Genomic DNA, 57,671 nt, shown 5'->3' with positions numbered 1-57,671 from the left:
ATGAATCGAAGAAAACTCCCGCCAGTTTGGTTGTATACCACCATCCATAAGCTGAGCAACGCACACGCACATTACCCGACAAATCAAGTGTCAGAAATGTACCGTTCCAAAGTTTATCTATTTTTGTAGTCAATAGTTCTTTACCGCTATTCTTGTCATAAACAGTTACAGATACTCCATTCTGATTAATACTCGGGAAATAGAAAGAGGTGCGGGTATATTTGTCTTTTGGCAAGTCGAAATCCATACCAATGGATTGGGTAGTAGATATATTTTCTATATAATTCATTACACGTCCTTTTCCCGATGGCAATTGTAATGCACTTTGGTTGGATTCGGATACTTGTGTAGTAACCATAGTCGATTTCATTGCATATATGGTTTGCATATAGGCCGTATCAGGGTAGAAATACTCATCGTCATCACGAGTTTCAAAACGTATTGTACCTTTATGCGGAGTATTATCTGCAACCTTTGCTGCAAAGTAGAAATATTTATTATCATAGGCCATATATGTTTGGGCAAATCCTTCAGCATTCAAATCAAATTGCTGATACGGATGCCATGCTGCTTCGGTAAGGGAGACACTGGCTTTTGAAGTCTCTATGGTCTGAGGAATGACTCCCGACCAATCGTTCAGTTTTCCGTCTACAACAATACTTCTTTTCGCTATTAAATTTACGTGCATATCTTCCCAATGTACAGCAATGCCGTCTTTATCGGCATCGAAATGAACCTCCAGCGGGTACTTATTCTCTATATTGGGCTCTCCTTCAACGACTTTTACTTTCACAATTTTGGTTTCATATGCCTTAAAAGAAAGATTCTCGGGATAAGAAACTTTCAAACCGTCAAAGTTTAACTTCAACATCCCTTTTACAGGTCGGTTGAGGATATTAGTTAACTGTAATTCCATTTCGGGATTTTCAGTAATGGGACTTATAAAATCTTTTGGTATGATTTCCAAAGGTTCGTAGCCTTCAATTCTTGATTTCTTGATTGCTGTAATCAATTTATCAAAAGAACCTCTCTTCCCATTTACCCGAAGGTAGTAACCTTGATAATTAAGCGGTACTTCATATACCCCCTTATACGGGGCTATTTTATTTCCATAAAAATCATACAATAAAAATGCCGGATCAGCTTTTATTATCATCTTTCCATCAGTAATCGGATAATAAGTACTCAATTCCTTTTCTATAGCCCGATATTCCTCACTACCGCGTGACAAGGTTTTAAGCCGTCGTTTCCACTCCACCCTTTTCGCAGTATTTGTCAGGCTCCGAACGTTACGGAAAAGGACATGTTCGGGTCCAAACGCATCACCCAGATCTCCGGCTATAACAACTGTTCCATCTTCTTTATTGTCATCATAACCATCAAACACCATCACCCACGGTAATCCGTTCTTAAAAAGTATTTCCCTAAATTCACGTTCGCCTATAAGACTTTGTACAGCACCCATAGCAGCGGCAGTAGACCATGTATTGTGTAACTTCGGAATGGTTTCCGTACCCATTTCAGTACGAATAGTCGTGGTACGAGCCGAACGACTTGGTTCGCCTGAATACATATAACCACCGAAAATACCCATCGAACGATCGTATCCGCTCGAGCGATTAGTAGCAACCACTAGTCCAATACGATCATCGGTATTTCCTACCCAGCTTTCCGTATCCCATATTTTCACACGTCCTTTATAATCTTTCCTGTTGTTCCATTCGGGATATAGTACCGGTGCCTCTATTCCCTGGTAATGAATAGAGAGAAAATCGAATATAGGCAATATATCCATGGTACCATCAGCGAAGAATTTATCCAAAGCATTCGAATTAGAATCTCCACCTCCGACCAACACATCAATACCTTCTTTCCGGGCCTCTATTACGCCCTCTGCCATTTTCTTATATTTCTCGTTATAACGTATCATATCAGCTTGCCAACCCGATATAGACGCTCCTTCCCACGGTTCATTCCACAGGCAAACGGCAGTAACTGGTCCTTTCGGCCAGCCGAATTTCAAACAGATCTCTTTTACATATTTTTTAAAATCTTCATCCAGACCGGGCATCCATGCAAGATCTTGTTTGGTTCGCAGGAAATGTCCGTTCTCGTCAAGATGAGGACGTGTAGTTCCTAATGGTATAGATGTCGCAGTACGCCCTTCGCCAAACATCAACATCACAGTAATGTTATTATCCATATACTTTCGCATTTCGCTGGTGAAATCCTGCATATATTTCTGATACTCGGGATCTGTTGTCGGTATAAACGGAATAGCGTGGCGTATGGACTGCACTCCCACCCGACTAAGAAAATCAACACCTAAATCATCTAATGACTGTTTCGGATATTGCATTTTTACCGGAGATGGTTTTATGCTGTAAGCAAAACTTGTTCCCAGCCTCCTACCATTTTCTCCTAAGTCAAAAACCACAGCATAACCTCCGTAATCTTTGATATCATCTACCGATACTGATATATTCGTATATCCATTGGGAGAAATCAAAATATGGGCCGGAATGATTTTTTCATAATCAAGTTTTACTATCTTCGGTAACCAGATATCATTAGGAATACCTTTTGTTCCATACCGGATAATATGTATACGGGCATCTGTATCTATCACTTTCTGTGTATTATTTACGAGTTGAAATTTAAAATCAATGTTATCCCCAGGCCAGAACACATTTGCCGGGGCCGTTGATTCTATCAGGGTGACATCGAAATCGTAATAACGTAAGTTATTTTTTACGCCCATCACTTCTTCATATCCAAGCCAATCTTGAGGTGCTTTCATTTGAGCAAAAGATGTAGCACCGTAAAAAAAGAAAAGGATTGAAAATGAAATCATCCACTTCTGTAAAATATTGACATTCAATTTCATAGTATTTTAATTCTTATTTCTTATCGGAATCTATCATTCGTTGAACCTCTATCCCAGCAAATATTACAGCAAAAGAGCCATGTGTGTCATCGTCATAAAACGGACGGTTTACATAATATTCCACATCTTCGGTACACATCGTTCCTACACAGATTTTATGTACAGTTCCATCATCTTCTATTTCCGATGATATCGCCTCCCAACCTTTCAGAACAACAGGCATATATGTTTTCTTATCCAACCATCCATATCTTACCCCACGTGCCATAGCCATTGTAAAAATAGCTGTCCCCGACACTTCAGAAGGAGAATCGCTTCTGTCTATAACATTATGCCAAAAGCCCAAATTATCCTGATACTTAATTAACTCTTTTACAAATGTAATATATTGATTGAGTATCTGTTTGTACTTCGGATGTTTTTTAGGCAAATACATCAATACATCCGACATAGCCCATATGGCCCAGCCGTTTGCCCGCGACCAATGAGGAAGTTTTATTTCAGGACGTGATGTATAATTAGCATGCATATATAGTTTTGCATCTTTATCCCAAACATGCTTAGTAAAATCAATGATCTGACTTGCTGCATCGTCAAAAAATACTTTCTGTAATTCGGGCGAATCAGCATATAATCCGGCCTGTATCAGAAAAGGAATCCCCATAAACATATCGTCTACCCATACTGTGAATTCTTCAGGAGTTGTGCGGGTGTAATTGGTCATCCCCTTACTTCTTATCTGACCGAAACGTGCATACTCGATCATTTTATCTATAAATGTTTTATAGATTTCCCGGTTTTTAAAATCTGGTTCGTTTCGAAGACGATATATGAGAGGCAGAGAGGGTGCTAATGTAAAATCAAGTAATGTTGAACCGATAACCAGCGAATTGGCAGAATTGAAGTATGCTTTTAAGTTATTTACCTGATAATCGACAAAAGGTAATCCCTCCATCTGATAATCACAAAAATCAACAGCCCATTGATTATATCTATCATCATGGGTTAACTCGGTTAACTGCTGCATAGCCCAGGCAACACCACCATTATGATAATTCCATTGATAGGTTGTCCCCCAAGGTGCGGGATCAATCATTTTTCCCAACAACTCCACCTTGGGTATTGTCCATGTAACAGCCCCATCAAGTCCGGCATACATGTGTCCGAAAATAAACTCTTCTTCTGGTTCGTATACATTATTAATATCAGGAGCAAAAGGACCGATCACTAACCAATTGGTAAGACCAGATACTTTTTCATCTATATTCTTCACATTTTTCAATCCTATTTCAGGATATTGCGGACTTACGGTAAATACTGCATCTTTCTCACTCGGCGGCTGTATAAATACACACCATTCTTTTCCACCGAACGACTCAGATTTTATCAGGATATCATTATTTCCTTTTTTTAGAGGCAAATTAAATGAAAACGACATTTCAAGACTTCTCTCTTCTTTTACTATCGCTACATCACGTTTACCGTATTTTTCATATACAAGATTTCCGTTACACCATATTTTACAAGCATCGTTGTGTTCTATTTGCACACATATAGTTGTATCTTTTGGAAAGGACATTTGCGTATAAGCATATCCTACAGCTCCATATCCTTGTCCAAAGGTTCGCCCAAAATCGACAAACTTGAGGTAATTGAATTTATCGGACTGACAAAACAAATCCAGTTTGTATGCGAAAGGAGTTTCTCTTATAAGTTTGTCGCCAATTTTCCGAACGGTAACGACCGGAGATTCTTTAAACTGCTGAGAGATTACTTTTACAGGAAAAAAAAGACTCAGCACAAAAAAGTAAATCCACATTTTGTTTTTCTTCATATGGTAGTAGAATATTAATTTAAATAATTCAAGATAACTAATGCATTTGTTAGGTTATTTGCAAAAGTAATTGCCCTGCGTCATTGCAAAACCTTCTAAATACCCATAAAATGAAGATAAAGTACAAACAAAATACGAACAAAAACATATTGAATTAAAAATCAATATCTTACAAATCAAAAAGGAGGTCATAATTAAATGACCTCCTTTTATAAGTATATTTATTAATCAGCTATTTTAAGTAATTACAGTTAATGAAATTCTTCATTGAAATTTTCTTCATACACTAATTCTCCATCAGGCTTAGATATTTTCACCCAGTCTACAGCCCCGCAACCTTTAAATCGTAGAATAAGCTCATTAGCAAATCCGAGTAAGTTGTTATAGCCCATATTAAGTACAGCCTTTCCGTCTACGTAGAATGTTGTTTTTTTATCAATAACCTTTATCTTCATTACGTGCCACTGCGAAGGATTAAAATCGAATTGCTGCAAACTATACTGATCTCCCTTGATTTCGTTCTCTCCACTGACAAACTTAATATAAGCATAACAATTTTCGTTCATAGCAAAACCATGTACTCCAGTATCCGAACTTATGTACATCATAATGTCACCACAAGGTATTGCATATTCCTTTGCTGAATTACGAACTTTTGCCTCAAAAATAAAATTGTCACCATTCACCAGATTTTCCTTATAAAATATATAGCTGACAAATATATGGTTAGATTGAGCATCTAACGGAATGCTATCAAATGGCAGGCTAACATAACCATCATCGTTTAGTGCCTGACTAATAGGAAAAGTTTTATATATATTTTTTCGTTCCTCCCTAACGGATACAGACCATCCTGATTTACGGCTTTGCAATAAAATCTTTCTTATTTCTTTATCTTTATATTTTAAATAACAAAAACTTTCTCCTTCATAAATATAAGTTGTATTCACCGAATGTGAACCTTTTAACAGCTTCCTTTCCAATATATCACCGTTGGCTTCTTTATATACAATCGTTATTTCATCGAAAACCGGAGAAGGAATATCGTATGAAAACGTTACAGTTAAAGGAGATGTCCCTCTTACCCGTGATACTGAGAACTCGATCTTTGAAATCAAATAATCGATATACATATCCTTTAATTTATATTTATAAAGGAAATATCCGGCGATAATAATCATAAAAAACAACACCATATAAAAATAACGCTTATTCCGTCTCTTTATATGGTTGGATATTCCTTTCGAATATTGACCGATTCTATTTTTCCCGGATGCGGTTTGTTCTTTTTCAAGATTTTCAGTATCCTGCTCCTCATCATTTTCTTCCGGTATAAGATCAACCGCCTCTTGCTTTGTTTTTTTCATAACAAAGTCCGTATATCCTTTATATCCGAGGAAAATACAAAGTGCTTCTTTGGTTGCTAACTGCGGATTGCTCGTGCGTTGCTGGAAAAATCGCTTTAAGGTATTGGCATTTACGTTTATTCGGGTAACTTCAAGAAGCATGTTCTCCAATGTCTTGAATTGATTAAGATTCCATGTATCAGAATGCCCCCAAGATTTTAACCGAATATTATATTCCTCGATTATTTCCTTTACATACCCTTGTCCCTTTACTTCGTTCATACTATTAGAAATCTTATTTTTTTCAAAGATAATTGTTTTTCGAGTTCCAAACAACAAACAAGCCAAATAAATGCGACTGCATCTATTTCATTAAATTACAAACCGCCCCGGAATTTATTATTCATTCAACAGCGTATTTAACTGCTTATAAGCTTCGCCAATATTTTCTTCAAACGATTGGATATGTTCATAAAACTTCTCAGGTTCATACTGTATTATCAGATTGGTCGACTCACAGAGACCTATAATATCCGTCGTTTCCCAACGTGCATTTTTATATTTCATCTTTGTCACTGACTTCCCAAATTCCCTGAATTGTTTGACAAACCCTCTATTTACATCTGTTTCCTTTTGCTTATTATAAAAAACACTTACACATTGTACATTATTACAATTGGTTAGGGGAAGATAAATTTCTACTGATAAGTCTTTCCCGACATAAGCCCAGGTATTTTCCTGAGGAGTTAATGAGTAATTGATTTCATGCCCGTTGATTAATATTTTTTCGGGCATCTCCACCCCATAAAGTTTGATTGTATATTTCTTATTTGCAGGCATACCTTTATATTCACCTTGCCGCGGATAAATGGTGAGGGTCTGGATTCTGTCATTATACGTAGACCTTACTTCTGTTTTAGAAAATGATTTATCGTAATCCTTGCTATCACCTGCATCTTCATAAATAAAGCATTCGTCGTTAGAATGGGCAAAAACTCCAAGCATCATATTTTCCGGCTCAACCGATAAATTTTTAGCGCCAACATACATCGGAATAATAGCTCCGGCTTTGATATAAATAGGATATTCCTCTATTGTGAACTCACGGGAAACCTCTTGTCCACCCGAAAGCATTGTTCCGGTATGCCATTCGAACCAGTTATCACCCTCCGGTAACCAAACTCTTACATTAGATTTACCGTCAATCATAGCTTCACCTATAGGAGCTACTAAAATATCGTCACCAAACATATACTGAGTCTTATACCGATACGAATTTTCATGACGGGGATAATCGTAATACATCGGACGGCACAAAGATATACCTTCATCATAGTTTTTTCTCGCCATTGTATAAATATAGGGTACCAGCTGATACCTTAAATGAATACTGGCCAGTAATGCATCGAAATATTCACCTCTGAAATTCCATAATTCCTTATTAAGAACAGAATTCTTCGTAGAATGTGTTCTAAAAATAGGACTTAGGGCACCATATTGCATCCAACGGGTAAAAAGTTCCGGCTCCAGATAGTTGTTTCCTGCTGTTTTATGATCGTTGTCCGTTCTGAATGTATGCCCTCCTATATCATGACTCCAATAACCATACAATACATTTGATGCCGAATTTGTGAAATAGGGTTGATAAGCTAACGATTTCCAAGAAATGATAGCATCTCCCGAAAATCCGATCTGATAACGATGATTGCCCAACCCTCCCCAGCGATGATATATCAACGGACGTTTTTCGGAATTTCGTTCCATATCCGAAAAAAACACATAATTAATCCACCACGTATTATTCAATGTCTTTATTTTCTTATCATATATCCACTGCTGCCAGTCTATCCACCAGAAATCAACGCCTTCCTTTTCCATTGGATGCAACACTACATCAAACAAGGTTTTCATAAATTCCTTATTTGAACCTTCGAAAGGAATATTTTTATTTAGCGAAATATCAAATTTCATTTTTTTTGCAAATTCTTTATATGGAGCCTCGTAAGGGGCAATCCCAGATGCAGGATGAAGATTCAAAGTTGTTTGCAGGTTCTTACTTTTTACCCATGATAAAAAATTACCAGGGTTGGGAAATAATCGTTTGTTCCATGTCCATCCGGTCCAATGTGCTCTTTCCCCAAACTCATCTTTAGGAGCAATATAAAGACTATCTGTATAATGCCAATTCATATCAACTACCAATACATCCAAAGGGATGTCATATTTCTCAAAATTATGAACCAATTCCCTCATCTCATTATCAGAGTAACTCCAAAAACGAGACCACCAATACCCAAAAGCATAACGGGGAGGAAGTGGTACTTTACCTGCAATAAGACTATAATCGTACAAAACAGATTTATAATTTTTCCCATATCCAAAGAAATACCAGTCCTGGCTGTTCTTTCGTTCCCTTTCTTTTACCCATGCCCAATCGCTATCATCAAACAAAAGTGATTGCGAATCATCAATAATAGTCCAGCCATCAGTCGCCAGCAAACCATCTTCCAGTTGCAGTTTATTACTGCCTTCCGGCGAATGAATATGGGTTTCACCATCATGAGCATCCAAAGTACGCGAGGTCCCTTTCAAATTATTTTTTTGCTTCATTCCCGGTTTCCATAAGAAGGCATCAATCTTATCCAGATATTTTATCTGCACATTTTTATCTGTGAATTTTCCAGAATTGATTTTATATTTCAACTCCAATTTGTCTGTCGTGATGATAAGCCATCCACCTTTCTCTTTTTTAGTATACTGCGGTACTGGCAGATTCCGGTTTATAAAAATAAAAGAAGCATCATCGTTAAAATGAGACAGACTATCCCACTCCATTCGGATGGTACCCGATGTTAGTATAGTAAAACGAACTTCATTGGAAATAACAATGGCATCGGGTGCAGCAAAACCAGCATGTTTTGCATGTGTAACATTTACTAATAGTATTAAAAATAATACCAAATTCAATTTGACTCCCAAAAACTTACTCATAATTTATTATTTATTGTGATTGATACTTAACAGACTGGCTTATTCTTCTCTTCATCTGAAAAAGATTTTTTTTATCATAGTATAACTGGATTTGTCTAATCCTCATCTAAACATGGTATTTATATTTTATCTGCCTAACTTATAAGGTAGGCACGATAGCAAAGTCAGCCAAGCATCTTTTATATGAAAGATCAGCGCAAATATATGTTTTTTTTTCGTGCAAAAAGTGTCAAACGACATAATTTTACAAGGCTGATTAATTTGTTATCCACACGTAACACACTATTATTCAACATCATAAAATTATTGTTCACATTTTGCCTCCTTTTTGTATATACTTTATATTTGTTTTATTTAAGCCGAAAAACAATTAAACACCTAAATTTGTAACAAATTCAATTTTTCAGCATATCTTTTAATAATATAATACCGATGAAACACTTCTTTTCTATTGTTACTTTTATATTGATATTTATATCGGCCCATGCCTCCAGTGGCAATACCCTCTTATTTAAAGAGGGTAAAGCAACAATCATAGTCGAAGACCATCTGTCTCATCCTCTGTATTGGTGGCCAACGACCTTGTTGACCTATGAAATTATTTTTGACAGCCGTATTTCCAAAACGGAACTGGTGTTAATCAACGAGGAAACCAACAATCGAATTCCTTTTCAATTATCAGATATCGAAACACTCGAATCAGGAAGCATAAAAGCCCAGTTACATTTTATGACCGACTTGCCCTCAGGGAAAAAACATGCATTCGCACTACAAAAAGGAATACCTCAAACTACCAACAACATAAATATTGAGAAAAAAGGAAATTACTATCAGGTTACCACGAATAAGTTCTCTGTTATGATACCAGCTTCACAAAATGGAGCAAATATATCTGGTCCGATTTATAGCATATCTAAAGATAAGCAAGAATGGATCGGAAAATCGTTTTTCAATATCAAGCAACACTCGGATATAAAACTCGAAACAAAAATAATTTCATCCGGCGATTTGTTTACCGAGTTTGAACTTCAATACACTTTTTCTTCAGGCGAAAAGTACAAAGCATATGTAAAATGTGTGCATAACTACGACTTCATAGAACTAAAAGAAGAAATGAGCGGTTTCTCCGAAACGAATCATTACTCGTTCAATATGGAGTGGAGTAATTTTTCACCTACCCATCGGCAAGCTCCTAACCATCCTTATGGTGGTCCCAAAGTAAATGCACTGGGATTTGAGAGATATGACTGGGAAAAAATCGACCTGACCAGGCTAAACTCACACCATGGAATTACAGAGTCGATATCCAACGATGGAAAAATGCCATTTGAAGTAGGGATTTTCGGAAACTGGCCTGCCGAAACCAACGTCACATCATCCGTATTCTGGGACGAAAAAGACAACCAATCCGTCGGGTTGTTCGTAAAAGACCTGGAAGGTTGGAACAGCTATAAATATCCGATATGGATAGATACACAAGAATTAAGCATAAAATTATACTACAACAATTCTTTATTAAGATGGTCTTATCCATTGGTTAACGGAACACGTACTTCTGCTTTGAGTTTTTATCCGCATCAAAAGGATATCGATCACATGAATAACCTGGAAAAACTTACGCAGCCAATATCAAATCCCGACGGAACACATTATAAAGTGGCAATGGGACAGCAATCGTATAACTCATTCCTACAAAATAGATATAGTACATTAGATCTGAACGTAGTAAAAAACTGGTGTTTGACTTATCCGGATTCACTTCCTGTACAAGAAGTTATTTTTGAAAATGATAAGAACATGACACCTAAAGAATTCGAGCAACGTTTTTTCTACGGACATTTTTCGAACGAATTGCCAATGAGTGGACCTTGTCAGAATAGTGGATATGGGCCTACATCTTCACGTCTGTTTTACGAGGAATATGTGTGTATGATGAATGCACTTATGCCACAAATGAGCCAGGATCAAAGGAAACGAATGATCGCCATGTTCTTAGTACATGCCTACATTGCAGCTGGTGAAGAATATATGCCGATGAAACACATGCTAAGCGGACATCCGAATTTCCTAAGTGATGTAAAATCCGTTCCGGCATTCGCATCATACCTGTTTCCCGCACATCCGAAGGCTTCAGAATGGGCGGATATGTTCGAGAAATATATCGATCTGAACACCCAACATCACGTACGTCCCGATGTGAAAGAATGGAATGCTATCGGAGGTAGATGGACGGAAAATATAAGTACCTATCTTTGGGCAAATTTAAGGCCCTCTTTACGTGCTAATTACCTCATGCAGCATTATCTGGATGGAAAAAAGCGGATGGCAAATAAAGAGATGGCCATGGTAGGTTCTTTTGTCCTCAATTCGCTTTCGGCTCCTTTCAATGGCGAATCACTGGACTTCTATAAAAACGAGCAAGGACGATTAGACGGTATGCTATATTGGGGAGTTGTGACTCCCGAAATGGCACCATCCAGAATATTTCCCCCACAGGGTGCACATGCTATCAGAAGGCAGCCACCAAACGGATATTGGCTTTTAGGAAAAGAGCTGGAAAACTATGATCCGCTGTTATCTGAAAACATACGGTATGTTTCCCGTCCCGAAGACGAGGACACAGAAATTTATAGCAGGGAAGCCAATTCTTTCAGGCTTATGTATCCACTTGACACAAAAGATACCGGTACACCGCCCATATTAGAAAGTACCAAAATAACCGGATATGGGATTGTGCTACGTGCCGGAGTGAATACAGATGATGAATTATCCATTCATTTAGGGCAATTGGATAATGGGCCTAACTATCGTTGGGGAATTGTAGGAGAAGGCGGTTGCGGTACAATCTATTTTTACGCTAACGGTAAATCGTACAGTAACAACGATAAGGAAGACATTGGCGACCGGCGTTTACAGGATACCGATATGTCGACAGGTTTTGGAGTGTTCAAAGATGAACGCTTCAAGGCAATAGGCAGAAATGAACTGACACGTCCGATGTACAACCTTGGTGTTGGACAATTTGCCGAAATCACCGCATCGCAGGATAGCAAGTATTCGTGGCCGGAGTATCAAAGCCGCAGTATCATGCTGTTGGGCAGCGATTACTTCCTCATTTATGACGATGTATATAATCAGAACATAGCAAGCCGCTTTAGTTGGTTTACGCATTTGGAAGATGATTTTCCTGAATTGCAAAACATAAAAGGCGGAGGCCCCGGATACGTTTTCTGGGATACTAATCCGGATGTTATAAAACTGACAGCAGTCAGAACAAAAGGAATCTGGTTTGACGGAACAGGAGATTTCCTGACATTCGTTTCCCACAAAAAAGGATACAAAAATACGGCAAAACCCTACGGATGTATTATCACTTCTCCCGAAGGAAATGAGGATTATATATTTCGGATCGATAAACCTATCGACGTAGATGAAAACAACATTATATTCTCGGGAACTGCGGGTTTTATACGGAATATACCGGGACAACAAGAAATGGCTATTTTTCACGGAAGCAAAATCGGAAACAGCCAATTTGAAATCAGACCACAAAGTACGGATGCAGGACTTAGTGCAGTATTCACAAGCCCGGATAATATTAAAGGAGAGTTTTACTCCATGGACGATGAAGAGGTTATCTTTTCCTGGACCTCTGCACCTGTTTCAGTATCTTTCTATATAGACGGTATCAAACAAAAGGCATTTATAAAAAATAACCAAATGACCGTTCGTTTCCCAAAAGGAAAACATATTTGGAATCTGACAAAAGGTCTACCCGATTTGGTTCAGCCACAAGTAAAATATACCTCAAATGAGAAAGGGTATGTTAAGTTTTCGGTATATCCAGTACAAAGCGCACAAAGTTATTGCTACGAATACAGTACCGACCAAGGCAAAACCTGGAAACTATATAAGGAACAAAAGGAAAATTCGATCCTTATAAAACCCACAGCAAACGAAAGAAAAGGTTATGTCCGTGTATATGCCTTAAACAAAGAGAATAGAAGTAAACCATCGGTAATATATCCGGTATATTTTACTTCAGAAAAACCGTACTTCCCCGATGGCTTAAAACTTAAAAAAGAAGACAAGCAATATACTCTGAATTGGGGAAAAGTACTTGGATGCAATGAATACAGATTGTATAGAAGAAGTAAGAATGGCGAATACAAACTAATATACAAAGGTTCCGAAAGCCAATTTACAGACACTAATGTTGGAAAAGGTATTCTGGAGTATGCAGTTTCCGCTTTCAATGGAAACGGAGAAAGCAAATTATCGAATGCAGTAACCAGTGACAACCAGAGCTGGCTAAACTTTGTACCAATAAAGGAAAATAAGTTTCGAAGAAGTGTAACCATTGACGGAGGTACAGATCTACACGATAACAAAGTGTCGACTTACTACCCCGAATAAAGATAATCATCTATCAATTCTGAATAACGTCAATAACAATATATACCTAAAAATATGAGAAAATATACATTAATCCTGCTTGTAGCTGTACTTGTTGTAGGATGCAATTCATCAAAAGATAAAAAGGCATTTAAGGACGATATTTTAAATTATGTCAATCCGTTTATAGGAACAGCAGGGCATGGGCATACTTTTCCCGGAGCAACATCCCCCTTCGGGATGGTTCAGCTAAGTCCCGATACCGGATTGGAAGGATGGGACTGGTGTTCGGGATACCACTATTCCGACAATTCAATAATAGGATTTTCCCATACCCATTTATCGGGCACGGGACGTTCAGACCTTATGGATGTTATGCTGATGCCTTTTGTCGGGGATGTAAAACTACAGGCAGGAACAAAAGAAAATCCTGACTGGGGTTACCGTTCTCGTTTCTCACATGATGAAGAATGGGCCTCTCCCGGATATTACAAAGTCAATCTGAAAGACTATGATATAATGGCTGAACTGACAGTATCACCCCGTTGCGGTATTCATAGATATACATTCCCGGAAAATATAAATTCCCATATAATTCTTGACTTATCACATCATTTCTCTACCGATTCTGTCATTTATACATCATTAGAAGTTATAAACAATAACACAATTACCGGACAACGAAAAACAAAAGGATGGGGAGAGCCAGGCGAAAAATATTGGAGTAACCAACAATTATTTTTCGCTATGCAGGTATCAAAGCCTTTTCAATCTGCGAATGTTGTCACAGACGACATGATTATAGAAGATAAAAGAGCGGAAGGTAAAAATATAAAAGCGATCCTTAATTTCGAGACAAAACAAAATGAAAAAGTACTTATAAAAGTTGGCATATCGGCAGTCAGTATCGAAAATGCCCTTAAAAATCTATCTAACGAGATTCCTGATTGGAATTTCGATGAAGTATTGGCTAAAACACAAGCTGAATGGAGAAGTAAACTATCGACAATAGCCGTAAGTGCACCAGAGGAAACAAAAAACATATTTTATACAGCATTCTATCATTCACTTTTGGCTCCTTGTCTTTACAATGATGTGAATGGTGAGTATCTGGGTTCAGATAAAAAAGTTCATACGACCCAAGATTTTTCAAATTATACAGTAATGTCGTTATGGGATACTTTCCGGGCCCAGAATCCATTGCTTACACTAATAACACCCGATAAAACAAACGATATAATTAATTCCATGCTCGCGCAATACGACGAATATGGTTTATTGCCTGTGTGGTCGTTATGGTCGAGCGAAACAAACTGTATGATAGGCTATCATTCCATTCCTGTAATTGTAGATGCTTACTTTAAAGGAATCAGGGGTTATAACGTAGAAAAGGCCTATGAGGCAATGAAGGCTTCGGCTATGCAGGATGAATTTGGCGTCAAAGAATTAAAACAATACGGATATATCCCTTATGATAAATATAATAAGTCCGTATCTACTTCTTTAGAGTATTGTTACGATGACTGGTGTATAGCTCAAATTGCAAAAGATCTGAAAAGAAATGACGACTACAAATACTTTATGAAACGAGCTGCCACTTACAAAACCTATTTTGACAAAGAATATAAGTTAATGAATGGCTTCTCGTCAAAAGGGAAATTTCGCCGTCCGTTCGACCCGTTCTATTCATCTTATGGCGAGTGCGACTGGGTGGAAGGAAATTCGTGGCAATACTCCTTTTTTGTTCCACACGATGTAGAGGGATTAATCGCGCTACATGGTGATAAAAACACTTTTGCCGAAGCACTGGACAAATTATTCTCGGTACCTACCGATATGTCAGGACACGATGTGCCGATAGATATTACAGGGTTGATAGGGCAATATGCACATGGAAATGAGCCAAGCCACCATGTAGCCTATTTATATAATTATGCAGGACAGCCGCATAAAACCCAGGAAAAAGTTCACGAAATAATGACTACATTATACACTACTCAACCAGACGGTTTGTGCGGCAATGAAGACTGCGGACAAATGTCAGCCTGGTATGTATACAGTGCAATGGGCTTTTATCCGGTAAATCCTGCCGGAGGAGTATATGTTTTCGGAAAACCGATGCTCGATAAAGCGGATTTGAAAATCGGAGCCAACACCTTTACCATAGAAGCCCATAACCTGTCGAAGGAAAATATTTACATTCAATCAATAAAGCTAAACGGAGAAAAATATAACAAGTTGTATATCACGCATCAAGATATAGTAAAAGGAGGTAAACTCGAATTTGAGATGGGAGCACAACCTTCTACCAATGAATTTATATTAACCATACCAAACAGATGGGATGAACAGTAAGGCTACAAAATATATTGTCCTTTTAGTATTTTTGGTACCGACTATCGCAAAAGGTCACAATAACCATACCATAAGGTGTACAGAAAATGTATACACCTTATCATTAGGAGATTTGTCATTCAGCGTATCAGCTGAAACCGGAGGACGTATCGTCTCATTCCGAAGGGGAGAAAGCGAATTACTGACAACGGATGCTGTAAATCCTGTTTATTATGGAGCTACTTTCTGGCTTTCACCCCAGGCTAATTATTGGCCTCCTTGTCCGGCCATAGACAAATTACCCTATGAAGTCCGGATCGATGAGGAAAAGTTATCTATGACAAGCCAGATTGACAATACAAATATTTGTATTACAAAAGAATTTTCAATCTCGGTAGCCGATACTTCCATATATATCAACTATAAAATAAAAAACACATCGGATAAAATACGAAAATTGGCTCCCTGGGATGTTTCGCGTGTATCAGGAGGATTAAGCTTCTTTCCGATTGGAGAAAAAGACGACCAAATAAATAAACCAGGAATACCGACAACCTATATCGAAAATGGTATTTTATGGTTTCCTTTCGTTAAGGAAGAAAATATGCCGGCACAAAAGCTGTTTAGTACAGCTAAAGAAGGATGGATGGCCCATTATTATAAAAATATACTTTTTGTAAAATGTTTCCCCGATATTCAGGTTAAGGATACCCCACCCGGGCAAGGTGAAGTAGAGTTTTTTATAGCTCCGGACGGGAAATACATCGAACTCGAAAATCATGGAGAATATATTTCACTTGCTCCAAATCAAAGTATAGAGTATAACCAGAAATGGTTTTTAATACCTACCGGATATGGAAAGACCAAAGAGGACCTGCTTTTTATCATCAGGAACTTAAATAAAGAAATAAAGTAAAACGAATAACCATAATAAAAAGAATAACATGAAAACCAATAAAATCAGGAGATACTCCATTCTTTTTTTCTTGCTACCAGCTCTGTGTATTTCATATGCAAGTGTCCCCGCATCTCAAAAAAACACATATGATATCCGTAAATATGGGGCAAAAGGCGACGGAAAAACAATTAATACAAAAGCTATAAATGCAGCTATCGAAGATTGTTCCAGTAAAGGAGGGGGTACTGTATTAATTCCAAAAGGAAAATTTTTAAGTGGAACCATCCGTTTAAAAAGTAATATTACCCTTTACCTTGACGATGAAGCAGTATTGAAAGGAACCGATGTAGTTAGTGAATACGAGTCTTATATACCATCCAAAGACTTGAGTAAGTACGACAGCGGCGAAGGTGGTGACAATGCAAACAGCTCTAAAGACGCTAACTGGAATAAAGTATTAATATTGGCATCAGGAATAAGTAACTTCTCGATAGAAGGTAACGGAACAGTTGATGGTAGCCATGTGTATGATCCCAATGGTGAAGAGAAAATGAGAGGTCCTCATACTATTATCATAGGCGAATCGAAGAACTTTTCAATAAATAATATCACCGTTAACTGTGCTGCAAACTATGCCCTTATGGCATACGAAATACAAAATGCAGTATTCCACAACCTCGAGATGAATGAAGGTTGGGACGGTATCCATATACGGGGTGGCAAAAATATAATTATACGTAATTGTAAGTTTCAGACAGGAGATGATGCCATTGCCGGAGGATTTTGGGAGAATATGGTTATTACCGACTGTTATTTAAATACTTCCTGCAATGGAATTCGTATGATTATGCCAGCTACAGGCCTTACTATATCCAATTGTACATTTCAGGGACCCGGAAAATATCCACACCGCACATCAAAAGAGTTAAGGCGTACAAATATGCTTTCAGCTATTCTGCTACAACCCGGAGGATGGGGAAAAGCAAGCGGCAAAATAGAGGATGTACATATCCACGATATAACGATCGACAATGTAAACAATCCTTTTATGTTTATACTGAACGAAGGTAATGATGCAAACAATATCATTACTGAACGGGTAAAAGCGACCAGAATAAACAAATACGCTTCTTCTATCGAAAGCTGGAGAGGTGGAATCTTCGACAATGTGACCTTTCGCGATATATCGATAGACTATGTAGGCAGCGACAATCCGGCATTAAAAAACATTGAAATCCAACAGCCTGAAGTTGATGCACGGGCATTGCCTTGCTGGGGATGGTTTATTAATAATGTACGTAACATCACATTTGAGAATGTAAATTTAACGTATCAGGGAAATGAGATTCGTCCGGCTTTCTGGTTCGACAATGTGGCCAATCCAACATTCATAAATGTAACATATAAGGAAGAACCAAATAACAATTCTATCGTATCAATAAGGAGCGGAGCGATAACAAAGAAATAAAAATCCATACAGAGTCTATAATCTTATAACAGGGTAATAATGAAACAAAACAGCCTTGCATTTTTATTCTTAATGTTTACAGTCAATTTATTGGCTCAAACTTCTGATATAAAAATTAATATTGTTTTCATAGGAAACAGTATTACTTACGGAGCCAACCTGATAAACCCCGGATCAGAAGCTCCTCCAGTAAAGACTGTAAATAAATTGCAGATTGACGGCTACAAAGTCGGCTATGCAAATTGTGCCTGCAGTGGAAAAACAACCGTTGATTTTCTTCCTGAGTCAAAAACATTGTATCAAACGGTGATTCAGGCAGCCGATACATTATATAGAGAAGATAGAAATCTGCTTATATTCTCTATTATGCTCGGGACAAATGATAGTGCGATAAAAGGAACTAATGGCGCACCAGTCTCCCCAGAAAAATACAAGGAAAATCTGAGAGTAATCATAGATAGTCTACATAATCGTTACCCGGGAAGCTACTTCGTACTGCATCGTCCATTGTGGTATAGTCCCAATACGCATAATGCTGCAACTTATCTCAAAGAAGGCCTCAACCGTTTACAAACCTATACTCCGGTCCTCGATGCCCTGGCAAAAGAAAAAGCATATATACTGACAGGAGACCGCGATGGTTACAACCTTTTTAAAAGAAAGGCAACGAAGTATTTTGTTGCCGAGAATGGCAACTCCGGTACGTTCTATCTCCATCCAAATGCTGTAGGAGCTAAAATATTAGGAGAATTATGGGCTAAAAATATTAGTAGACATTTGAAGAAGGAGTTACCAAAGAAGATTAAACTCTAAATCAAACAGGAAAATTTATTATTCATACAAAAAATTAATACGAATATTAATATGAAAAAATTCGTTTTATTCAGTTTATTACTGTTTTTTCCCGCATCTTTTTGTCTGGCACAAAATTATTACGAAAACACTCGTAATCAATGGCTTCAAAAAGCAGAACAATATAAACCAAAACTTATAATCACAGAAAAAAGGCCTTTGAAAGTAGTTAATATCATTCCCGACAATCATTCGTTTCAGAAATGGAAAGTATTGAATGTTAATCCGATCGACTCCTTATACAACACACCTTTCAGAGAAAAGAAAGAAGTTATTATTGATTTCGGAGAACACATGACCGGAAACTTCAGCTTCTCCGTCAGGTCCACAGGACTGGCTGCCGACGGGCCTCTGAAATTTAAATTAACATTCGGAGAGGTTCCGGCAGAAGTATCCGTCCCTTTCGATCCTTATCCCGGAATATTGAGCAGGGGATGGCTTCAGGATGAAATCGTTTCGGTAATGTACGTTCCTGAAACGGTAAATATTTCACGCCGGCTTTCTTTCCGGTATGTAAAAATAGAATTATTAGGCAGTTCTCCTTACTATGATTTCAATATTTACGATATAAAATGTCTTGCCCGGACTTCAGCAAAGAACAAACCGGAAAGCCTACCTCTCTCTGTAGATCCAATGATAAGAAAAATAGATGAAGTTAGTTTAAATACACTAAAAGAATGTATGCAAACGGTTTATGAAGATGGTCCCAAAAGAGATCAACGCCTTTGGATCGGCGATTTATATCTGGAGGCGTTGGGAAATAACTATTCGTTCAAACAACATGATTTGACCAAACGGTGTCTATATCTATTAGCCGGATTAAGTGATATGAATGGATACCTATTAGCTACAATAATCGAAAATCCTGTACCACGGGCACAGGACAAACAGTTTCTTTACGAATATGCCTTACTCTATAATGCAAGCTTAAAAGACTATCTGGAAGCAACAAATGATAAAGAAACAGCCGAGGATTTATGGCCAGTGGCCAAAAGACAATTAGATATTGTCCGCACATATGTCAAATCAGATGGTTTAATGGACTTTGAAAAGCTAAATGAAGAGTGGTGGGTATTCTTCGACTGGAAAGAAGATTTATACAAGGAAGTGGCAACACAAGGCATAGCTGTATTTGCACTCAGAGAGTCTTACAAACTGGCACAATTACTCGGCAAGGAAAAAGAAGTAGCAGATATTCCGGCTTTAGCCGATAAAATGACAAAAGCTGCACGTAAAAACCTGTACGACAAAAAGGCAGGAGTGTTTGTGGGTCTTGGAGACAAACAGATTTCTTATGCCTCACAGATATGGATGATATTAAGCGGAATTGCCACAAAAGCAGAAGGTAAAAAAGCACTTGCAGCCCTGAATACCATACCTGGAGTTTGTTATCCGGGAACTCCTTATATGTATCATTTTTACATTCAATCACTAATCAATTGCGGCATGAACAATGAAGCAAAAGACGCTTTGATCAAATACTGGGGAGGAATGATAAACAAAGGTGCAGACACATTTTGGGAAGCATACGATCCGGATAATGATTTTATTTCACCTTACGATTTTTACCCTCTTAATAGCTATTGCCATGCATGGAGTTGTACTCCGGTTTATTTTATAAGAAAGTACCCGGAAATATTTCAGAAATAAGATACCGCTTTAATGAATTATTGATAATAGGCTATAAAGTACCACTTTGTGAGTAATTCTAAAGCTTTATCATTTTCCAGGAAAAAGCCATCCTCAAATATGGGAATGGCTTTTTTACTGAATTACTGAAAAAACAATCAAAAATATTCTTTTTAGCTTTCTCGTATAAACTTCCATTCATTAGGAATATTCAGTAAATAACCCTCTTTTGATAAATAGAATCTTCGTATACTCCTCTACTAAAATCAACTATTTATAAAGAATATATATCTAATAAAGATTCCATTTCCGACTTCATTTTCTATTTTCATAACATTTGATAATTGTTTCCGTTTATCATATTGATACCAATTGTTGTATTTTATAAATATTCAGTTTATTCCTCGGTGAGAAACGCCTCGTTTCTCGTAGAGTTTCGACCCAATCTCCGTAGAGAAACGAAGCGATTCTCGTAGAGGAAAAAACGACTCGTATGACATCCTGATTTACAGCAAATTAAAAATCCGCAAAAATGTTATATATTTTCAATACCCAAACAATCTGTTTATCTGTTTATTTAGTATTTATATGTATCCGAAATCACAACACACCTCAGGTCTTTTTGTATATACTCCCTGTCATAAAGTTATTGTTTGTGAATCAAACAGTAGCTCAAATGCAATAATTCAATATAATTTTCGCCCGAACGTGCACACATGAAAAACAGTGTTTTCAAATAATGGTAAGGTTTACAGTAGTATTTATTAAGAATATTATGTATAAACTACAGATACTATTCATACCAAAGATCCATACGCCCTAAGCTGGAAGCCCTAATGTATATAATAACTCCCATAAGAAGTATAATCGCGATAACTCCACTTACAGCTAAAACGATTTTTCTTAGATCTACTTCCTTTAAATTCATATTTCTCTCCGCAACCTTTGTTCCAGTGATACGATCACCTATGCGTAGTCCCGAAGAAGTAAACAGTACCAAAAAGGCTTCTAACAAATGTAGTGCATAAAAGTAATTACGTAAAACACATTTAACAGGGCTGGCTACTTTCATTGTTTTACTATCAAATACCTGAATATTAGCAATTCTTCTACCTATACTAAGACCATTATAGCAGTCCTTACATAATATTAAAACATATACTATAGATGATACAATGTAAGAAGTAATCCGAACATTACACTTTTTTAAAAATAAAATGACGATAAAACAAATTACAGACGTAATGAACAGATCAATTACGAAAGCTATGACTCTCTTTAATTTCATTTTTTAATATATCTTTTCTAAAAATCGTTATTACACCCTTTGTACATAAATGTCCCATTCATTATACAAAGGATATAATACTTAACTATTAATAATTATACAGAAGATCCAAAAGCCCTTTTTCACTGTCTTTCGTATACATAACTATAAAGACACATAAAAGTACAAATACCGTAAAGACCAAGGCTATTGCTTGAGCTATTTTTATATAATTGACTTCTTTCAAATCAGCATTCCACTCAGCTACTTTAGTCTGAGTAGCATAATCTCCCATCCTCAATCCCAAGGAATTACATAACATAACGAGTCCTTCTATTGGATATATTAAATAGAAACAATTACGTAGAATACACTTTAAAGGGCTTGCAACTTTCATTGTCTTACTATCAAACACTTGAATACCAACAATCTTTCGGCCTATACTTTGACCATTATAACAATCCTTACACACCATCAGAACATATAATAGAACCATCATAATATAGGGAATAATCCATATATGACATATTCTTAAAATAGTGATAGTAATATAAACAATAGCAGATGATGCAAATACATCAATAATAAAAGCAATAATTCTTTTTAATTTCATAATCTTAAATCTCACAAATTGGATAAGCATTCAATTTTTTATACAGAACTCACATTGTTCAAAAGTTTTAGTCAAACTAAAACACAAACTTACCTGATTAATCATAAATCATCTCTTTTCTAAACATTGATTTTATCTTTCCGACTTTATCAAACACAAATAAATATATATAACTTGTATTAAATGCTGCTATACGCATGTATTCATTTTCATTATTTTTATTTAGGTTACTTCTATATTCAAACAGTTCTGCGCATAAAATTGAATCATTTATTATCGGAGAAAAAAACAATATATTCTTTGAACATTTTACACTTTTATCGTTTAAAAATGTCAATTTAGAACAGAAATCAACATTTTGATATATTTTATATAACAACCGGATCATTACAGAGCGCTTATCTTCACCTTTTTGTTTTAGTTCCTCATAAAACACAGAAATATTTAAGTCAATAAGTGAATTCGAAATTATCAAGCTTTTCCCCTTATTTATAGAATCATTAATAATAGCATTATATCCCGCTAAATATTTAATAGAATCGGTACTATAATTTTTCTGTACAAACATATTATTTTGTAGAAAAAACAATATTATTATAATCAAAATATTTTTCATGGCAACCTGTTTCTATTTGAATTTTAAAAATTTATTAATAGGTAAAGGTACAAATCCAAAACTTAATTGGTTTTGCGCCGAAATATCGAATGGAATATAGTTATAACTCCCTACGGAAGTTGCTCCATAATCTAACCTTTGTCCATAATTTCCTCCTTGTGCATTTAGTTCAGAACGAATAATATTCATTTGTGTCACCACAGGTGGTATATCGTACTCGACCATAACAAACACATACAAAAATATCAAACATTTTACGTATAATATTAAACTAATTTTCCCTCTTTTACACCTCTTTCTAAATCACCGAGAGTTATTTTTTCCTTAACCTTTTTCTTCCGTTTTAGAATCAAATCTAATATTTCTAACAATATCCAGTCTCCTTCAGCATAGAAATATTTTTCAGAATTAAACTTAGCAATATTTACATTGAATTTTTTACTATACAAACAGATAAATTCGTAAGCATCATCTCCTTTGAGCTTTAAATCTTTTACAAGATCTGTTTCGCGAGTGTATTCACCATCCCATCGTTCTTCTTTGACAAACTGAATAATTTGTCTCCAAATATCATCTTCATTCATTGTTTTCATTCAAACCATTTATAATCATTATTTCCAAACCAAGTACTTGGTCCAAATCTCTCTCCTAAACTAAATGATGTAGTCGCAATAGTTATCCCCCATCCCAAATAAGGAACAAATCGACCAATAGCTCTACCAATAGTATTAGTACCTACTTTTTTTGCAATTTTTGTTCCAAATTTCTTTCCAAAGACATTCGTAAAACGCTGGGGTAAAGCTTTTGAAAAAGTATAAGACGCTATTGAAGAACCAGGTCTTGACCCTAATGCTCCAATAGGTTTCAGTGCTCGAATAGGCTGCCCCAAAAGAATCAAGGAAGGGCCCACTATATGTTTCCAATCACCATTTAAACCTGCTGTTTGTTGATAATAATCATAATCATTTAAGATAAAAGAGCCATATTTGTCTATTTCATTAAGCATTGCCATCTTTTGATATTCGGGAAAGTCCCATTCTTCCTGTTCGTTTTTGACCACACTCACTTCTGATAATAATACACTCCCATCACTTAATCGGCCTCCTGTTCCCTTATACTCCTCATTAATAAAAGTATACAACTGGCTTTTAGAAACACTTTCTTGTATATCATTTTCTATTCTTATCATATTAAGAAATCGTTCTATGTCATTTATGTCTTCTGTATACCATCCTGAAGAATCATGAACCCACAGTCCATTTGGATCGATATATTTTATTGGATTATTCGCACAATACGCATAAGGTGAAATCGAATAATACTTCTCACAAAGCGGATCAACACTGATAAAACTTAACCTGTAATTCGGATCATAAAACCGTCTTCCATAGTCATACCACCCCAAGCCATGCATGGTTTCCTCCTTTTTCCCCGTGTATGTATACGGCTCTTTGAAAGGGTTAACCCATTTTGTCCAACCCGTCATGGCTTTCCAAAAAGGATAATAACTGACAGCTTTCTGACTTCCTTCAGAAGGCCTGTCATCCAAGTACTCCTCACTTATATTTATCCTGGCACTTCCCTGGTGGTCCTTCATAAGATAATAATACTTATAAAAAGCAACCAAACGTCCTCTTATTGTTTGGTAAGTGGCCTGTATATACCCGTCCGGAAGTAAAATCCGATCCAGCCTCCCTTTCACATAAAGGCTGTTGTCACAATAGACAACACTGTCCGAATAAACAACATCATTATCCATATTTGAATCCAATGTATCGATCGGTGATAAAATATCATTAGTACCCGTTGCGTAAAGAGATTTCAATTTCGTACCGTCAGTGGCATATGTATAGGAAATCACCTTTCCGGCATCCTGCCTGCCATAACAAATCCGTTGGGGCAAATTTAAATAATTATAATCTATATTCTGCAGATTACGGTTATTATCTTTAACCAGGTTCCCATTCAGATCATAAGAACACTCCTCCGTCTCATGGACCTCATCCTCAAATGTACTCACATATTGATCATTATCAGCGGCTTCCACGGACATCAACCGGTTACCGTCATACCGGTATGTCAGGTCATCCAAGGAACGTACTAAATATTCGCCGGTGTATCCCAAACGCTGAAGACGGGTTATATTACCATGTTTGTCATATTCATAGCTTACGTCATATATCGGCCTACCATCATACTCTTGATAATCAACGATCTGACTTGCTATATCGTCATTTGCGGTATGCTTCGCACTCACAAGCCTGTCTAATTTATCATAAGTATATGCATAGGTATGGCGAAAATCAACGTAATCGCAATACCAGTCGGTACGTTCTATGTTTCCTCCGTTAGTAAAAGTATAAGTCTGGCTGTATAAATCATCAGTCTGTATACCCGTCAGCTGATTCCGCATATTATAGGCATATGTAGTTTTACATTTCTCAGTATACGATTTTTCTATCACCCTGCCATATTCATCATAGGAATTACGATATAATAAACGTTCCTGCCCGGATTTAAACTTATGTCTGCAATCGGTCAGACGTTTGGCCGCGTCATAACCATACGTATACACCTCCTCATAACAAAACAATGCATCAGCCGGATTACTATGATTATGCGCCTGACGTAACACATTACCGACATAATCATACTGATAATAATAACAATCATATCCGCCCATGTAATTATTCGTACGACTTTAAACAAGACGCCTCTTATTGTCATAATACAATGCGCTTATAAACAACTTGTCATCATCATCAATAACTTTCTTTAAGTGTCCTGTTTGCAGACCGTTGGAAGACAAATGCGCCGCTTCCCCATTGACATACTTCACGCCATAACCTTCTTTCGGTTTATAAGACAGGGAATCGATGCGATCTTCAAACAGGTTCAGAAAGCTGTAATCATCATAATAATAAACTTCATGTATATTTTCCGGCTTTATATTCAAACCCGTGCTGTTTGAATATCCATAACAACGGGTATTACCGGTATAGCTCTCACAGGTACCGTGATAGCGGGTAGAACCCCAAACAAAACCCGAGGAGGAGATCACTCCCCTCATGACAATTCGGTCATATTTATCATATCGGTAAAACTCCATCAACCTTTTTTTCCGTAATTCCCCGTTATCTGTAAAGATCAAATTCCCACGGACATCATAAGCCATATTAATCCCCGCGCATCCCGGAAACTTTTTATAATTACACCTATTCCTTGAATCATACTTATAAACATAAACATATGTACAATTCTATCTTTTACACACTTTAAGAGCTAAAGCATCTCCTAATTATCCATGTTATCAACGACTGAGCAACCAACAGTTCATTGACATTACTATTTCAGGTAAAAATAGAAGATAGAAAACTGCCAATCTTGAGTATTGACTTTCATAAGGATAAGCGTTCAGCCTTTTACAGTTAAAAATATATGCTTAAAAACTTTTTCAATTGGAGCGTGGTCATATAAACCAAAAGAGTGTTTATTATTTCGTTATAAAGGGAATTAGAATATTACAAACAGTTGTTACAAAGAAAGAATAACCTTGATAATGAATATAGTAAAAAAATCGTTTTGTACAAAAGTACGCTTGTTTTGAATAATAATGAACCATAGATAGTTTATATATTTCTATTTTTGCAATCATAACGAGTTTTAATTAACATATAAAACATCTCACAATCACTAAATGATATCATAGCTTCTTGTCAACGAATATAAAAACAAAACAAGAAGATTCATCTACTTTCAAACGGTGGATATTTGATGAAAATAAAGAGAATAATGTGGTGCAATCTTCAATTTATGAAACCAGCACTAATAATGATTACTAAGAATATAAAAAGTCGACACAACGATGAATTTAAAATTATTATGAAAAAACACTATTCTATTTTGAGCCTATTATTACTCTTCAGTTTACCAGGATATTCGCAAATTATAGATTTGTCGGGAACATGGCGCTTTGCCGTCGATCGAGAGGAAAAAGGTGAGACTGATCAATGGTATTTAAAAACACTGAATGATCAAGTGGAATTACCCGGTTCAATGCAAACTAACAAAAAAGGAGATCCTGTCGGTTTGAAAACTCCATGGGTAGGTAGTATTAATGACGATTCCTTTTTTAAAAAAGAACGCTATGCCCGTTATCGTACATCTGATAATTTCAAAGTTCCTTTCTGGTTACAACCCGACACATATTACACCGGGGTAGCATGGTACCAACGAGATATCACAATCCCTAAAACATGGAAAAGAAGAAGTATTCATCTTTTTTTCGAACGTTGTCATTGGGAAAGCCGTGTATGGATTGATGGAAAAGAAGCAGGTGTGCGGAATGTATTGAGTACTCCGCATGAATATGACTTGACAGAATTACTACCCCCCGGCAAACATACCATCTCTGTCCGTATAGATAATGCCGTGAGAAACATAGACCCGGGTGAAAACTCCCATTCCATTTCCGATCACACACAAGGAAATTGGAACGGAATTGTAGGTAATATGTATCTGAAAGCCAAAGGACTCTCTTATTATAAACAATTGGAGATATATCCGAATCCGGAGGAAGGCAAACTGATTATAAAAGCAAATGTCTTTAATAGTACTGGCAAATGTAAAAAAGCTGATTTCGAGTTTTATCTAGAAGGAAAAAAGACGGTGGAAAAACGGCCTATACAACCAGGAGAAAATAATCTGGAATTGTCACTACCGTTACCGAATAATATAAAAAGTTGGGATGAGTTCTCCCCGAATTTGTATGAACTAAGTAGTGTATTGCGCATAGGAAAAGAAGAACAGGACAGTAGAACCATCACTTTTGGTTGCCGTACATGGAGCATAAAAAATGGTGATTTACAGTTGAACGGGCATCCAGTTTTTATGCGGGGAACCTTACATTGTGCCGCCTTTCCACTAACCGGTTATCCCGCTACCGATAAAGAGGAATGGATGCGTGAATTACGTATATGTAAACAATATGGCATCAATCACATCCGTTTTCATTCATGGTGTCCCCCTGAAGCTGCTTTTCAGGCAGCTGATGAATTAGGACTCTACCTCATGATCGAATGTTCCTCATGGGCCAACCAATCATCGGTAATAGGTGATGGTGACCCTATCGATGAGTTCATCAAAGAGGAGGCGGAATGTATTGTGAGGAATTATGGTAACCATCCATCTTTTTGTATGATGGCTTATGGAAATGAACCTGCCGGAAAAAAAATGAATGATTATCTGACCGAATTTGTCACCTATTGGAAAACTCGTGACAATCGTCGTCTTTATACATCAGCTGCAGGATGGCCCAATTTACCGGTCAATGACTTTCTAAGTGATGCGAATCCGCGCATACAACGCTGGGGCGAAGGTATACGTAGTATTATCAATGCCCAAGAGCCCTCTACTACTTACGATTGGCAAGATTACACCAATAAGTTCACTCAGCCCATCATCAGCCATGAAATAGGACAATGGTGCGCATATCCCAATTTTAAAGAGATGAGAAAGTATACGGGTATCTACAAACCCAAAAATTACGAAATATTTAAAGAAAACCTTGCTGAAAACAGTTTATCAGAATTGGCTGACAGTTTTCTACTAGCTTCCGGTAAGTTACAAACATTGTGTTATAAAGCCGATATTGAGGCTGCGCTACGTACACCGAAATTCGGTGGTTTCCAACTATTGGGTCTAAACGACTTTCCTGGACAAGGAACGGCACTCGTAGGGGTACTTGATGTGTTTTGGGAAGAAAAGGGATATATTGATTCTGAAGGGTATAGCCGTTTCTGTAATAGCCTTGTTCCCTTGGCACGTATTCCCAAGCTGATTTTTGAGAATGACGAAACATTCACGGCACAAGTGGAAGTTGCCAATTATTACCAGAAATTGAAACGCCCAAACATATCCTGGAGCATTAAAGACAGTGACGGTCGTAATATGGCTCAAGGACGATTCTACGTTGAAAAATTAGAAATCGGTAATTGCCTGCCATTAAGTAACATTTCATTCAACTTAAACTCCATTAAAGAAGCCAGCCGGCTGAATCTGGAAGTAACCATCAATGAATATACCAACGATTGGGATTTCTGGGTATATCCGGCACAAAAGCAAATATGGGATAAAACACTCCTGCTCATTGATTCATTGGATCTTAAAACCATTGAATACCTTAAAGCCGGAGGTAAGGCACTGTTGTCGTTGAAACAAGGTTCATTGAACAAAAATTTCGGTGGTGATGTATCAGTCGGGTTCTCCAGTATATTCTGGAACACAGCTTGGACTAAAGGACAAGCTCCTCATACGTTAGGTATTTTATGTAACCCCCACCATCCGGCCCTGGCCGATTTTCCAACCGATTATTATAGTAATTATCAATGGTGGGATGCAATGAGCCATTCAGGAGCCATTCATATAGAAAAACTGTCAAAAGAAATATCTCCTATTATACGTGTTATCGACGACTGGACAACTAATCGTTCATTAGCATTACTATTTGAAGTGAAAGTAGGAGCCGGCAAATTGTTAATTTCGGGTATTGACTTTCACAAAGATATGAATAAACGCCCGGTAGCCCGTCAACTTTTATACAGCTTAAAAAAATATATGCTAAGTAGTTCTTTCAATCCGAACACAACCATACAAGCCGAAACCATCAATTTGTTGACAGGTGATCCATCCAAACCAATTGAGAAATAATAATTTTCAAATACAAACTAATAATGATTTATGTATGAAAAAAGTTAATCGTATGCTCTTTGCAAGCATTTTGGCACTGATTTGCACTTCGTGTAACAATGGAAAAGAAGTGGCCAACTATCAAGTAATTCCTTTACCACAAGAAGTTAATTTGGTATCGAACGAAAAGCCGTTCATTTTGAATACAGGGACTCTTATTACCTATCCCCAAAATAATCTTCTGTTGAAAAAGAACGCCGAATTCCTTTCCGAATACCTTCAGGAGGCCCTAGGATATACTCTTGAAGTAAAAACTGTTACTTCTGGTACAAAAGTGAATAATGCTATAGCACTTGGGCTTAATCCTAATATTGAAAACAAAGAAGGATATATACTGAATATTACCTCAGATGGTGTTAAAATTGACGGAAAAACAGAGCAAGGAGTATTCTATGGCATCCAGACTTTAAGAAAGTCTATTCCTGCTAAAACCAGAGTAACAACGGTTCTGTTACCGTCAGGTTGTATTAAAGACGAACCGCGATTCTCCTACCGAGGTATGCATCTGGATGTTTGTCGTCATTTCTTTCCTATAGAGTTTGTCAAGAAGTATATTGACTTACTGGCTTTACATAATATGAATACTTTTCACTGGCATCTGACTGATGATCAGGGCTGGCGCATTGAAATCAAAAAATATCCCAAACTAACAGAAATAGGTTCCATACGTAAGCGTACTGTGATAGGTAAAAACACAAATCAGTATGATGATACACCTTATGGAGGTTTCTATACGCAGGAACAGGCGCGGGAAATCGTAAGATATGCACAGGAACGGTATATTACAGTGATTCCAGAAGTAGACTTACCCGGTCATATGCTTGCCGCATTGGCATCTTATCCGGAATTTGGTTGTACGGGGGGACCTTATGACGTGTGTCAGCGATGGGGTATCTTTCCAGATGTACTATGTATAGGAAATGAACAGGCCATGCTATTTCTTGAAGATGTAATGACAGAAATTATAGATATATTCCCTTCTTCATATATTCATATCGGCGGAGATGAGGCGCGGCGTGTACATTGGAAAAACTGTTCTAAATGCCAAGCGCGTATTAAGACAGAAAGATTGAGAGCTGACGAAGAACATAGTGCTGAAGACCGCTTACAAAGTTATTGTATGGCCCGTATCGAGAAATTCATCAATGAACGAGGACGGCGAATTATCGGCTGGGATGAAATATTAGATGGAGATGTAGCTCCCAATGCCACGGTTATGTCATGGCGTGGAACATCAGGTGGCATCAAGGCAGCACAGATGGGGCACGATGTCATCATGACACCCAATACGCACTGTTATCTGGATTATTACCAGACTGTTGATATAAATGAAGAGCCACTTGCTATTGGAGGATATGTTCCTGTGAAAAAAGTATATAGCCTCGAACCGACAGCTTCACTTACGGAAGAACAAGCGAAACATGTCTTGGGGGTACAAGCCAATTTGTGGACAGAGTATATTGCTACTACAGATCACGTAGAGTATATGGTGCTTCCTCGTATGGCAGCATTGTCCGAAGTACAGTGGTTGTATCCCACCAAAAAAGACTACAAAGATTTTACAAAACGTTTGATACCACTTATACAGCTCTATAAAAGAGACAGTTTAAATTATGCCAAACATATATTTAACGTACAAGGAGATTTTACGTTGAATGCAGAAAAAAAGACAATCACGGCTACTCTAAATACAATTGATGAAGTACCGATTTATTATACCTTAGACGGTACGGAACCGACAATAAACTCTCAGAAATACATAGAGCCAATCATCGTCAACCATACTACGGAGATTCGTGCCGTTACTTTCAGGTCAGAAGGTAAAAGCCGGATTATGAGTCAAAAACTAGCACTTGGAAAATCAACAGGCTGTCCTATTGAATTAGAGATGATAAAACCAACGAAGAGATTCTTTTATGGAGGTGCACCAACTTTGGTGGATGGAATGAAAGGAGGTGAAAGTTGTACGTCGGGTGAATGGATCGGTTTTATTGATGGAGATGTAACAGCAATAATAGATCTTGGCAAAATGGAGGATGTAAGTCGTGTTATAACAAGCGCTTATATAGATGTGGATTCTTGGATTATGGGAAGTCTTGGATTGGTTGTTTCCGTTTCTGATGACAAGGTGGCATTTCGCGAAGTGGCAAATAAGAACTATCCATCCGAAACAAATTTAAAGAAAAAAGGTATTGAGGAATACGAAGTAGAATTTGAACCGGTAAAAGCACGATATGTAAAAATAGTTATCAAACGTACTCCCGTTCTTCCTAAAGGGCATGTTGCAGCCGGAAGGAAACCGTATATGCTTATTGATGAAATTGAAGTGAACTGATTTAACAAAAACAAACGTAACTATATACTTTATTGTACCATGCGTTGTATAGCTTGTTCGAAAGTATATAGTTGCGATTTAAAGAGGCATAAAAAGTATGTTATATGGTAACTGTTTAGATATTTATTCCATTATATTTCCTCTAATTAAAAACGTTCTTCTAAGTTTAGATGAAAAAATAAAAAAGCAGTTTATATATGACAGATAGATTAAAATTATTATAAATAATTAGAGAGTTAAAAAGACTAAAGAACAAGCATTAATAAAACAATTTATATCATTAAAGATGAGAAAGGCATTTATATTTATTGGGTTGAGTATATATTTTCTCTCGTGGAGCAATGAAGTTGCTTCGCAAGAACGTATAAGCTTGAATAGAGACTGGCGATATCAGGAGAATGATCCGGACGGAACTGACAGCACCTTGCACTATTCACGTCTGAAACCCTATCTATTACCTTGTGCCAATGATTTTATCAAATCGGGACAGAAACATGTCCGTCCGGCAGGAAATCCGGGAAATGAAGTGGCTTATGTGGAACCGGATTTTGATGATAGTAGTTGGAGGCAACTGAATCTTCCGCATGACTGGGCTATTGAAGGGCCTTTCAATATAAACTATGTAGGAGCTACCGGAAAATTACCTTATTGGGGAATACGTTGGTACCGTAAATCCTTTGAATTAAACTCCAAAGATGCCGGAAAACAAATTTATCTGGATATAGATGGAGCAATGTCTTTCTCTTCTGTCTGGTGTAATGGGCAGTTTGTTGGTGGGTGGCCGTATGGTTACGCTTCTTACCGCCTTGATCTGACTCCTTACGTGAAAGCCGGAAAGAAGAATACGCTGGCTATCCGTCTGGATAATCCGGATGATGCTTCCCGCTGGTATCCGGGATCGGGAATTTACCGGAATGTATGGTTGGTGAAAACGTCTCCTGTACATGTAGCACAATGGGGAACCTTTATACGTAACAAAAAAATATCCCTCGATAAAGCGGTTATGGATATGACTCTTCGATTGGAAAATAATACAAGTAAGAGTGTACTGGCAAGCGTAAAGACCGATATTTATGAACAGGACGGAGCAGGAAATCCCAAAGGTACCAAGGTGGTTTCCTGTCCTACTTTAAAAGTGAAGATGGAGCAACAATCGACCACCGAGTTACAATCCGGTTTTGCTGTATCCAATCCTAAATTGTGGGAAATTGAATCTCCCGCTTGTTATGTGGCAGTGACCCGTATTGAAGTAGACGGTCGGGAGGTAGAGCGTTACCAGACTCCTTTCGGTATACGTGAAATTGAGTTTACTCACGATCAGGGATTTATGTTGAATGGTCGTAAAGTGCCTATAAAAGGAGTTTGTATGCATCATGATCTCGGAGCATTGGGGGCAGCTTTCAATGAAGTGGCAGCCGAACGTCAGTTACGTATTATGAAAGAGATGGGAGCCAATGCAATTCGCACTTCACACAATCCGCCTGCACCTGAGTTGGTGGCACTTTGTGACCGCATGGGACTGATGATGCAATTGGAACTTGTGGATAGTTGGCATAAAGGGAAAACAAAAAACGATTACAGTATCCTGTTTGATGACTGGAATGAAGCGGATATGCGCTCTTTGGTTCGTCATTACCGGAATCATCCGTCGGTGATCATGTGGAGTATCGGTAATGAGGTGCATGATCAGGTAACCGATCTGGGTATAGAGATAGCCCGCAATCTTACTGCCTACAGCCATGATGAAGATTCCACGCGCCCTACTTCATTGGGATGTAATAAAAGAGATGCAATTTATCGTGATATTGTCAACCAAGTTGATGTTTTCGGATTGAATTATTTTCATAAGACATATCCTTTGTTTAAAGAGCAGAATCCTACACGCCGCTATCACGCCAGCGAGACTTCTTCGGCTACCAGTTCCCGAGGAGAGTATTTCTTTCCGGTGACGAAAGATATCGATGACAGTCGTTCCGATTTTCAACTTTCTTCTTATGATATGACTACCATCAGATGGGGATGTCTACCGGAAGAACAGTTCAAAATGAATGAGGCATATCCGTTTATGAGTGGAGAATTTGTGTGGACAGGATTTGATTATTTGGGGGAACCTACCCCTTATAGCGAAGATCGGACCAATCTATTGAATTTCTCTGATCCTGCAGAATTGGAAGCGGCCAGAAAAGAGTTGGAAGAGTTGGGTAAAATAAAAACTCCGTCCCGTAGTTCTTATTTCGGAATTGTTGATTTATGCGGATTCCCTAAAGACCGTTACTATAATTATCAGAGTTATTGGCGTAAAGAACTCCCGTTAGTTCACATCCTTCCGCATTGGAACTGGCCGGAGCGGGTGGGAGAGGTTACACCGGTTCATATTTATACTTCGGGTGACGAAGTGGAACTTTTTTTAAACGGAAAGTCACAAGGGAGGCGCAAGAAGGAACATTCTTATGACCGTCTTACCTGGGATGACATTCGGTATGAACCGGGAGAACTGAAAGCGATAGCTTATAAAGAGGGAAAACAGTGGGCGGAACAACAGGTAAAGACAACAGGTCAACCTGCTGGATTATCTGTAAGTCCGGAGAAAAAGATTCTTTTGAACAATGGAACAGATCTGTCTTTTGTGCGTGTTGATATTGTAGATAAAGAAGGGTTGACCGTTCCCCGTACAAAGAACCTGTTAAAGTTCTCGGTTAGTGGTCCGGTTGAGATTGTAGCTACTGATAATGGCGATGCTACCAGTCTAGTCTCTTTCCAGTCTCATGAACGTAAAGCATACAATGGGCTGTGCCTGGTTATTCTTCGTTCTGTATCCGGTAAGACCGGCGAGGCTGTTCTGACTGTGGAATCTGAAGGCCTTCCGGCAAAAAAGATTAATCTACAAGTAGTAGATAAACCAAATAAAAGCATCCAATAAAAATTCCGCTTTCGTATAAGAGGTTGTCCGCTATGGACAACCCCTTTCTTTTTTCTATTTCTCCCCTTCACGAACAGTCCTTCAGACAGAAAATGAAATAAACAATACTTAAAAAAACAAGAATAAGATAAAATATCCATACTTGCAAATTAATGTTTTTATCATAATTAAAAGTTTTTCAAATTACACTAACATATCTTTTAGCTTACATTTCATTTCACAAAAATATACCGATAGGATTGAAATAAACAGATTTAATACAAAGAGGCTATTTCATTTCCATTTTGAAATAACCTCCTGAAGATATTCAAATTTATTAAAATAAAAACATTTACTTATTTGAAAACTTGTTTCATCGGTCGCCCTATCCATACTTGCGGTTGTTTTAATTTAAAAATATAGGCAATAGTAGAAGCCACATCAAACTGCATCATACTTTCTGTAAAATTATATCCTTTCTTGATACCTTTACCGGAAATAATGAAAGGAGTTTGCATTTCCTGCATTGTTTTGCCTCCATGCCCTTTATTAATACCACCATGATCCGCTGTTATTATAAAAATCGTATCATCCCACATTCCCGCTTCTTTTACAGCATTTACTATTTCTGCAATATACCCGTCTAACTCTTCCAACTTCTGATAATAGGTTTCAGTATCATGTCCGCTTTGATGACCGACATGATCGGGTTCATCAAAGAAAATGCCAACAAATGCCGGCCTCTTTTCTTTAATATAAATGCAAGACTGAGCTGCTACCGCTTTGTCAGCTTTCCCAGAAGGATCATCTTCAGCCTTTACATTCATCTCTTTACTCATAGCTTTCATCTCTGCCAGATATTCCAGTCCATTCCACTGACAAAAAAAACCAACCTCCGCTGCCGGATTCGCATCTCTGAATAATCCCCAAATACTTGGAAAAATACCATAGTGACTGAGTTCCCGCGAGGGAAGCTCCGGAGTCTTTGATCCCCATTCAGTGTACCCATGTAACTCCGGTCCTGCACCCATAAACATAGAAGCCCAGTTTACAGCGCTCGAAGAAGGTAATACCGACCGTTTCTCCAATGTATATGACCCGTCATTCATTAATTGTTTTACAGTAGGCATATTTGCTTTTTCCACACTATAAGCTCCCCATCCATCTAATCCGATAAATACAACATGTTTAGCTTTCCATTTAGCTCCAAATGAAGGAGTACATAAAAACAATAAAGTGAAGCAAATAATTAATTTAAGAATTCTGTTATTCATGATTATTAAAATTTAAATTAAGTATTGTTATATTCACAAAGATAGTCTATCTTCATTGCAGTCTTCTACCTATAATCAAGCTATTTATTACAATATAATACATATTATGGCCCATTGCGATTCTTGAAAATTAAAATCTATTCAAATTCTTCGTTTTACTTTTCTTGTATCCTAACGCTTCCCTTTAGTCCGACCCGGGTATTAACTGAACCACTAAATAAGATTCGAAGATCACATTTATTTTTTGTTGGCAAAAACTCTACTTTCAAATCTTGGTCATTCACTGTAGCTTTAGTACCTATTAATTGACCATTCAGCCAAACTTCTGCTTTCCCTACTACATTTTTTAAGTAAATGATCCCCCCATTTTCCTGTAATTTCTGATATGGAGTAAATTCGGTACGAAATATGATATAATTAGCATTTTCCAACACTATACTTTTACCTGTAGTTATAGCCACTGGCTGCCAACTGTTCATATCATTGTCTACTATCTGACAAGTCACATCAGGTTTTTCAAAAGAACCCGGAGAAACCATCCATTTATCCAATAACATCGGAGAATTCTCTACAGCTACAAATGGAACCAAATCAACTTTATTCACAAGAATTGTAAGATCGGCCGATCTCATTCCAGCACTAGTTGCAGTAAGAGTTACTTTCCCTGAACCTTCTGTAGTCTGTATAATAATTTGTGCCAATCCATTAAACAGGCTGCGCTTGTTTCCTTTTTCCAATTCATGACAATTTGGATCACCATTACCCAAACCGATAATTTTTGCAGGTCCTGATATAGTAAATTCAATCATATTATCAGCTATCGGCACATGACGTCCTTTGGAATCCAAAGCCTCAACAGTAACAGGCATGGCATCTTTACCATCACCAGCCAACATATGACGGTATGGAATCAATCGTAAACGAACCGGTTCGCCTGTCGTTTCCACTTTCATTCGTGAAACAACCTTCCCGTTTTGATAACCGATCGCTTCCAATTTACCCGGTTTATAAGGGACAAACCAAGTATTCATTTCATACGGATCTACTTTTTGCTCAGATATTTCCTTACCATTCAATAACAACTTTACTTTATCGGCATTACTCAAAGCCATTACTTTAATCGGTTTCCCAATAGAGTCGGAAGGCCAGTTCCAGTGTGGAACCAAATGTAAAACAGGCTCATCTTTTATCCATTGCGCCTGATGCAGATAATAAGCCATCTTGGGAAATCCGCATAAATCCATGATGCCGAAAAACGAACTTGTCGAGGGCCAACGGAACGGAGTGGGTTCTCCATGGTAATCAAACCCTGTCCAATAAAAACAACCTGCCATCCAAGGTCGCTCAGCCACAGCTTTCCATGCATTACGATGAATGGCTCCCCAATTTGCACATTGCGTATCATACGAATCCATCAGATTCTTCGATCTGTCTGTTACATATTCGCCCCTTGTCATAAATGCCGAACCATCTTCCGAACTAATCAAAGGTAATTCCGGGTTCTCTTCATGAAAACGGTCATAACTTTTAATCTGATAATTAAATCCGGCAACATCTACCGCCTGAGAAACATTATACTTAGAAAAGAATCCGCCATTCATAGCAGCTGTCACAGGGCGTGTCGAATCCATTTTCTTAACCACATCATACATACGACGAACCATTTCATAACCGTTTTCCGTTCCTTGCATCGGTTCTTCGTTAAATACCGACCAAAGAATAACGCTCGGACAATTACGATCACGACGTACCAACCATTCCAACTGACGAACATATTCAGGTGATGTGTTAAACAATCTGTTTTCGTCCAAAACCATAATTCCTATACTATCACAAGCAGCCATAAACTCTTTTGACATTGGATTATGGGCAGCCCGGTAGGCATTAACTCCCATTTCTTTCAACTTGCGAAGGCGGAATTCCCAAAGAGCATCGGGAACAGCAACGCCAACCCCAGCATGATCTTGGTGATTACAAACACCTTTTATTTTAATATTTTCTCCATTTAACCAAAAACCTGTATTCTTATCAAAACGAATTGTACGAAAACCACATTTAGTCTCAACTTCATCAATTACCATTCCATTCCGTTTAACAGTTGTTTTTACCCTGTAAAGAACAGGACTATCCGGTGACCAAAGTTGTGGGTCGGATACGGTCAATGACAAATTGACAATCTTGTCTCTTAGTGCAGTGACGGAGACCGTACTTGACTGCCTCCCCACTTGTTCACCATCAGGAGATATTAATGTTACTTCCACTTCTCCTTCAGCAGAAAGTTTCCCTGCGTTATATAAGGAAACCTCTACCGGAATTTCCCATTGTTTCCCCATTTTCTTCACAGGATTTGCAAACACACCGTCTGTAATAATATGTAATGGTGAACGTTTGACCAACCATGTATGACGGTAAATACCGGCTCCTTCATACCACCAGCCCTCCTGCGCCTCTGCATCCACTCTCACTGCAATTGTATTGACATTGTCTCCATAAGTGGCATATGGAGTGATATCAATATACATAGAAGTGTAACCACACCAGTTACGATGCAGGACAGTTCCATTTACCCAAATTGTTGCATGAGTCGAAATTCCATCAAATTGTATTTCGAGATGCTTGCCTTTGTCTTCAGGAGCAAGTCTGAATTTACGCCGATACCAACCAAAACCACGGTCACGATACCCTTGAGACAAATTGGCATTCGGATTTACGCTTCCCTCAATCGCCCAATCATGTGGCAAATCAACCATACACCAGGAAGAATCATCGTAATCCGGTGATGCCGCTCCACTTACATATCCGGCTTTGGCATTTCGGTATGTCATATTATGCCCTTTAATTACCGGATAAGGAATATCTCCTTGATAGAAACTCCAACCTTTATCAAGTGATAGAACTTCCCGAGTATTTACTTTCTCCTGCGTATACGCCTGTAAATGCCCCAAAAAAGTTATACACAAAAACAGTAGAAAGCTTTTGAATGTTGTCATCGTATTTTGTTATAAAATTATTCAAATATTGATTCTATTACCTCGCCTGTCCAGGATAAAGGTTGTTTAACTTTAAATAGATGCAGGATAATTGCCGCTGTATTTACGGTATTATTGGCGTCTGTAATTTTGAATCCTTTCTTTATTCCGGGACCAGTAATTCCCCATGGAACAATCATCTCGTCTGTACTGACTCCGCCATGTCCTTTATTGATACCACCATGGTCTGTGAGGAACATGAAATAGGTATCCTTATACATTCCCTCCTCTTTCATTTTATTAATGAACTTACCGATTTCGACATCCGCTTCTTCAATGGATTGTATATATTCCGGAGACATCCATCTGTATTTATGTCCGGCATGATCAGTATGTACAGAATAGAGAAAAACCAAAGTCGGATTTGTCCGGTTCGCTATCAGGAAAGATAATGCTTTATTATAGTTAGGCACATAGGCATCCTGTTCGAGATAGCTTACTTCGTCTAAGTACTGTTTGTTATATGGATAAAACAGATTGATCCAATTATAATAGAATGCCGTTTTCATCGAAGGAATAGCATCCTTCAAGACCTTAAATAATGAAGGATAATATCCTTCATTATCAGTTTCGATAGCTGGCAACGTAAAATTGGTTATCTCCCAGTTGTTGTCCACAACGCCATGTTGTTCAGGTCCACTTCCTGTCAAATGACTGGTCCAATTGGGCAGAGTAACCGAAGGCATAACCACACGTGTATCAAGCGAGAGTGCACCTTCTCCCATTAATGCGTCTAAATTAGGAGTTCTTGCTTTCAAATAGCCATTTACACAAATACCGTCAAGGGAGATTAAAACAACGCGCTTAGCACGGGGTGTATTAACCTGCGTAGATAGTGCTACTAAGGATTTGGGGAGAGAAGCAATACCTAATGTCAATGCTCCGGTCAATCCTTTTTTTAAAAAAGTTCTTCTTGAGTTTTCCATTTTTATGATTTTAATTATAAGACCTGTTAGCACTTTAGATTCTATTTAGAGTTTATTCTAATAAATTTCTCAATTAGCCAATTACAAAAAGTAAATAACCTGTTTCCAGAAAACAGAATCGAAAAGAAATATATACCACTAATAACCGATCTTAGCTAAAAAGCGAAGGGGGGCTCTTGCCCCCCTCTTTTTAATAAACTATAACTAAAAAGTTTTACTTAACCATCAATTTGACAGTCTCCTTAGCAGCTCTCAAAATATAACATCCGGCTTCCTCTACCGTAAACTTGATATTACCATCAGATTCAAGAGTTTTGACAATCCTTCCAGTCAAATCGTACAGATTTATTGTACCTGTTACATTCAGTACGTATACGTCTTTTCCGACTGTGTATACTTTCAAACCGTTATCTAATGTTTCCATTTCCACACCAGTCGCATTCTTGTCGATAAGTCTCAGATACAAGGGCATACCTTGGGCAAGGGTGAAATCGATTCGGGTCGTACCGTCACCCGGCAAGGTCACAGTAGCACCTTCCATCTCGTCTGCCAATTTCCACTCACCGGTTACCACTAAACTTGTAGCTGTTTCCGTCTCGCTCCATCCCCAAACCGGATCACTCTTCGGACGCAAGTTCGGGTTACATACAGAAAGATACAGAATCTTCTCGTCAGCTTTATACTGTTCCATCAGCAACATCTCGGAACCGGCAGCTTTCACATAACCGTAATTCAGATCGGCAGCGGCTTTGAACAGCGTATAAGCCATCACGTTTCTCGGTTTGTAGTTCAGCACATGCATATCGGCATTTTTTGCTTTCACCTCATACAGTTCACCGCTATTTACTTTACTTTCGATAGCAGCCAAGCCGGCATCATCAACAGCCGGAACCACTACAAATTCATACGATCTATCAGCAGTTTTAATTCCATGATTGATATAAGCTTTGGCAGCCGTTACTACAGCAGGATTATCGAGGTTCTCACCAGTTTCTTCCGGAGAACTCTGTTCACCGTGCTTGATAACAAGTTCATCATGTCCTTTCGGAAGGATATAACCGGTTCCTACCGGATTTATGATACGTACGCTTTCCGTAGAGGCCAATGACTTCGGTTCACTACCCGCGGGCATTTCAGCGCCATTAACCAATAACTGCTTCTGCACTGGACTATCCAGTGTCTGGAACAAGTTGGTAGCTGTAATCATATCATTTCCATATTCTCCGTTGGCAGAGATATCACTTCCTAAACTGATCAATAAACCGTCGAATGCATAAACAGACTTTTTGAACTTCAGGTTAGTAGGTACAAACCGCTGACTTCCCCAAGAATCACCCTGATCAAATTCTGCACCGAACATACCACAGTCTTTCCACGGCAAAGCACCGGCGAAATTGGTAGTTAGAGAATACTGGTCAAAACGGGAAGAAAGATCTTTATTAGGCATCATTTCTTTCCAAGAAGTATAATGAACAGTTGTCGCACCCGGAACTACATTCCAGTCCCATCCACCGTTCTTACCGTTAGTCGGTACACCGGACAGCCCTCTTTCGCCATCATACATCACCTCCAAAGTACCATGTGACTGATAACGTCCGTAACGGTTGGTCTTATCATAAATTTCACCGCCCCAGAACTTCGTGGTCGGACAGCGCATGGTAGCTACCCAATTGTCTTGGCGATAAACACCTATCGGACTATAGTTGAACTGATAAAAGCCTTCACCATTAAATGCAGGTACACCTTCATATTTATCGGTCATCGTGAAATAATTGTATTGAGAAGCCAACTCCGTATCGATACCGGTACCCTTTAGTTCACCGCCTATTTCAATAAGTTGATCTAACACACCGTGTGCAGTCGGTACACCTAAACCGCCCAATAAAGGATGGCGCCCTGCCAAACTGTTGGCACACAAATGATCAGAACCTTTCGTTGCCATGAAGTACATGGAAACCACAGCCTTCTTCAAATGCTCGTATGATTCCAAGTCCACTTGATAACAAGTACCCTTCAGCGTATACAAAGCATTTACCCAAGTAGTATAAGCATACATATAACCGTTATAGTGTGTACTGTGGTGGAATCCAGTTCCGTCAGGTTTCAATACATCACGCCCACCAGGTATATAAGAACAGAAATTCTCAAGTAAGGCCTTGGTAGCCTTCGCACCTTTCACTGCCACAGCATCATTCGGAATTTGTACAAAAGAAGTGATAATATTATTAATACAATTGTATACATAGTCTGAACTCTGTCCCGGAACCACCGTCTCATATGGTGCATAAGCCTGATTAGCTTCCAGTATCCAAAGAATAGCCTTGCATATTTCTGTCTTTTGATCCTCGGTATAAGCATTCATGGCATCCAAGAAACCGGCCGGTACATCGCGAACATCTCCGTATCTGCTCCAAGTAAATCCCTGAAAATGACAGAAAATACCCTGATCAATGATCAAATCAATCCACATCGGGAAAGCATCAATCACCCATGCAGGACTACCGGCAATATAAGCAGCAGCCAATGCTTCTACTTTCTTTGACAAGTCAGTCAAGAAAGTCGCATCCACATCCTTGGGAGCTACAATTTGTTTACCTTTTACTGTACCATCAGCATTACGAGTCATTTGCAGATCATCAATTTCTTTCTTGATTTGACGAACTAATCCGGCATTTGCAGTAGGAGTACGTTTGGTCGCATTACGGAGTTTTTCAACCCCTTCCAATTCTTCCGAAGTAGGTTCAACAGTCTCTACTTCTTCACAGTAAGCATATTTGCCCAAAAGAGAAGCGTTGGCCTTATTTAAGAATTGTATATCTTTGGCAAGCATTTCCGGATATTGCCTGTTACCATCTACCGTACTGTTCAAGTTCATATTATCCAGATATACCTTTGCACCAGCAGCATTACCTTCCTTTATACTATAAGTAAAACGAACACGAACTGCCGTCTCATCACCGGTATTTTCATACTCATTGTATCCACGACTGAATTCACGCCATCCCTTAAAATTCTGTAACAAAGTGGCTTTTTTCACACTTTCACCCTTGGCATTCAGAAAATCTACATATATCACATTACCAGTAACTGCCGGAGCATAAATATTAAAGAAAGCCGCATTACGTGAAGTCAATTTCATGCCATCACTTCCGAGCGGGAATTCTATCGTAGCATTGTTTTCATTAACAGTCCATTCCAAACATTGTACACCACTTGTATAATGATCAGTAGAAAGAGCTAATTCACTACCTTTAGCTTCCCATCCTGTAGGAACAGATTGCTCCTCAAAATCATATTTTACAATAACCGGAATATCTTCAACATCACTAACCTTTATCAACTGTACATCGTCAATCAATATCTCAGAATCAGCTTTGTCATTGTAAAAACAAATAGCCATATTGGTACGTTCAGATTCAGTAGCAGCAAACACATTCTTATTAAAGGTCATATCATACTGTGTATCAGAAACCTGTGTCATATCATATTCTACTTGATATGTAGCCCAAGTCTCAGTCACCGAAAATCTTTCATATACACCGCGCCATGCCTTATCCGGATCTGATGGTGCCCCATTGGCCTTCACAAAATAATGATTGATAAATTCTTCATTCGCTTCATCCGTACAACGGGTATAAAGTCTTACCACACCTGCATTTGCACTTTTTGCCTTAAAAGACAATCGATAAATAGCTTTATCCAAAGTACCACCAATACGCTGCGCCACTACAGTAGTATACCATGAAGCCGCATTACCTTCATAAGAAAGTACTTTACCTTGGGTAGCGTCATCCTTGATTGAAACTTTGATATTCTGATTCGTTTCATATTCGTCGCGGCAAGCCGACCATATACCGGTCTCCGTCTTCCAAACCTTATCGGTAGGAGTAACATCTTCGGTAGTAGTCACATCAAAGCCCGGATCTGTCACCAGATTTTCACCTACCGGTTCGTCTGGTTCGTCCGGATCAGACAAATCTTTAATTAATGTCAGTTCCACGTCATCAATCAAAATAGTCGTTTCTACTTTATTTCCTTGGAACATGAGTATAAAGTTCGTCAAATCAGTAGCCGTAACTTCTTCTGTATCGTTCATAGTAAACTGATACATACTTGTGGTCACTTTGGTAAAATCAAAATCCACAAAATATTGTTTCCATTCAGTAGTCAAAGACTGAGTCTGATAGCTACCATAAAATTTACTATCCGGACTTGATGGCTTACCAGTTTCTTTTACAAAGAATCTATTTACTCCTTTATTACTATTATCAGTCAACCGAAAGAAAGTTTTAACCTGACCTCCATCAGCAGATTTTCCCCAAAAGCTCAATCGATAGATACCTTTCTTTGCTTGTGTTTCTATTCGTTGAGCAAAGAAAGTACTATACCATGTATATGGCTTTCCTGTATATGATGCCACTTTTCCACGATCGGCGTCCTCTGCAACAGCAAAAGAAACCGTTGCATCTTTCACTTCATCTTTACCCGTTACCCATTTATTGAGGACATAAGGTTCAGTCTCAAGAGAAAGAGAAAAATCTGCATCATCGAAACCCGACATCTTAATCAGATTCTCATCGGATGGTTCCGGCTCGTCCGGATCAGACAGATCTTTGATAAGTTCCAACGTAAGGTCATCTAGCAAATAAGTCTTCAAAGAGGTTCCTCCCTGCAATTTCAATACAACATTGACCAAATCATCAGCAGTCGATTCTTCTGTATCTGTCCAAGGAATGCTATAAAGTGATTTGGCAACTTGAGTAAAATTGAACTCCACTGAATACTGTTTCCATTCTGGTGTCAAAGCCTGATCATAAAAACCATAATAAGCTTTGGTTGTTTCTTCTGCCGGTGCTTCTTTAGCTACCATATATCGGCCCAGATCCGCATTACCAGCATCAGTAGTATTAAAGAAAATTTTAATTTTGGCACCATCATCAGATTTGGCCCAAAAAGTCAATCGGTAAATACCTTTCTTCATTTTACCTTCAATACGCTGAGCTGCAAATGAAGTGTAATAAGATGTAGGACGTCCATAGAAAGAAAGTACTTGGCCACGTGTCTCATCATTCACCAATTCAATCTTCACATCATTATTATCCTTATCTTTACTTGCATCATGGTACATCAACCATTCATTAAACACCAACGGTTCCTGTTTATAATCTCCTAAAGAAGAAATTTCTGTGAAATCCGATTTTGAAATCAAATTTTCACTGGTAGTATCTACCGACCGCACAGAAGCCCAGACAGCTTGCATCCCCCATAAGGCTGCGGCACATAACACTACACCTAAAAAAGTCTTTTTCATGTTTATTATTTATTAAAGTTATAAAATAGAAATGTGCAAAATTTAGTTTTACGATCTTCCTTTTGCACATTCCTTTCATTAAGTTACCCTGTTCAAACCTTTACCTTATGAATTACCAAGCGCGGTCGTTTTGTTCAAAGCCACATTCTTGTGTTTCACGTGCCGGTAGAACAAAATGATAAAGCTTACGATTATCCGGTGTAATGCGGGCAGCATCCATTGCTTCTTTAACCCGATCATTAGCCGGACGTTCTACACCGAAAGCATCAGTATAACCATGATTCACTTCATATACCTTCTCATTACGTACCAGATAGAACCAACGTTTGAACTCAGCAAAGAATTCATATCCGTATTCATCAAATACTTTTTGCAAGAACTGTTCCGGAGTAAAACCATCATCCTCCGTATAAGCATGATGAGTAGCTTTGTTTTTCGCTGCACGATAACGTACCCTATCCAAACATTTATAAGCCAATTGATTTGGGGTCCCGGTAGATTTACATTGTGCTTCAGCATACATCAGCAATACTTCGGCAAAACGATAAATCGGTGTAATACCAGCACTCTGAGCAGATGCCACACCACCGTAATCACGATATTTATTAATAGCCGGAGCCTTCATGATAGTACGCGTATAAGGTACATTCCGATTATTAATTCTGAAAGTAGTAACAAAATTGAAATCCTTACGTGCATCATCCGGATGATTTTCATAGAATACCGGGTCGGCTGTATAATCAGCCCAGCCGCTTTCTTCCTGAATGAAGTATGACTTTCCATAATTGCTGGCCAATTGTTCCTTGGAATGGTTCAAAGCAAACATATGCTCTGTACGGTCACTTTTATTACCTTCCGTCCACAAATCCCCATAATTTTCCATCAAGTCATATCCACTGTTCTGGATGATATCCTCACAAATTCTGGCAGCATCAGCATATTTACCGGTCTGTTTTAACGGCCAACCAGCCATGGTCATATATACATCAGCCAAACAAGCCTTGGCAGCCCAAGCACCTACCCGTGAATTATTGTCGGCACGAGAATAAGCAGGTAGATTAGTACCTGCATATTCCAAATCAGGAATAATTATCTTCGTATAAATCTCTTCCGTCTTGTTACGCGTAATCGTAGTAGAACCGTTCAGGTCGGTTGTACACTTAGAATCAATAAAACAAGGTACATCACCAAACCAACGCACCAGATTGAAATAAGCAAATGCCCGCATAAAACGACATTCAGCTATATACTGAACCTTAGTCGTCTCATTTAGAGTACTACTACCTTCAAAAGTTTCTTTCCACAAGTTGGCTGTTTGAGCCAATCCATACATATTACTCCACATTGTTTGGGAATCACCGTCCTGATTACCGACAGTAATGTCCATTTGGTCAAAATTAGTATGGCGTTTGGTCAGATTACCCGTACCTATATCATCTGCACCCAATCCCATAATAACAGTACGGCAATTATACTCATAATTACCTCCCCACAACTCTCTATACAAACCATCGAGCATACCCAAACTGTTCTTTTCATTCGTTTCAATATTCTCGGGTGACATAAAACTTAAAGGCTCTTGAACCAACTCCACACACGATGTACCCAACACACTGCACAGAGCTAATGTGATCACTATATTTTTTTTCATAATTACAAATCTCCTTTTCTGTTAGAACGCTAAATTCAAACCCAATAAATAATTACGCCCATTAGGATAATATCCATAATCGATACCCGGTGTCAGCGGACTCTTCAAAGCAACCTCCGGGTCCAATCCCGAGTAACTGCTGATTAAGAATGGATTCTGCAGGGAGACATAAACCCTCAAGTTACTAATACACATTTTTTGAGTGAGATTCTTAGGTAAAGTATAACCTAATGTGATGTTTTTAATTTTCACATAACTTCCTTTTTCTATAAATTCACTGGATGGAGTCAAACCATTAGTCTGAGGTACAAAACCCGGTATACCTGTATTCACATCATTTTCCGGAGTCCATCGATTCAATAATTCCGGATTCGGGCTAATCATAAGATTACCGCCATTATCCATCAAACGTATCTCACGGGTCTTGTTATAAATATCAAAACCGTGTACACCCGAAATTAAGAAACTCAAATCAAAATCTTTGTATCTGAACGAATTGTTCCATCCCCATTGGAAACGCGGTTGTCCATTTCCTATCACGGTCTTATCTGCTTCCGTAATGGCATCATCGCCAGTCAAATCTTTAAAACGATAAGTACCCGGTTTTGCGTTCATGGTAGTAGGTGCTTTGGCTGCTTCTTCGGTAGTCCATACTCCTTCGCATACATATCCATAAAGAACACCTACCCTACGACCTTCATAATAACGATAGTGCCCAGCTTCATATCCCGACAAAGTAATATAATCATTCTGGCTAGCCAACTCTTCTACGATAGCTTGGTTCTGAGAAAGTGTTAGAGTAGTATTCCATCTGAAGTCATCCCCAACTACCGGATCAGCACCGATAGTGATTTCATATCCTTTGTTCAACATCGAACTTGCATTTTTCAAACGACTGGAAAAATTTGTATAGAGCGGTGCATTTACGTCTAATAACATTTCATGGGTGTTTTTACGATACAAATCCAGTGTGGCTGTCAGACGATTGTTAAAAAAGCCCATATCAAGTCCCACATTCCACTGTTCGGTACGTTCCCATTTCAAATCAGGCTGGCCTAAACGAGACACGACAAAGGAAACGCTTCCATCGGGCATAAAGTTAGGATTAATTTCTGTGTATTCAGAATATGCGGCTACCCCACTGTTACCAACCTGTCCGTATCCTACACGCAACTTCAACTGGCTTAAAAAGTCTACATTCTGCAGAAAATTTTCCTGTTTAACGTTCCATGCCAATGCCAGTGACGGGAATTGTTCCCATTTGTTACCGAAAGCCAATACAGACGATCCATCATAACGCCAGGAAGCTGTAAGCATGTACCGATCCATAAATACATAGTTCACACGAGCCAAAGCAGCCATAGATGAAATTTTTTTACGTTCCCCCGGTACACTGATAATTTTTTTTGAAAAGCCTGTATTATTATGACCGATATTAACAGAGTACAAATCACTCACATTGACCTTCTGTTGCATATTATTGCTATGGCTCTGCTCAAACACCAATGTGGCATTGATACGATGATTCTTATTGAATTCTTTTATGTAGGTAAGAATATTCTGATTATTCCAACTGTAAGTGGGTTGAAAGTTAGTAGAAGCAGACGTCAGACCATCACCAGCCCATACAGCATATGATTTTTCATTATTGGTACTTCCACTCCATTTACTTCCGAAAATAACACTCTGATTCATACGGAAAGACAATCCATCCCACAATTTCACATCTACATAACCTTGCAAACGGGATGTATAGCTATATCCATCGGAAATGACCTCATTAACCATACCCATAGGGTTGTAACGCGCTTGACCGGTGATATCAAAATTATTATAGTTTCCTTCTTCATCAGTCGGCAGAATAGTATTCGCCATCGTCATTCCTTCTGCCAATACCCCCCGATATTGGGAGAAACGTCCGCCATTACTCTTGGAATAATTACCCCAAAAATTGAATCCGGCTTTCAACCACGAACGAATTTCCGAATCCACTTTCAAACGATAGTTAAAATTCTGAGCATCCGTTTTGTTAGCAATACCATCGTTATAATTAAAACGGGTAGAGAACAAGAACTTGGTTTTTTCACTACCACCGGAAACAGAGAGTGCATGATTATGCTCTATGGCCACGTCACGAAAAATATGCTTCATATAATCAAAACCTCCGCCATTATAGAAACCGGCCACTTCTTCCGGAGTATAAAACTGTCTGGGTTCTGCATAAAATTCTTTCCCATAGTCATTAGCAAGGTCAGCAAATTCTCCGGGAGACAACATGTCTGGCAAATCATAAGGGGTCTTAAAATTGACATATCCGCTATATTCCACCCGAACTTTACCAGCCTCCGGATTTCTAGTCGTAACCAAAATCACACCGTTGGCAGCCGAAGCACCATAAATAGCTGTCGCGGAAGCATCTTTCAACACCTCAATGCTGGCAATATCCGATGCATTCAAAGATGCTAAACTACCACCGATCATACCATCGATAACCACTACCGGACCACCATCGGCCTTAAGGGAGTTCATACCACGAATACGCATAGTAGCTCCCGAACCCGGCGCTCCACTTCCCGATACGACACTCATACCAGCGATACGTCCCTCCAATGCATGAGAAATATCCGATACCGGCATACTCTTCAATAAATCATCGGTCTTGATAGAGGTTACCGCACCGGTCAAATCGGATTTACGTTGCACACCATAACCCACCACGACAACTTCTTCCAGTGCTTGTGTATCCTCTTTTAAAGTAACCGTAAGTGAAGTTTGCCCGTTCACTTTTACCTGCAACGTTTTATAACCAATGTACGACACTTCTAAAGAAGCCTTCGGATCTACATTAGATAAAAGGAAATTACCGTCCAAGTCTGTTATAGTACCAATGGTAGTACCCGTAACCAGTACTGACGCTCCGATAACACTCTCACCGGCAGTATCCACTACCCTACCTTTTACTGTTATCGAGGATTGTGCCCAGCTCGAAAGAGCAAAACAGAGTAATCCTACGAAAAACAAACAAGAAAATTTGAAATTTTTCATATATTAAATATAAAATTAAATTAAAGACAGAGAAAGGAAACACAAATTAACACCACTGATTCCTTTCTCTATTATCTCTTTACTCAATATCACTCGTTAATCAATACCTTGGCTGTTTCCACACCCGATGCAGTAACAATCTGTACGACATACAAACCATTCTGCAAAGCAATTTCATTATTGCCTTCCTGCAAAACAGCGTTAGCCACAACAGTACCGGCAACTGTATAAACGGTCAAATCAGCGCTTTCAGCAGCGACATTTACAGTTAGTGTATTACCATAAACCCATACTTGACAAGAAGTCTCAGCGTCAATTCTACCGAATCCGGTACCCAGATCACCTTGATAAGCCCCCATATTCACCTTACCGGCTTCTTTCACAAAATCATTACCTGCCAAATCTGTCTGCAAATTAGCTTCAATCCAATCCGGCAATACAGCCATTGCCTCAAAGTCATGTTGTCCAGCACCGATACAAACAGAACCAGCTTGCAAACTGAAGTCGGCAGTTGCAAGCTCTGCACGTTGCGCGTCATCGGCAGCTACGCCTACAAAAGAAGTCGGTTTCTTAAATGTTTCAGCAGCCGTAGTCGTAATGCAATCTCCGCTCACATCATCATTATCTCCATCCACAGCCGTAAATTCCACATAATTTACATAATCTGCCGCATCTACACAGAAAATATCCTTACCTTGATGAGTAGCCGTATTGCCCAACACAATGCTATTTCCCAACTCAGCATAGCTTCCCTCAGCTATATAGATAGAACCTACATTATTGGCAAAAGTCGAGTTTCCAACCCATGTTGACATACCTTGATACATTAACAAAGCAGTAGAAGAGTTATTCACAAGTAAACAGTTTACCATACGGAAATTATTGTTCAAAGACACAATAGCAGTTTTCCAGTTAGAACCGGTAGCCGCATCACATGTTACCGAGTTATTACGGATAACATTTCTTACAAAATCAGCACTTGTATATGCCTGACAAGAAATAACATTCACTTCAGACACATTATTTTCAAACAGATTATCGGAAACAACTACTTTTCTATCAGCGGTGTAAGTACCTTCCGTACTTGCAGGCCATTGAGAATTGACACTCAAACAAGAATAAGTATTATCACGGAACACACATCCGGCTACCTTTGTAGTCTGTGCTGCATAAGTATCACCAGCAGCAGTTGCTGTATTATAAATACTAAGGCACTGAATACTATTCTTTTCGAATACACAATTGAGGATCGTATTAGCTACAGCCGAAGCCTTTCCACACTCACGTCCTTGCAATGCACAAGCACCCGTTTGCTTGCTTTCATTAAAAGCCGAGTTTCCAGCAAAATAACAATCACGTACAATCGAGTTCTCTTCTACATAAAGAGCCTTTCCACCTATTTTATTATTAATATAACGACAATTTTGGATAACAAAGTTATTATTAAAGTAACAGATCTTATCATTAGTCGTACCATGACCGCTTACCGTCAAACCATCAATGTAAGTCGTTTCAGTTCTATCAAATCCTTTATTTACATCCGTCAAACGATAATCACCACCATTTCCAGTCAAAACCGTTTCATTAACAAATGACCAAGGTTTTGAGGCATCTTCAAGTACACGTTGGTTTATAGCCGTTTCTGTACCAGCAAAACCTCCATATATATCTACATAATCAGCCAAAACCAATGTTTCATTAATTACATAGGTACCTTTAGCCATCCAAATCTCATCTCCTGCAACAACCTTTGTCATAGCCGTAGTCAAATTATCCACAGCTTTATCCCATGAGCTACCGTCATTGCCAGCATTACCGGTAGAAGCTACATATACAACCTTCGCATTTATACTCAAAACAAACGCTAAACAAAATACTAGTAATAGATTTCTTTTCATAACAAATTAGTTTTCGTTAATAATAAATTTATTTCCAAAGATACAACAGACAAACATAACCAACACCTATTTCTGTCCAACAAATGTACAAATTCGTACGCATACTCATTTTTCTCATAAAAGGACTTATTTGTACATAATAGATACAATTCAAGCATTTGTACCACAGATGATATTGTACTTTTGTAACCAAAACAAAGATAGGTAAGTAATCTCCAACTGGATGCCATCCGGGAACTATTGACTTTTTTTTCTATCTTGAAAAACATTTTTCTACCTTAATTACTCTATAAATTCCCCCACGAGATGGTATGTTTCTAAAAAGAATACCTCTCCGTAAAAAAAGAGAGTGTCCACACAGGACACCCTCTTTTTATTATTGATTCTAAAATCCGGTAAAAGTATAGAGAGATGTTCTTCTCAGATCCTTCTTCTCATTTTAGAAAACCAAATTTATTATTCCTTGTACCTTATCACCTTTATGAAGCGTTTTATATCCTTTCTCCGCATGCGACATCAAGAAATTTTCTCTGCCGGCATTATTATAATCAGCCACTAACAGATGAACAAAATCTTGACCAACCCATGTACGAACATGCTGTGTTCCGTCTGATATAATACCAAGAACTCCTCCATCCACACTTCTCAGAGCAGCTTCATAGATATTTTCTTTTGTAGATCGAAATAAATTTGATCCGGCTGCCGTCTGATCAAACGACCAAGGAACAGAAGGTAATTTGGAAGGACCAGCCAATCCGGATATTGGTAAACTGGAATCGAAAGCCTTTACACTCCCTTCTAATGCACCTATATGGTCTTTGGGATAAACACTCCAATAACCTTTCCGTTTCCAGCTTAACTCCGTAAAGGAGACAGGCAATGTAAATACCAAACCAACCTGCCGGGGATGAAGTTCCTGAAGTGCTGTAAAATCATAGACAATCGCCACTTCTCCATCAGCACAAATCTGATATTCCAATGTTCCTTGAGCTTCCTTATAAGTCCCCGTAATTCTTACCTTAATCTCCTTGTCTGAAGAAGCATAAGATATAGATTGTGCTATCCAGTTTTCACAAACAGGATTGAAAGGAGTAAATTTCTGATTCTTTCCTGTCATTTGTATACCTTCTCCCTCTCCATTCAATGGAAGTAACATTAATGTTGGCGCCTGACATAAAACTTCCTTTCCATCAGACCAAACCGATAACATTCCATCACGACGGTTCACAGAAAACAAACAACGACCTGTTTGAATGTCAATAGTCTCTTCTCTTTCTTCACAAATCAATTTTCCTCCGATCGGCTTTCTTACAGGATCGATTTTCTCTGGCAAAATACGAAAACAGTATTGATCAATTACAAAACCACGGGTACCAACCACTGACAACTCCAATATTTCGGTACACCGCAAAGATTCCGGTAACTGTATCTCAATTGTGCCAACAGAACGAGGGGGAATGTCTGTAATCACCTTCCCTTTTTCCTTTCCTACCTTCCACTCCAATTTGCATTCAGACAAACTACTAAAATTATGTCTGTTCTCAACACGAAAACGTACTTTTCCATCTGAAGACATATTACTCTCTTGAATAATTTTAACCGGACTAAAAGCCTTTTTCATCCCCCAATATTCAGGTTTCTCACGGCGCCAACCATCGACAGGCCCCCATGTACCGTAACCAACAGCTCTCTCTCCTGGTAAGAAAAAGGTATCATCAATACCAGCCCAAACAGCTCCCCCCAATACTCCTTGACTATGATACATACGATTCCACATCTCATCCAGTAAAACTCCCCACATATTGCGTAATCCCGGATCAGCAGCCAACTCCAAACGATTATACGCATTTAAATGACAAAATTCATCAAACACAACAGGACGTTTATCATTACGATACAAATCCGGACCATCCGGTCCCGGATAGTGATGGTTGGTCACTTCCAGCATCCCTCCATCAGCATCCGGCTTCCATTGACTAAATATACGTGGACGCGTCGGATCAATCTGCCTGATCACATCAGAAGCACGTTGAAAATATTCGGCAAACAATTTCGATTCATTCCCCATTGACCACATAATAACAGAAGGATGACTTCGATTCAGATTCACCATCTCAACATGCTGGTTTACCAAAACAACTTCATGTTTTTCCTCAGGTACTTTTGTTTCATGCGCCCAACAAAATGGCGCTTCTACCTCAACAAACATTCCCAATTCATCACATGCTTCCAACAAAGCTTCATCGGGAGGATAATGAGAAGTTCGAATATAATTTACATTAGCACGGCGGAACAATTCCACATCTTTTTTCCAGATACCTCCGTTCACTGAACGCCCTCGAAGCGGCATCACTTCATGCCGACAAACTCCCCGTAGTTTCACCGGCATATTATTGATAAACATCTGGTTCCCACGAATTTCTATTTGCCGAAACCCTATACGACGAATAGTAGTATATAATATATCCCGATTTTCTTTCAACCGACATGTCAATGTATAGAGATAAGGGTGTTCAGAATCCCATTTAACAGGATGAGATATATCAAAATTTATAATTTGCTTATCGATCAGCCCAGCTCGTAAATTACGAAGTGAATACACCGCTGATTTCAAAGGAACCTCATTTCCTTCAGCATCCGTTAATGTAAAATGTAAAGAAAGATTTTTTGCTTCTGATTTTGATTCGTTAGCTATAGCAACCTCGGCTGTCAAAGTAGCATTAGTATAAAGTGTATCAAATGACGTAGAAGTATGAAACATTGATAAATTGACCTCTGGTAAAGCAAACAAATACAAATCTCTGATGATACCTCCTAAAGGATGAACCGCATAACGAGATGCATTAGATGTAGCATCTGCCAAACTTTCCGAAGCTACGGACACAGCTATCCGATTCTCTTTTCCACAATAAACCAATGCAGTTACATCTAATTCAAATGCCGTGAATCCTCCCAAATGACTTCCAGCCTCTTTACCATTAATATAAATACGGCTATCACTGTAAATCCCATTGCAACGCAGTTTAATTCGTTTATCTTTCCACGCTTCAGGAATTATAAAAGTCCGATGATATCCTGCCGCCTTCCCTTTTTCTACATCAAAACCTTGCATCACCCATTCACCAGGAACTTCAATAGTCTCCCATCCAGATATTGTTTTTTTTCTCCAGAATTCATCTTCCGGTGAAGTATGAAACAACCATGTCCCATTTAAAGAAATTTGTTGCTTTTCAATATTGTCAGGTAAAGGCGACAAACGAGGAACAGATATTTCCTGTGCCTGTCCTCGTGAATACAACATAAACAATGTTATGTAAACCAGATAGAAATACTTTCTCATTCTTTAATAATTTTATTTACAAAAATAACATACTCATATAATATTAAGGAAAACTTTTCATCAAGTAAGATAACCAAAGTTTTATCATCTTTCCATTCTTTCATTTTACTATTACTTTAAGAATTTATTTCAGTCACTTAAAATAAAAGCAAAGATAGCGTATAGTAAAAAAAGAAAGAAAGATTCATCTGAATGGAACGTATGCAGAAAGGGTCGGATATAAGGAATAAATGTACAAAACGGACATCCTACTTTGCTACTTCACGAGGAGAAATGCCCATCTGCTGTTTAAAGATACGCGAAAAGTACTGCGGTGACCGAAATCCGCACAAATAACAGATCTCCTTCACAGACATTTCTGTATTTCTCAACAGTTCGATAGCTCTATTGATACGCATTTGATTGAGGTAATCCAAAGGTGACAAATTGAGATATTGAGAAAACAATCTCCGGAGATAACGCTCACTAATACCAGCATATTCCGCAACATCATTCATTGTAATCTCCGACTGATAATTGAGACGAATATAGGCTATTGCCTTTTTTAATGAATCATTTGTACAGATAGGTAAATAACTCTCGTCCATATAACGATATATTAAAATAAGCAACTCTGCATAGTACATCACAACCAGATATTGATAATATTGGCTCTTAAGTTCCAATTCATTTACAATACGTTGTACCACACGCATAATACGCACATTATTCACAATCTTAATTAATCTGTTTTCTTCAGAAAAAAGAGTCACAGACATAAAGGTAGCAGTCTCACCTTCCGCCTTAAAATTAAAATGAGAAAAAACTTCCGGCAAAAATTCAAGTTGCATCAATGTTGTTCCTTCAGAACCGGCTTCAAACAGATGACTTATACCGGAAGTAATAATCATAATCTCCCCTTCACGAAAAGTGACACTTTCATCGTCCAAATGAAGGATACAATTTCCTTTTTTAACATAATTAATCTCAATACGCAAATGTTTGTGCGGTCCATAAGTTTCAGACGGGTAAAAAGAAATAAAACGAAAAACATCAGCCAATCGTTTGCCTTTAAGGTTTTCTGTTATATTTTCCAATAATCCCCAAAGAGTTTGTTCGGTTGACTTATTCATAATTTTGTGATACTTAAAAAGGTTATTTTTCAGTAGACAAACTTACTATTTCTACCCCAAAGTCCACGTAATTTTCGCTTTTTTTATTTTTTTATAAAGGAGTAAAGTAAGATTGAAACAGAATAATAATCCCAATAGAACATTTTTTTCATATCTATACTCTATTTATTACATATTATAGTTGAAGGTTTCCCTCCAAGTTCGCCCTGAGGGACAGGAACGTTAATAACACGCCCATTAAAATACAAAGTAATTTCATTCAGAGAAGTATTCATACAAGCATCAGTCACCGTAATAATAAAGTTCTCCGATTCTTCCTTTATCAGTACTGCACAAGGCTCAGAAGCAGTCAAAGATATATTACCAACTTCCAATCCCCGATGTCCTGGATAAAAAACACTTTCTATAATTTTCCCATCTATAGAACATGCCGCCTGTACCAATGTATCGTTACGCAATATCCGGAAAGGGAGTTCGTCTTTTGGCTGCCCTCCACCGGCATAGACAACATATCCATAAGTATCATTAACCGGAGTCCGTCCATGATCAGCCCACATGTGCAATATATTTATCTGTTTCGGAAGCCCTTTCTTTTTCTCATTATTATTATTCATCTGCCCCCATCTGGCCTTTATACTTTCACTAGTGGCAAATGCCTTACGCGTAAACTCGGGTAAAATACGGTAAGCGAACTGCCCCTTCTGTACAACCCACATATCTCCTTTCAATGAATTAGCTCCTTTACCTAGTTGCCTCTTTCTTCCTCCCTTCTCAAGTATATATATATCTGACGAATGATTAGTTTGATCAATGGTGGTCCGTATATTTCCTTCCAATTCCGGTTTATCGTTAGTAACTCCCGCTCCAAGAGCTACAAAATAGTCTCCAAACATAAAATATCCTTTATAAGCTTTGAAGTCGTACAATATAGCATTTTGGATTTCCCTGTTTCCCCGATCATTCACCCCATCTTT

Annotated in this window: 29 protein-coding genes (1 of these 29 running past the window's edge); 9 read left to right on the top strand and 20 right to left on the bottom strand. The window is 38.2% G+C overall.

Annotated elements, in window-relative coordinates; all coding sequences use genetic code 11:
* The 4 genes from QX565_RS02825 to QX565_RS02810 all read right to left on the bottom strand — a co-directional run.
* Positions 1-2,887: the 5' portion of a DOMON domain-containing protein gene (locus QX565_RS02825; RefSeq protein ID WP_289291164.1), read on the bottom strand. 767 nt of this gene lie to the left of the window's left edge; the window shows 2,887 of its 3,654 coding nt (coding positions 1-2,887); its start codon is at positions 2,885-2,887; its stop codon lies off the left edge, out of view.
* 13 nt (positions 2,888-2,900) lie between these two features.
* Positions 2,901-4,721, bottom strand: coding sequence for a glycoside hydrolase family 88/105 protein (locus tag QX565_RS02820; protein ID WP_289291162.1), 1,821 nt, complete (start codon positions 4,719-4,721; stop codon positions 2,901-2,903).
* A gap of 251 nt (positions 4,722-4,972) precedes the next feature.
* The gene (locus QX565_RS02815) at positions 4,973-6,349 is read right to left on the bottom strand and encodes a hypothetical protein (protein ID WP_221648502.1); all 1,377 of its coding nucleotides are present in this window, start codon (positions 6,347-6,349) and stop codon (positions 4,973-4,975) included.
* 117 nt (positions 6,350-6,466) lie between these two features.
* Positions 6,467-9,058, bottom strand: coding sequence for a glycoside hydrolase family 31 protein (locus QX565_RS02810; RefSeq protein ID WP_289291159.1), 2,592 nt, complete (start codon positions 9,056-9,058; stop codon positions 6,467-6,469).
* 432 nt (positions 9,059-9,490) lie between these two features.
* On the opposite strand from QX565_RS02810, the gene QX565_RS02805 reads away from it, so the two are divergent.
* From QX565_RS02805 to QX565_RS02780, 6 genes are read left to right on the top strand one after another with little or no spacing between them, the layout of a single operon-like run.
* Positions 9,491-13,474 carry a hypothetical protein gene (locus QX565_RS02805; protein WP_289291157.1) on the top strand — a complete coding sequence of 1,328 codons (3,984 nt, stop codon included), beginning with the start codon at positions 9,491-9,493 and terminating at the stop codon, positions 13,472-13,474.
* A gap of 54 nt (positions 13,475-13,528) precedes the next feature.
* Entirely contained in the window at positions 13,529-15,808 is a 2,280-nt protein-coding gene (locus QX565_RS02800; RefSeq protein WP_289291155.1) for a GH92 family glycosyl hydrolase, read from the top strand.
* Entirely contained in the window at positions 15,798-16,703 is a 906-nt protein-coding gene (locus QX565_RS02795) for a DUF4380 domain-containing protein (RefSeq protein ID WP_221648498.1), read from the top strand. The genes QX565_RS02800 and QX565_RS02795 overlap by 11 nt, the downstream gene beginning before the upstream one ends.
* Positions 16,704-16,731: 28 nt before the next feature.
* Complete coding sequence (locus tag QX565_RS02790) at positions 16,732-18,153, top strand: glycoside hydrolase family 28 protein (RefSeq protein WP_221648497.1); 1,422 nt, start codon at positions 16,732-16,734, stop codon at positions 18,151-18,153.
* A 39-nt stretch (positions 18,154-18,192) separates the two neighbouring features.
* Positions 18,193-18,966, top strand: a complete 774-nt coding sequence (locus QX565_RS02785; protein WP_289291151.1) for a GDSL-type esterase/lipase family protein — start codon at positions 18,193-18,195, stop codon at positions 18,964-18,966.
* Positions 18,967-19,017: 51 nt separating this feature from the next.
* A complete protein-coding gene (locus tag QX565_RS02780; RefSeq protein WP_289291149.1) occupies positions 19,018-20,655 on the top strand; it encodes an alpha-L-rhamnosidase-related protein in 1,638 nt (545 codons plus the stop codon).
* A 772-nt stretch (positions 20,656-21,427) separates the two neighbouring features.
* Here the strand turns inward: QX565_RS02780 and QX565_RS02775 are convergent.
* The 6 genes from QX565_RS02775 to QX565_RS02750 all read right to left on the bottom strand — a co-directional run bounded on the left by QX565_RS02775 (position 21,428) and on the right by QX565_RS02750 (position 26,239).
* Positions 21,428-21,922: an RDD family protein gene (locus QX565_RS02775; RefSeq protein ID WP_289291148.1), complete on the bottom strand. Its 495-nt coding sequence runs from the start codon at positions 21,920-21,922 to the stop codon at positions 21,428-21,430.
* A gap of 88 nt (positions 21,923-22,010) precedes the next feature.
* Positions 22,011-22,514, bottom strand: coding sequence for an RDD family protein (locus tag QX565_RS02770; RefSeq protein WP_221648494.1), 504 nt, complete (start codon positions 22,512-22,514; stop codon positions 22,011-22,013).
* Between the two features lie 97 nt (positions 22,515-22,611).
* The gene (locus QX565_RS02765) at positions 22,612-23,130 is read right to left on the bottom strand and encodes a hypothetical protein (protein WP_289291146.1); all 519 of its coding nucleotides are present in this window, start codon (positions 23,128-23,130) and stop codon (positions 22,612-22,614) included.
* Positions 23,131-23,396: 266 nt separating this feature from the next.
* Positions 23,397-23,723, bottom strand: coding sequence for a DUF1493 family protein (locus tag QX565_RS02760; protein ID WP_255585239.1), 327 nt, complete (start codon positions 23,721-23,723; stop codon positions 23,397-23,399).
* Entirely contained in the window at positions 23,720-25,813 is a 2,094-nt protein-coding gene (locus QX565_RS02755; protein WP_221648492.1) for an RHS repeat domain-containing protein, read from the bottom strand. Before QX565_RS02755 ends, QX565_RS02760 begins: the two co-directional genes overlap by 4 nt.
* Positions 25,814-25,831: 18 nt before the next feature.
* Entirely contained in the window at positions 25,832-26,239 is a 408-nt protein-coding gene (locus QX565_RS02750) for a hypothetical protein (protein WP_221648491.1), read from the bottom strand.
* A gap of 773 nt (positions 26,240-27,012) precedes the next feature.
* Between QX565_RS02750 and QX565_RS02745 the strand changes: the two genes are divergently transcribed.
* From QX565_RS02745 to galB, 3 genes are all read left to right on the top strand, one after another.
* Positions 27,013-29,838, top strand: a complete 2,826-nt coding sequence (locus QX565_RS02745) for a DUF8487 domain-containing protein (RefSeq protein WP_221648490.1) — start codon at positions 27,013-27,015, stop codon at positions 29,836-29,838.
* Positions 29,839-29,872: 34 nt separating this feature from the next.
* A complete protein-coding gene (locus QX565_RS02740) occupies positions 29,873-32,212 on the top strand; it encodes a glycoside hydrolase family 20 protein (RefSeq protein WP_221648489.1) in 2,340 nt (779 codons plus the stop codon).
* Between the two features lie 286 nt (positions 32,213-32,498).
* Positions 32,499-35,132 carry a beta-galactosidase GalB gene (gene galB / locus QX565_RS02735; protein WP_289291144.1) on the top strand — a complete coding sequence of 878 codons (2,634 nt, stop codon included), beginning with the start codon at positions 32,499-32,501 and terminating at the stop codon, positions 35,130-35,132.
* 335 nt (positions 35,133-35,467) lie between these two features.
* On the opposite strand, the gene QX565_RS02730 is transcribed toward galB, so the two are convergent.
* From QX565_RS02730 to QX565_RS02685, 10 genes are all read right to left on the bottom strand, one after another.
* Complete coding sequence (locus tag QX565_RS02730) at positions 35,468-36,385, bottom strand: alkaline phosphatase family protein (RefSeq protein WP_221648487.1); 918 nt, start codon at positions 36,383-36,385, stop codon at positions 35,468-35,470.
* 155 nt (positions 36,386-36,540) lie between these two features.
* Complete coding sequence (gene galA, locus QX565_RS02725; RefSeq protein ID WP_221648486.1) at positions 36,541-39,375, bottom strand: beta-galactosidase GalA; 2,835 nt, start codon at positions 39,373-39,375, stop codon at positions 36,541-36,543.
* Between the two features lie 17 nt (positions 39,376-39,392).
* Complete coding sequence (locus QX565_RS02720) at positions 39,393-40,340, bottom strand: alkaline phosphatase family protein (protein ID WP_221648485.1); 948 nt, start codon at positions 40,338-40,340, stop codon at positions 39,393-39,395.
* A gap of 214 nt (positions 40,341-40,554) precedes the next feature.
* Positions 40,555-45,651 carry a polysaccharide lyase family 8 super-sandwich domain-containing protein gene (locus QX565_RS02715; protein ID WP_289291139.1) on the bottom strand — a complete coding sequence of 1,699 codons (5,097 nt, stop codon included), beginning with the start codon at positions 45,649-45,651 and terminating at the stop codon, positions 40,555-40,557.
* Positions 45,652-45,763: 112 nt separating this feature from the next.
* The gene (locus QX565_RS02710) at positions 45,764-47,302 is read right to left on the bottom strand and encodes a RagB/SusD family nutrient uptake outer membrane protein (RefSeq protein WP_221648483.1); all 1,539 of its coding nucleotides are present in this window, start codon (positions 47,300-47,302) and stop codon (positions 45,764-45,766) included.
* Between the two features lie 21 nt (positions 47,303-47,323).
* A complete protein-coding gene (locus QX565_RS02705) occupies positions 47,324-50,347 on the bottom strand; it encodes a SusC/RagA family TonB-linked outer membrane protein (protein ID WP_221648482.1) in 3,024 nt (1,007 codons plus the stop codon).
* Positions 50,348-50,436: 89 nt separating this feature from the next.
* Positions 50,437-52,245, bottom strand: coding sequence for a T9SS type A sorting domain-containing protein (locus tag QX565_RS02700; RefSeq protein WP_289291137.1), 1,809 nt, complete (start codon positions 52,243-52,245; stop codon positions 50,437-50,439).
* A gap of 439 nt (positions 52,246-52,684) precedes the next feature.
* Positions 52,685-55,585, bottom strand: coding sequence for a glycoside hydrolase family 2 TIM barrel-domain containing protein (locus QX565_RS02695; RefSeq protein ID WP_221648480.1), 2,901 nt, complete (start codon positions 55,583-55,585; stop codon positions 52,685-52,687).
* Between the two features lie 248 nt (positions 55,586-55,833).
* Positions 55,834-56,697 (bottom strand): helix-turn-helix domain-containing protein, encoded by an 864-nt coding sequence (locus tag QX565_RS02690; RefSeq protein ID WP_289291134.1) that lies wholly within the window; start codon positions 56,695-56,697, stop codon positions 55,834-55,836.
* A gap of 161 nt (positions 56,698-56,858) precedes the next feature.
* A partial coding sequence (locus QX565_RS02685) for a polysaccharide lyase family 8 super-sandwich domain-containing protein (protein WP_289291133.1) occupies positions 56,859-57,671 on the bottom strand: 813 nt, incomplete at its 5' end.

It is taken from the genome of Bacteroides sp. 41_26, assembly GCF_949740115.1.
Classification (GTDB): Bacteria; Bacteroidota; Bacteroidia; order Bacteroidales; family Bacteroidaceae; genus Bacteroides; species Bacteroides nordii.
This window is presented reverse-complemented; position numbering and strand designations above follow the sequence as displayed.

Coding starts and splice junctions, on each gene's coding strand:
- QX565_RS02795 (WP_221648498.1), top strand. CDS start 15,798: ATGAACAGTAAGGCTACAAAATATATTGTCCTTTTAGTATTTTTGGTA.
- QX565_RS02765 (WP_289291146.1), bottom strand. CDS start 23,130: ATGAAAAATATTTTGATTATAATAATATTGTTTTTTCTACAAAATAAT.
- QX565_RS02705 (WP_221648482.1), bottom strand. CDS start 50,347: ATGAAAAATTTCAAATTTTCTTGTTTGTTTTTCGTAGGATTACTCTGT.
- QX565_RS02745 (WP_221648490.1), top strand. CDS start 27,013: ATGAAAAAACACTATTCTATTTTGAGCCTATTATTACTCTTCAGTTTA.
- QX565_RS02815 (WP_221648502.1), bottom strand. CDS start 6,349: ATGAACGAAGTAAAGGGACAAGGGTATGTAAAGGAAATAATCGAGGAA.
- QX565_RS02755 (WP_221648492.1), bottom strand. CDS start 25,813: ATGGGCGGATATGATTGTTATTATTATCAGTATGATTATGTCGGTAAT.
- QX565_RS02810 (WP_289291159.1), bottom strand. CDS start 9,058: ATGAGTAAGTTTTTGGGAGTCAAATTGAATTTGGTATTATTTTTAATA.
- QX565_RS02805 (WP_289291157.1), top strand. CDS start 9,491: ATGAAACACTTCTTTTCTATTGTTACTTTTATATTGATATTTATATCG.
- galB (WP_289291144.1), top strand. CDS start 32,499: ATGAGAAAGGCATTTATATTTATTGGGTTGAGTATATATTTTCTCTCG.
- QX565_RS02780 (WP_289291149.1), top strand. CDS start 19,018: ATGAAAAAATTCGTTTTATTCAGTTTATTACTGTTTTTTCCCGCATCT.
- QX565_RS02720 (WP_221648485.1), bottom strand. CDS start 40,340: ATGGAAAACTCAAGAAGAACTTTTTTAAAAAAAGGATTGACCGGAGCA.
- QX565_RS02715 (WP_289291139.1), bottom strand. CDS start 45,651: ATGAAAAAGACTTTTTTAGGTGTAGTGTTATGTGCCGCAGCCTTATGG.
- QX565_RS02710 (WP_221648483.1), bottom strand. CDS start 47,302: ATGAAAAAAAATATAGTGATCACATTAGCTCTGTGCAGTGTGTTGGGT.
- QX565_RS02690 (WP_289291134.1), bottom strand. CDS start 56,697: ATGAATAAGTCAACCGAACAAACTCTTTGGGGATTATTGGAAAATATA.
- QX565_RS02740 (WP_221648489.1), top strand. CDS start 29,873: ATGAAAAAAGTTAATCGTATGCTCTTTGCAAGCATTTTGGCACTGATT.
- QX565_RS02730 (WP_221648487.1), bottom strand. CDS start 36,385: ATGAATAACAGAATTCTTAAATTAATTATTTGCTTCACTTTATTGTTT.
- QX565_RS02800 (WP_289291155.1), top strand. CDS start 13,529: ATGAGAAAATATACATTAATCCTGCTTGTAGCTGTACTTGTTGTAGGA.
- galA (WP_221648486.1), bottom strand. CDS start 39,375: ATGACAACATTCAAAAGCTTTCTACTGTTTTTGTGTATAACTTTTTTG.
- QX565_RS02770 (WP_221648494.1), bottom strand. CDS start 22,514: ATGAAATTAAAAAGAATTATTGCTTTTATTATTGATGTATTTGCATCA.
- QX565_RS02760 (WP_255585239.1), bottom strand. CDS start 23,723: ATGAAAACAATGAATGAAGATGATATTTGGAGACAAATTATTCAGTTT.
- QX565_RS02785 (WP_289291151.1), top strand. CDS start 18,193: ATGAAACAAAACAGCCTTGCATTTTTATTCTTAATGTTTACAGTCAAT.
- QX565_RS02775 (WP_289291148.1), bottom strand. CDS start 21,922: ATGAAATTAAAGAGAGTCATAGCTTTCGTAATTGATCTGTTCATTACG.
- QX565_RS02700 (WP_289291137.1), bottom strand. CDS start 52,245: ATGAAAAGAAATCTATTACTAGTATTTTGTTTAGCGTTTGTTTTGAGT.
- QX565_RS02790 (WP_221648497.1), top strand. CDS start 16,732: ATGAAAACCAATAAAATCAGGAGATACTCCATTCTTTTTTTCTTGCTA.
- QX565_RS02750 (WP_221648491.1), bottom strand. CDS start 26,239: ATGGAGTTTTACCGATATGATAAATATGACCGAATTGTCATGAGGGGA.
- QX565_RS02695 (WP_221648480.1), bottom strand. CDS start 55,585: ATGAGAAAGTATTTCTATCTGGTTTACATAACATTGTTTATGTTGTAT.
- QX565_RS02820 (WP_289291162.1), bottom strand. CDS start 4,721: ATGAAGAAAAACAAAATGTGGATTTACTTTTTTGTGCTGAGTCTTTTT.